The sequence below is a fragment of the Sporolactobacillus shoreae genome (genome assembly GCF_004684935.1).
Classification (GTDB): domain Bacteria; phylum Bacillota; class Bacilli; order Bacillales; family Sporolactobacillaceae; genus Sporolactobacillus; species Sporolactobacillus shoreae.
In genome coordinates this window covers 1-46,084 of sequence record NZ_SRJD01000023.1, presented here as the reverse complement: position 1 = coordinate 46,084, position 46,084 = coordinate 1, and the positions used below count along the sequence as shown (strand labels likewise).

The following is a 46,084-nucleotide window of genomic DNA, read 5'->3' as shown; positions in this document are numbered from 1 at the left end:
TTGCCCACGTGTTACTCACCCATCCGCCGCTCACTTCCGGGAGCAAGCTCCCTTCTGTGCGCTCGACTTGCATGTATTAGGCACGCCGCCAGCGTTCGTCCTGAGCCAGGATCAAACTCTCCAAAAAATAGTGCATCGGAAACCGCAGCTTCCGTTTGTTTCTTCTTCGTTCATTCGATCCTCAGCAAAATTGAATTGACATAAGGGGTTTACCCTTTACATCACGCTTGGCTTTTGTTCAGTTTTCAAGGAACATTCCGTGTCGCCTCTCTGAGCGACCTGTCTATTCTACCAACAAAAAAATGCTTTGTCAACAAGAAATTAACAACAGGCCTCTTAATCCATTGCCTGCTTCCTACAAAACTATAAAAAGACAGGCTCATCGGCAACAGTAAAATATTATCAGCATTCACCCATTTTGTCAACGGAGCGCAATGATATGGGAACGTTCTTCGTCAAACTGTTCATCGTGGCAGATTCGTAAAAGTAAAAAAGGAAGCTCATTCCTTCCCGCCGGAATGAGCTTCCTCAAACGCATAAATTTTTTTATTTGTCTTCCCGGTTGCGCATCTGAGGAAACAGCAGAACATCGCGAATGGAAGCCGAGTCCGTCAGAAGCATAATCAGACGATCAATACCGATGCCGAGGCCGCCAGTAGGGGGCATGCCATATTCCATCGCTTCAAGGAAATCTTCATCAATAATCTGTGCCTCATCATTCCCGGCTTCCCTTTCGCGCATCTGTTCTTCAAAACGTTCACGCTGGTCAATCGGGTCATTAAGTTCACTGAACGCATTCGCATGTTCCCGCCCGACAATGAACAGTTCAAAACGGTCACTGAAGCGATTGTCACTTGGGTCTTTTTTTGCTAGGGGTGAAATGACAACAGGATGTCCATAAATGAAGGTTGGCTGTACGAGTGTCTCTTCCACTTTTTGTTCAAAGAATTCATTGACAACATGTCCGTAAATCATGTCGTCTTTCACAGCCACACCATGATCCGCAGCCAGTTTCCGAGCCTCTTCGTCGGACATTTCAGGCCACAGATCCACGCCAGTGACTTCCTTGATGGCGTCAACCATATGAATCCTGCGCCAGCTTGGTTTCAGATCTACTTTTTTGTCTTCATACGTAATCTCCGTTGTACCAAGAACCTTTTCAGCCACCGATGAAATTAAATTCTCTGTCAGAGACATAATGTCCCGCAGATCATCATATGCTGCATAGAGTTCGAGCATCGTGAACTCCGGATTGTGCTTCGTATCAATTCCTTCATTACGGTAAACACGGCCGATCTCATAGACTTTTTCAAATCCGCCAATAATTAACCGTTTCAGATGAAGCTCAATCGCGATCCTCATATAAAGGTCCATATTCAAGGCATTATGATGTGTAATAAACGGACGCGCCGCGGCGCCACCCGGAATGGAATGCATCGTCGGCGTTTCTACTTCCAGATAGCTCTCGCCGTCAAGGTAATCACGGATTGTCTGCACAATCTTGCTGCGCAAGATAAATGTCTTCCTGACCTCCGGATTAACAATCAGATCCAGATATCTCTGGCGATAGCGCTGTTCCACATCTTTAAGCCCATGGAACTTGTCCGGCAACGGACGCATTGCTTTTGAGAGGATGTTGAATTTGGTCACTTTTATCGAGAGTTCCCCGACATGCGTTTTAAACACAGTGCCCTCTACGCCGACAAAATCACCGATATCGATACGTTTGAAGATCTCGTATTCCTCATCACCAACATTGTCTTTTCTGACATAAAGTTGAATTCTTCCGTTGAAATCCTGAATATCCGCAAATCCTGCTTTGCCCTTGCGCCTTTTTGCCATCAGACGGCCTGCCATGACAACAGGCACAGGTTTTTCCTCAAGTTCTTCCTCGGTCAGCGAGCTGTAAAGTGTACGGATTTTTTCTGTATCATGGGTACGTTCATAACGGGCGCCGAAGGGATTGATCCCTTGTTCCCTTAGTTCCTTCAACTTCTCACGTCTTGCCTGAAGCTGATCGGTCAGATCTACTTCCTGACTCATGTGCTTTCCAACCTCCAGTCATTATTCCGCCGCGCCGCAGCCTCACCAGCCCACGCGGTTTCCTTCAACAATGCGGCTGGCGCGAAGCCGGCCGCAGCAAACTTTTCTTTATTCAAAAAGTCCATTTGTCGTATGCACGATCTGCAATCATAAATAAAACTGCCAGTAATACCACCGGCAGTTTAATATCTATCAAAATTATAGAGAATTTCAGAAATACTGTCAACTTTGTCCCGCCGGTACCAGATCCTGTTCGGAAGCCCGGGCATAATCTTTCAGCAACTCGCGCAGCTGACCGGCATCCTCACATATGTTGATCTTCTTTCGGATTTCATTGCCCCCACGCAGACCTTTCACATACCAGGCGGCATGCTTTCTCATTTCGAAAACTGCGAGGTGCTCGCCCTTGAGTTTAATCAGCTGGTCAAAATGAAAAAGGCAGACATCTACTTTTTCCTTTGCAGTTGGTTCAGGGCACAGAACCCCGTTTTCAAGATACTTAACCGTTCGGTAAAGCATCCACGGGTTGCCCAGCGCCCCGCGTCCGATCATCACACCGTCTGCCCCGGTTGTTTCCAGCATCCGCTTCGCATCCTGAGGGGTACGGACATCACCGTTTCCAATCACCGGTATGCCGACAGATTCCTTTACCTGACGGATAATATCCCAATCGGCATTTCCTTCATACATCTGGACTCTCGTACGGCCGTGAAGAGCGACGGCCTGCCCGCCTGCCCTTTCAACCGCCTGGGCATTACGGATGGCAAAAATATGATCGTCATCCCAGCCCTTCCTCATCTTAACCGTCACCGGTTTGTCTACTGCATCGACAACGGCAGCAACCATTTCGTAAATCTTATCCGGATCCAGCAGCCACTTAGAACCAGCGTCGCATTTGGTCACTTTTGGAACCGGGCACCCCATGTTAATATCGATAATATCGGCGTTCGTATTTTTGTCGACATACTTTGCCGCCTCAACGAGCGTTTCTCTCGACCCGCCAAAAATCTGCAGGCTGAGTGGCTTCTCGCGATCATCAATATAAAGCATGTTCATCGTTCTTTTATTATGATGGATGATTCCACGATCAGCCACCATTTCGGCGCAGACTAGGCCTGCACCGAAACGTTTGGCAATCAGCCGGAATGCGGAGTTACAGACACCGGCCATTGGCGCGAGAATCACCCTGTTTTTCAGTTCGACAGGACCTATTTTCAGCATGAGATCACCTCAATCATTTGATTCATCTATCTTTAGAGACAGGGATCTGCTCATGGAGATAACCCTGTTATAAGTTTTTCATTTCATTGACAGATATGCTTAATGTATCACAAATTTTCTCAACAAGCTCTCTTGAGGGTTCACGGTTCTCTCTCTCAATCTCTCCGAGAAGGGTCAGGGAGATGCCCAGCTTCCCAGCCAGTTCAATTTGAGTGTAGCCCTTCAGTTTTCGAAAAGCCCGAATTTTCCTTCCCCATTGTTCTTTCTCCATATTCTAACTCCCTCTTTATCATTAAGCCCTTGCCAAAGTTCAATCACCGAACGATTGATACCTGGAACAACAACGTGCGGAGCAATATCGGCAAGAGGTTTCAGAACAAATGCGCGGCGCTTGATTTCCGGATGCGGCAATGAGAGTTTTTCCGTATTAATTTTATAGTGGTCAAAAAGCAGTATATCGAGATCAATGGTCCTTGGACCCCAATGAACGTCCCGCTTCCTCATCAGTCCCTGCTCAATGCGGCGTATTTCATCAAGCAATGCCTCTGGCGGAAGCAATGTTTCAATTTGGACGGCCATATTTAAAAAATTGTTTTGTTCGATCGGTCCGTAGGGATCCGTTTCATAGATGGATGAGCAGCGGCTTACTTTTGTGTTCTTTGTGGTATTCAGTGCTTCAAGTGCCTTTTTCAAAAAGCCTTCACGGTCGTCAATGTTTGAACCAAGTCCGAGATAGGACGTAGAGCGTTTCCTTTCAATTTCAACAGCGACCGATTCGTAATGCCCCGCAATCGGCGGATCCGGCTTGATCACCCGGATCCGGCACGATGCGGCCTGAGAATAAGTGTTGAGCAGCTCTTCGGCAATGCGTTCAGCGACTGCTTCAATAAGCTTGAAGACAGGGCCTTCGACAATATCCCTGACTAAGCCATAAACTTCGGCATAATTGATCGTCTGCTCAAGACTGTCTGAGGCGCCGGCTGCATAAAGGTCCGCCTCAAGTTCCGCATCAACCAGAAAGCGCTGACCAATTTTATTTTCCTCTGGCAGAGCTCCGTGATAGCCATAAAAGCTCATTTGGGACAAAATGATTTTATCGGTCACTGCCATCCTCCTGCAGCATCGTGTCCATCATCCTGGCCATCTGAGCGATCGGCTTCACGTCATGGACCCGCATAATCTGGCATCCCTTCGCAATGCCCAGACAAACCGTCGCACCTGTTCCTTCCACGCGGCGGTCAACAGTCACATTTAGAGTTTTACCAATAAATCCCTTTCTTGATGTCCCCAGTAGAATTGGGTAGCCAAGTTCATGAAAATCTTCGAGATGATTCATGACGATCAAATTCTGCCGGTAATCCTTGGCAAATCCAATCCCGGGATCGAGAATGATACTTTCAGGCGCAACGCCAGCTTCCAATGCCAGATTAATGCTGACGCGCAGGTCTGTCTTCATGTCCTCAACGATATCCTGATAGAGATTGTTGTCCCGATTGTGCATCAGAATAATCGGCACGTTATATTCCGCTGCTGTGCGGGCCATCTCCCGATCCGCCTTCGCACCCCACACGTCATTGATGATGTCGGCGCCCGCGTCAAGCGCCCGGCGGGCCGTTTCCGCTTTATAAGTATCAATCGAGATCGGAATATCCGTATGCTTTCTTATCGCCCGAATCATCGGCACAACGCGTTCAATTTCATCTTCCGCCGGCAGCGGCGTGTAACCCGGGCGTGTGGATTCACCACCGACATCGATGATATCCGCGCCGTCACGCTCCAGTTCGAGCGCGTGTTCCACCGCGCGGTCAATCTGGTCAAATTTCCCGCCATCTGAAAAAGAGTCAGGTGTCACATTTAAAATCCCCATGATCGCCGTTTTTTTCTGATAATCGATTACTTTTTTACCCGCCTTCAACAGATGAATGGGCGAAACCTTAAATGTACATACCGGCAATTCGTATCCTCCCCAACCATGCTCATACACTTTTTTACTATAAAAACAGTATATCACAGCATTCCTTTACACTCAGCGGTAAATGAGCTGATGTCCCCATCACCCCTTATGAATACAAAAAAGATCCGGTAACCCGGATCCCCTTCCTAATCAAGCATACGATATCTGAACAGCTGTTTAATCTTCTGCCTGATAGAGCGGTGTGCTCAAATATCGTTCTCCGTTATCCGGCACGATTACAACAACTTTTTTCCCTCTTCCCAGTTCTTTTGCAACCTGCACGCCGGCATAGATAGCGGCCCCTCCGGAAATACCGGATAAAATGCCTTCTTTTTTCCCAGCGAGACGGGCATATTCAAACGCCTGCTCATTCGATACGTCAATGACTTCATCGAATATTTCAGTATCCAGTGTATCCGGTATGAAACCGGTCCCGATTCCCTGAATCTTGTGCGGACCGCCTTTCCCACCATTCAGCACAGGCGAATCTTTGGGTTCAACCGCGACAACCTTAATTTCTTTAAAATGTTCTTTAAGCGCTTTTCCGGCACCGCTTAAAGTGCCGCCGGTGCCTACACCAGCCACAAAAGCATCCAGAGAATCAAAAGCCGCCGCAATTTCTTTTCCTGTGGTCAAGTAATGAACGCGTGGATTAGCCGGATTTTTAAACTGCTGAGGCAGAAAATAGCCTTTTTCTTTCGCCAGTTCCTGAGCTTTGGCAATTGATCCCTTGATCGCCTGAGCGCCCGGAGTCAGAATGACTTCCGCGCCATATGCTTTGAAAAGCTTGCGTCGTTCAATACTCATCGTCTCGGGCATGACAAGAATCGCTTTGTAGCCCTTGACAGCCGCGACAAGCGCCAGGCCGATACCCGTGTTTCCGCTGGTCGGCTCAATGATCGTATCGTTCGGCTTCAGTTTGCCTTCTTTTTCAGCAGCCTCAATCATGGCCAAGGCAATTCTGTCTTTGACACTGCTGCCGGGATTGAAGTATTCGAGTTTTGCATAAAGTTCCGCGTCGTCTTCCCCCGTCAGGTGATTCAAACGAACAATCGGTGTATTTCCAATCAATTCAGTTACTGAGTTTGCAATCGTCATCTGCGCTCTCTCCTTTTATTAAAAATCCGTAGTAATCACGTATGTTTTATTTATTATGTTATCAACATTCAATTCTTGCGTCAATTATAACGGATGGCGACTAAGAAGAAATTACACGGCGATTGATTTTAATGAAGCATAGCTTCCAGATCCGCCTCAGTAAAATGATAATTATTTTTGCAAAAACGGCATGTGGCATCTGCGCCATGATCCTCTTCAATCATTGTCTGGATTTCGGAAGCGCCCAGTCTGGCAATAGACTGTCCGAATTTCTCCTTTGAACAGGTACAACGAAACCGGACCGGCTCTTTCTCAAGAATGTGATAATTGTGATCCGGGAACAGATCGTCCAGAAGATCGTCTGCCGTGCGCCCCTCATCAATCAATCTGGAAATGGGCGGAATTTCGCTCAGACGCTGCTCCACCCTAGTAATGACAGACTCTTCCGCACCAGGAAGAACCTGTATCAAAAATCCGCCCGAAGCCTTGACAGAGTGATCAGGATTAACCAGCACACCCACTCCGACGGCTGAAGGGATTTGCTCTGATTTTACAAAATAATAGGTAAAATCATCCCCGATCTCGCCGGAAACGATCGGTACGCGGCCTGTAAAGTTTTCTCTCAGGCCCAGGTCTTTGACAACGCTCAGAAATCCATCCGAGCCTACAGCCCTCGCAACGTCAAGTTTGCCTTTCTGATTCAATTCAAAGTGGACTTCAGGATTCGTGACATAGCCGCGCACATTGCCTTTCGTGTCAGCATCAGCCACGATGGCTCCAATCGGTCCCCCGCCCTGCAGAGTGACGGTAATCGTTTCATCACCCTTCATCTGAGCTCCCATCATCATCGTTGCTGTCATTGTCCTGCCGATTGCAGCCGTCGCTGTCGGCCAGGTGCCATGCCTTCGCTGAGCCTCACTCACCGTATCTGTCGTTACCGTTGCAATGACTCTCAATGTATCGTTACAGGCAAGGGCCCTTATGAAATAATCGCTCATTCGCCGTCCTCTTTTCTTTTTTTTGGCTAAGTTTAAATTCAATGTTGTTTTTGCCCCTCCGTTGATTGGAGCGGAAGGCGAACGCCTGGAGCGAAAAACAACAGACACGTTTAACAAAGCCTTTTTAGCTGATCACAAATGCTGATTCCGCTTATATATCAGGTACAACCCCTTCAGCGTCAGCAGTTTGTCGACATGGTCAATAATATCTGTTTCATTGGAAATCAATGTGCACAAACCGCCCGTAGCCACAACTTCAGTCTTTGATCCGGACTGCTTCTTCATACGTGATACAATACCTTCGACCTGGCCGACATATCCGAAAAGTACGCCCGACTGCATGGCATGAATCGTATTTCTCCCAACAATATGAGGTGGTTTGGCAATTTCAATCCTCGGGAGTTTTGACGCTTTTTCATACAGTGCCTCAGTAGAGATATTGATACCAGGAGCAATAGCTCCACCGACATAGTTGGATTCCTTATCAATGTATGAATAGGTGGTCGCGGTTCCGAAATCAATCACAATAATCGGTGCCTGATAATCATGAATGGCGGCGACCGCATTCACAATGAGATCGGCACCAATTTCTTTTGGATTATCATATTTCAGATTCAGCCCGGTTTTGATACCTGGCCCGACTACGAGCGGACTCAGGTGAAAGTATTTCTCGCACATCCGCTCCAGGGCAAAAAGGATCGAAGGGACGACCGTGGATATCGCCGCGCCGCTGAAATCGCTGAAAGACAGACCCCTGTACTGAAACAGGTTATTCACAACCATCGCAAATTCATCTTCAGTTTTTTCACGGTCTGTGGAGATTCTCCAGTGATGGACAAGTTTTCCATCGCTAAAAGCTCCAAGGACAATATTCGTATTTCCGACATCGCATACAAAAATCAAATCCGGCACCTCCACCTAAAAAGAGGCACCTCCGAATTGGAAATGCCCCTTTCATCATTTCATAAAAAATGTGTTGAATCAATTAAAGCTTTTTGTCATCCGAAGCGTTATCTTCCGGATGGTTATCTCCGTCTGTTTTCGGTTCCACGCTGCTGTCCTTCGGGAGAATGTTAATCTTGACATCGGTCTTTGCATCAGAGTCAGTATTCGCCGGTGATTCAGAAGAAGCTCTGTTATTCTGCTCTTCTTTCTGATCACCGTCTTGGTGACCATAACGGTTTTTACTTGGCTCAATGTATTCTCCGGTTTCATACAATGACTTGATCTGGCCTTCATCCAGCGTTTCAACCTTCAGAAGTGTCTGCGCAATCAGTTCCAGCTTGTCACGGTGCTCAGTCAGCAATTTCTTGCAGCGGTCATGCTGCTCTCTGACGATCTTCTGAACTTCGGAATCGATTTCGAAAGCAACCGTATCACTGTAGTTTTGATCATTTTGGATATCACGACCCAGGAAGACCTGGCCGCTGTCATTATTACCGTATTGGATCGGTCCAAGCTTCTCGCTCATGCCGAATTCAGTAACCATTCTTCTGGCAATATTCGTCACGCGCTGCAAGTCATTGCTTGCTCCTGTTGATATCTCCCCGAAAATCACTTCTTCGGCAACGCGGCCGCCAAGCAGCCCGCAGATCTTTTCCTCAAGTTCAGGTTTAGTCATCATGCCACGGTCTTCCTTGGGCAGAGAGACGGTATAACCTCCGGCTTGTCCGCGGGGAATGACCGTCACCTTATGAACTTCATCGGCACCGTTCAGAGCCAGACCGACAATCGTATGGCCGGATTCATGATAAGCAACAATATTCTGTTCTTTTTTCGAGATGACACGCGATTTTTTGGCAACACCGGCGATGACACGTTCAACCGCTTCATCAATGTCATCCATAGTGATCACCTTTTTGTTTGCACGGGCAGCGACGAGAGCCGCTTCATTGAGCAAATTCTCTAGATCGGCGCCTGAGAATCCGGGTGTCAGTTTCGCAACCGTTTTAAGATCAATATTTTTTGCCAGCGGCTTATTCCGAGCATGAACACGGAGCACAGCCTCGCGGCCAATAAGATCTGGACGGTTGACCGGGATCTGCCGGTCAAAACGACCCGGACGCAGCAGCGCCGGATCAAGAATATCCGGACGGTTCGTGGCTGCGATAATGATAATGCCTTCGTTGGCACCGAAACCGTCCATCTCGACCAGCAATTGGTTCAAGGTCTGTTCCCGTTCGTCATGGCCGCCTCCAAGTCCGGCACCACGCTGACGGCCGACCGCATCAATTTCATCGATGAAAATGATACACGGCGAATTCTTCTTTGCCTGATCGAAAAGATCGCGGACACGTGAAGCGCCGACTCCGACAAACATTTCAACAAAATCGGAACCGCTGATGGAAAAGAACGGGACACCCGCTTCTCCGGCAACCGCGCGTGCGAGCAAAGTTTTACCGGTACCCGGAGGTCCCTCAAGCAGAACCCCCTTCGGAATTCTGGCACCGAGAGCGACAAACTTCCTCGGGTCTTTCAGGAAATCAACAATTTCCACCAGTTCCTGCTTTTCTTCATCCGCGCCAGCGACATCTTTAAATGTAACCTTCTTCTTATCCTCTGAATAAAGTTTCGCTTTGCTTTTTCCAAAATTCATCACACGGCCGCCGCCGCCCTGCGCCTGATTCAGTAGGAAGAAAATCAGAAAGAAAATAATAGCAAACGGAATCAGCGAAGTAAGGAATGTGATCCATCCGCTTGTACGTTCGGCAGGCTTGACGTCAAGGTTCAGCTTATGGTTTACCATATCTGTGACCTGACCGACTGCCTTTTCACTTGCCGGAATATACGCTTTAAATGTTGTATTGGCATCATAACTCTTCAGTCGTCCGGTAACAGCATAAACACTGCCCTCCGGTTGCAGAGTGGCGCTCTCCACATTCCCGTCACTCAGATTTTTCTCAAAGGCGGCATAGGTCAACGGCTTGACGCTTTTGTTGTTATCAGTCAGCCAGGTGACAATGCCTATAATGACAACAAAAATAAACAAATATATGATGATATTCTTAAATAGTCGATTCATGCCTTACCTCCTCCCACTTTAAACAAGCCATATTTTATAGTACCACATGCGGCTGGACAGCCTCAAGAAAATAGGCTGCCGACTGTCCTATCAGTTAAATCATTTATAGATTTCCGGTTTTAAAATACCAACAAACGGAAGATTCCTGTATCTTTCAGCATAATCAAGCCCGTAGCCGACAAGAAATGCATCAGGAACATTGAAACCAGTCATATCCGGGATCACAGAGCTCTTTTTCCGGCCCGACGGTTTATTCAGAAGCGTGACAATTTTGATTGACTTCGCCTTTCTCGTTTTAAAAAGGTCTACTAAATAACTCAGGGTCAGACCGCTGTCAATAATATCCTCGACAATCAGGATATCCCTGCCTTCCACGGAGGTATCAAGATCCTTCACTATTTTTACTTCACCAGATGAGACAGTGGAATTCCCATAACTTGAGACATCCATGAAGTCGATTTCAATTGGAACACTGATCTGCTTGATCAGGTCTGCCATAAAGGGCAGCGCACCTTTCAACACACCCACAACAAGCGGAAAACGCCCTTCATACTCTTTAGAAAGTCTCTCTCCGAATTCATGAACTTTTTTCTGAATCTCTTCTTCCGTAATTAATATTTCCCTGACGTCACCCTTCATTCCTGAGTCCCTCCAAAATCATCAATCGGCGTGAATACCAGCTTAAGATATGTCCCTTTGCAATCCGTCATTCCCGGCGGAAAAGGCCGGGCTCTTCTGAGTAGGGGCAGCCAGAGTATTGTTCCCTTGCCGTCAACAACTACCGGCCATTGTCCACGCTTTTCACGGTCAATCTTCTCATTGATAAAAATCCGATGCACTTTCTGCGTATGGCTCATGCCGTTCGTTGTCATCCTGTCCCCGGTTTTCCAATTTCTGACCCTGAGCGGGGCCTGGAATTGCTGCGGATCAAGGATCAGGCAATTGCAGCCGGTGGCGGCCGGAAAATTACCTTCAAGGTATTCAGCGGTCATTTCCCCACTCGGCAGCGCCGTCACCCCGGGAACCTGCAGCACTTGCTCGTAGCTCCGGACTGAATCCCGGGATAAAAATCCGATGACGCACATATCATATGATTTTCTGGCTGCGAGTTTTTTAGGAAAAAAAGTACCGCCAGAAGCCCGGTCGGATCGCAAAAGCCGCATTAAATTTTCAATATGTATCGATTGATGCAAGGGCTTTATTTGTTGGTTCGTGTAAAGATAATTTAATATTAGATGAATAATCCTTCTTTGTAAAGGCGATGGAATCGATAATAAAGTGGAAATAGATAATTTTACCTGATCATCCGATTCTTCACGAATAACCGTTTTCAATTCTTTCTTTGCAAGCTGCAGAAGAAACATTTCATCCTCAGCAATCCGTTCACTTTCATACTGAAATTTAAGATGAACGGATGGATTCTCTTTTTTAAAAAAAGGAAGGATGTTTTTTCTGAACCGGTTGCGTGTATGTCTGTCCGAATCATTTGACGCATCATAGCGCGGTCTTATGCCCCTGACCGCACAATAAGCCTCAAGATCGCTCTTAGTCTGAGTCAAAAAAGGACGAATCAACTCGGCGCCTGCAAAAGGGCGGCGGACCGGGATACCGGATCGTGACATGCCGAAGCTCCCTCTCGCCTCACGCATCAACATGGTTTCGATCTGATCGTCGCCGTGATGCGCCAGAACTAATGCGTCTCCAGAAAATCGCCCGACTGCTTCTGCGAACGCCTGATAGCGAAGTTCGCGTGCGCCGACTTCGATGCTCATCTGCTTTTCTCTGCTGTACGCCCGCGCATCGACTGTCTTTCCGTAAAACGGCAGATCATTTTCTCGGCAGTATGTGGCAACGTATTCAAGATCCTGCCGGCTCTCTTCGCCCCTCAGCCCGTGATCCACCGAGCAGACGGCCAGCTTCAACTCCCATATGTCGCGCTTTTCGCGCAGAAAATCAATCAGGGCCATTGAATCGGCTCCCCCACTGACTCCGGCGACAAGTCGCATACCAGATGTAATCAGTTGATGTTCCGTAATAAATTGTGTCACCCGTTCTTCAAAATTCATCGCACTGCTGCTCCCTATGAAACTTCCGCTTTTCTCCCCCGTTCCGGATCTAGAAGATCAGCAAATTTCGGTCGGGGACACCGGTAAAGTGGCAGGCCGCTGGATGAAAATAAATTCGGAACAGCACTGACTGGAGATCCATCTCCGGATGGCAGGAAGCTCTTTTGAAAGGTTATGATTACATAATATAGATCATTACAAAGATAACATAAACTCCCAATAACAGTGAAGCTGTCATCCATGCTTTCGCCCAATCTTTCTTGGCACTGCGCCGATTTTTCTTTTTGGGACGAATGGCTTTCACCGTGTTTTGTCTTTCCATGAGCCGTGAAAGAAGATCGCGACGCATTTGATCGGCTGACGTATATCTGCCTGTCAGAGCCCCCGCCACTATTTCCCGGTAGGGCGCAAGCTGCGGTTTTGTCCTGCAGATGTGAAGCAGCTGTTCCTCGGGATGCGCGGATTTTTCAAACCGGCGTCCTGAAGCAGCATAGAGCATAATCATGCCGCATGCAAATAAATCGTAACCCGGTTCAGCTTTACGGGTGCCGAGGCCCCAATAACCACGATCATAAAATTCCGTATATTCTCTGATTGACCTTCCGAGACGAGTCGCCCCACCGAAATCAAGGCAGCGGACGTGGTGGCCAGGATCCATAAGCATCAGATTTTCAGGCTTGAGATCACCAAAGGCGTAACCTATACGATGAAGATTCTGCAGGTGTCTCAGTAACTGTACAAGAAAAACAGCGATCCAGTCAAAAGATTGTGTTGGCAATGCCTCATTCAAAGCCGTGCCCCGTAAATATTCCATCACACTGAAAGCAATCAATCTTCCTCCTTCCTGCCAGTCGTCTGTATCGTATAGATAGGGTCCGAGTAGATCCGCCCCAAGCTGATTAAACTCTTTAAGCACATTCATTTCCGAAATCAGCGAGGCACGGTCTTTCGCCACTTTGACGGCTACTGTTCGCTGATCCGCATGTGCGAGATAGACAGTGCCTTGCGCGCCGCTTCCTAGTTTCCTGATAATCTGATAATGCTTTCCATGCCATTTTCCTTTCAGAACAGTTCCCGGAAGAATAGAAACATCATCTTGGCCCGTCATCATAAGCTTCATCTTCGAAGATCATACTTCTTTTTGAAAGCATTCCGAAACTTTTTGCCGCTTCTCTGATCGCCGGGCCGGTCGGTGTGACCCCATGTGTGTCGATTTTCGCAAATGTTTTTTCAATATTTTCCAGATTGGGTGTCCATCCTATGACTTTATGAACCGGTTTTCTTTTCCCGGGAAATAAATAAAGGCAGAACTGATTGCTCCCCATCCGTGCCGACAGACTTAGTGAGAGATCTGTCAACGCTTCACGGACTGTCGGTAGTTTCGCTTTCATGCTCGCACTTGTGTCCACAAGAATGCACACATTCAAATCCACCGTTTCACCCAGCTCATCAATGACTTCCATAACTTTGCCTTGCTTTTCAGGAGGCAAATCTTCCACAGTGCCCGTTTCCCCAAGAATGTCCTGAAGCTCCTGATTGATGACCCCTTTGATCGTCTGCGTCATCGCCTGTTTCGTCACCATCTGAACCGTTTGCGCCAGCTGCTTCGTCTGAACGATCTGGCTGATTCCTCCACCGGCACGCGCAATATCCTCCACTTCCATGAGCCCTCTGCTGTCTTCGGAATCGAAATGATCAAGAATACCAATTACATTTACTGTTATTCCCTGTTCCCTGGCCAGAGCGGCCATCGCTGACGGATCTTCACCCTGGTTGGAACATCCGTCAGTGATTAATAGAATTTGTTTCAGATTTCCTTTTTTCATGGCTTCTGCACTCCTTCCTGAATCTAGCATTATCATAGACAGGAAAGATTGTTTCTATACGGCCATGGTTCACGTTTTCTACTACTGTCCGACACGCTCTTCTCTTAAAAGTGGTATGCCCTTTTCGGTGCCCGTAGAAATCGAGGACCATTTGGGCATATGATGGCTGATTCTCGCCGCTATGACCGTCATGTCATCATTAATTTGCCCATCTGCCACCCTTATCACATCCTCAAGAAGTAAATCTGCTATGGCCTGAGGATCATCCGTCTGCATCTCCCTGATTTTTCTTTTCACCCAGACTTCCTTATTCTCAATATGCTTTTGTGCGTCAAAAATACCGTCGCTCATCATAATCAGCAGATCGCCCGACTTAAGCTGCTCCGTCCGGGCGTCCACATCAAATTCTTCAATCATGCCGATCGGCAGATTACCGGCGTCCAGCATAAGAACATGATTGCCCCGTTTAATAAAACTGGGATTGGAACCGATTTTCAGAAATTTGGACTGGGCATTCTGCAAATCAATCAATGCCAGGTCCAGTGTCGCAAAAATTTCTTCTGTCGAGCGGAGTGACAGAATAGAGTTAATCGATTTAATAGCAAGCGTTTCGTGAATGCCGGATTTCAGAACTTTGGCCAAGAGCTGGAGTGTTTCCTGACTTTCCGCACCCGCACGTTCCCCGTTTCCCATACCGTCACTGATCGCCAGAGCGTACTTTCCGGAACCGACATCAAACAGGGCAAAATTATCACCTGAGACGAATCCCCCTCCCCGCGCCGCTGTCGCCGCACCGGTTTCTATTTCAAAGGCTCGGGCCGACGTGAAGACCACCCGGCATGGCCCTCCTGAAAATTCGGAACGGCATCTTTTCTCGACAATAATAGCCTCGCCTAAAATATCGGACAACATCGGTGCGACCACTTTTTCACTGGCCTCATAATCATCCTGCGGCAGTATCATTTCAATGTCGACAGTACCGGACTCAAGGCTGTAAATTTCAACACTCTCCACCAGCACCCCCGCCCCATTCAACTTTGCAAGTATCAGATCCTCCTGCCAGTCGTGAAGTCCGCGCTCCCGCTTCATTTCACCCGCGAAATCCCGCATGACCTGTGAAACGCCATGAAGCTGATCAGCCACCAGTCTCCGGCTCTCCTTGACCTTCCGCATCATCCGCAGCCTCACTTCCTCCAGCCCCTGTTCCCGTGAAATCACATCCAGTGTCTTTTCAGACCGGCCGCAATGTTCCCGCCATTCACGTCGGAGTCTCGCATTCTGCTCCTTCCGCCCGGATCCGGACTCATCCCTGAGCTGAAGCATAAGCCGTCGAGTCAGTGCGGCATTTCGGACCCAGCAATACTCTTTCTTAAAGCAATTTCTGCAGGTTTTCTCCGTTACTTTGCTCAGAAAAAGATCTTCCTCATCGGAATCTTCCTCAATGGGGGGAGAAAAACTTTTTGAAAGCGTCTGAAAAAGGCTTGAAAATTGTTCGACCCGATTCACTGTGACATCTCTTAATTTCCGAATATATTGCTGCTGCTCTTTCTGATATTCCCTTGTTCCCGGAATATAAAAAGAAAGCCGTTCAATCAACCCTTTCGGCGTCGCCAGGAACAAAAGCACAGCGGTCATTGAATCGATGATTTCTCCGCTCAGATTTCTGTAACCGCCTCCATAAAGACCAATCAGAAGAGTAGCAATGACAAGCCCCGCCGAGACCCCCGCTTTGCCCGCTTCTTTCATCAGGCCTCCAAGTACACCTGAAAAGGCCAGAAGACTCATCTGATAGAGACTCGTTACGCTCGCCATGCCGATAACCAGTCCGATCACGACGCCAACCGTTGAACCGATGGCCGCCCCACCCGCCGAAGCAAAAAGTAGCACTGCGTAACGCGCGAGGACATGATCAATCGAAATGCCCAGCGTCGTCCAGCCTATGGTTCCTGCAAGAATTGCTGAGAGCAGAATGACAAAACAAATCATTTCTTCATTTTTAAAAAGCTTGCGGCTGACTCTGGCAGAGAGCAGAGGCATACTCTGCATAAAGATCAGCATCACCAGGAAGGCCAGTGCGGACTCTGCGGCAGCAGCAAGAACATCCGACCAAACCAGATTAAGCGTGAAGGCCGCCTGATAGAGTAGCCGGACGGTGAATCCGACAAGTAGGACGACAACCGGCAGCCATTTTTCTCCTTTACTTTTCATCAATGCCTGCAGCAGTTTCCAGACCGAGAGAAAGACTAGAAGAGCGATGATTGAATAAAAAGCCTGTCCGACAGATACGGTCAGCGCTCCAGCTACAGATGCGGCCGAAGCCCTCCATTTCTTCCTTCGGTTCAGCCAGAAAAGAGTGGCAAAGAAGGGCAGAACAAAGGGTGTAAGTGTGGAAAGAATTACTGCCCGTCCAAGCAAGAAACCTGCGATCAGGAAGAAAAAATCTGTGCGGAATAGAATCCTCAGAGTTATGGTACGGATTTTCCGCGTCAAACGGCGGATCCCCCGGACAGGCTGACTGTCCGAGACCTGTCCGGAAATGCTTTTTCCAAAACTGGCTGATCTTTGAATCATACCCTTCGCCACCCTCAGCTTAATATTGTATGATTCATTAAACCACATCAGTCGATCATAATTTGTCAGAAAAGCAGTGCCTGCGATAAAAAAAACTTCGACGGGATTCATTCGGGTTAGTCATGAAGCATGCGATCACACCGGAGCCGTGCCACCTTTCATTCATCACTGATCCGTTTCTGTGCGGAAAGCAGACGAAATATCTGTTTCCCTGCACAATAAAAGACACCCGGAATAAAAATCCGAATGCCCGATGTCTTAATATATGAAACGATTGGCGAATGGCCCGGGTTAACCTCTGCGTGCCCCGCGGCCGCCTCGTTTGGATTCAGTCTGGCGTTTAATTGTGGAAAGCCGATCTTCACTTTCCTTCAGATAGCGCGTGATCTTATCTTCAAAGCTTGGCGCATGCGCGAACCGCTTTCCGCCGCTTCTGGGAGCCCGCCCCGCGCCTCTGGGTCTGTCTGGTCTGTCAGACCTCTCAAACCTGTCAGGTCTATCGGGTCTGTCTGGTCTGTCAGGTTTATCGACAGCTTTGCGGATCGAAAGACCGATTTTTCCGTCAGGCGCAACCTGCAGCACTTTCACTGTGACTTCATCACCGATTGACAGAACGTCGTGAATGTCTTTAACGTACCGATCCGCAACCTCACTGATATGAACCAGCCCGGTTTTTCCATCGGGCAAATCAATGAAGGCTCCAAAGTTTGTGATTCCCGAAACTTTACCCTTCAGCTTGCTGCCTGCTTCAATTGACATAAAAAAAAGCTTCCTCCTAAAATGGTATCTCTCAATATTGTATTATACATAGCAAAAAAAGAGCCTGTCAATGTTCGCTTTTGCCTGATTTTGAAAAAATAATTTCACCCTTTTTTGACAGCAGATAGTCACGACGGACAATTTCGCCAATGTAATTGTTGTCATGTAAAAGCTGAATATGTTTTTTCAATTGCGCCGCATTTTGTTCAGAAGCACTGAGCTGTTTCTCAAGCACCGCTTTTTGCCCCAGTGCACTGTTCAGCTGATGGCCCTGCGATGCGAGTGATGACAGCATGAATGCGCAGACAGCGCCAACAATAACCGCGAAAGCGATCAGCCGCCTTATAAGCCCTCGCCGATGCTTCATCTTCCTTTTTCCCGCTATCTCCTGGGACTGAACATATTCAGTCCGAAGATGCATCACGCGCTGTTGCTCTGCCTGGCTCATGCCCATCCTCCTATCTGCGCCTCGTAATCACCGTCAGCCATTTCACGAACAGCCGACGCGCTCCGATCATCTTTTTTTCTAAGCCGGCCACCCATTTTCCAGGCAGAAACAACCGAAGCATCCACCAAAAAATTTTAAGCGGCAGGACGAGCAGAAACAATAAGATTTTCAGAATAGCGTTTACTGTCATTCTACACAATCTGTAGACGAGCTTCAATAGAAAATAGAGCGGATAAAGCAATAAAATAGTGACAGACTTTCCGATCAAACGTCCTAATTGGACAATGATCGCCAGAATGCCGTCGAACAAGTACAAAAAAGGCTTTTCCAGAATCCATTTATAGAAAGAAAAACCGAGAGCCACACCCAGGAATAGATAAAAACGCAGAACACCTTCGTTCAGCGGCAGGAGCAGGGCAAACAAGAGCAAAGCCTGAATGATCCAGAAAACAGGATCAGTCGCAAATAAGATCCAGCGTTTTTTTCCGTGCGGATGGATAAAGCGCTGATAAACGGAGAATGAAGCTCCGATCCACACACCCATTAACACCATCAGGCCAAGGGATCCGAATTGCTCGTTCAGCGTCATCGAAACAGTTTGCCGAAAAAGCCTTTGCTCGAGTCTCCGCCCGGCTCATCCAGATAGCTGATTTCAAGAATTTTTCCCTCAATCGCCACCATACCCTGCTCGACATTCAGATTTTGCATTTTCAAAGCAGATCCTTTGACCGCGAGAAAACCCATGACTGTCTCCAGCAGGAATTCTTCATGGTCGAAGCTCTCGACATGCTTGACTCCCGTTATTTCAATTGTTTTCCGGTTCTTTACCACAATATCGTGATTCTGCACCGGCTTGTCCTTATTAAGTGCCTGCGGTGGATAGTATTGGCTCATCGGACTCCCTCCTCTTTTCCATACCCTATGAGGAAGCTGTCCGATTTAGAACCCGGGCACCTGGCAAAAGATCAATCAGTCTTTGCTGTCTGCTCGCTGACCAGTTCGTACAGGGAATCGGCTTCTTCTTTCTTAACCGTTTCCTTCAGCAATGTTACTTTGACCGTCGTCTCTTTTTGCCCGAAATGAAGCGTCAGCACATCACCGGCGTTAATGTTGGAACTTGCCTTGCCTGGCTGTCCGTTAATGTCGACACGTCCCTGATCCGCAAGCTCTTTTGCGACGGTCCTACGTTTGATCAGCCGGGAAATTTTCAAAAATTTATCAAGCCTCATTTTTTCACAGCATCCTTTAATTTATTGCCCGCTCTAAACCCGGGAACTTTTGATGCCGGGATCGTGATGGCTGCGCCGGTCTGCGGATTGCGGCCCGTGCGGCTCGCCCTTTCCCTGACTTCAAAAGTGCCGAAACCGACAAACTGAACCTTTTCATTCCGGCTCAGAGCGGAAATGATTTCATCCAGAGTCCCGTTTACAATTTTCTCTGTTTCCTTTTTAGAAACGCCTGTCTGCTCTGCGACTTTCTGGATCAGTTCATATTTGTTCATCTTGTTGTTCCTCCGTTTATTTACAGACATGCAGCCGAATCATCAAGCATGCTCGCCCATTTTTCTTCATTTTATCATAACTGCGTCCGCGATCACAGTGATCTCTCCGGCCGCCGGACGCGTGTTTCATTAAGAACCTGCCGTTTATTTATCCTTCTGCTTCCTGATAAGAGATTGACGGCCAATAAACGGGAACTGTTGAAGATCCGCCGGACTGAAATAGCGGAAGACGAAAAGCAATGGGACAAACACGCAGCCCCCAATAAGAGCTCCTGACAGCGCGGTTACTGCGGACAGCGTTCTTGAAGGCGGAGCCCACTGTCCCGCCCACAGCCTCCATAAATATACAGCCAGTACCATGCCAAGAACCGCCGCGCAAAGCCTGGTTGCCTGACCGAGACGAATCGCACCAATCAGAGACTGGCGGCGCAAGGAACGAAAATTCAGCCAGGCCGTCAGTGCTGTAGCCAAAAGTGTTGCGGCCGCCGCTCCGTTAATCGAAAAATGAGGGATCAGAAGGTGATTGGCCCCCAGCTTAACCCCCGCTCCAATAGCAAGATAAATAAACGGCTGCCAGGGCCTCCCCGCGGCTTCGAGTATTCCGGATGCAGTCAGAATCAAAGAAAAGGTCAGCATCGTCAGAGCGACAATCGCAAACGCAAGGGAACCGTCCGCGTTACGGAACAGCATTGTGTTGACATCTGTGCTAATGGCTGCCAGGCCGACTGCCGCCGCAAGGCCAAAAGCAAGATTAATTCTCAGGGCTCTGGTTGCCTGACGCTGAATTTCAAGCTTCCTGCGCAGCGCGGTCAGTTTGGCTAGGCCGGGGACGATTGAGGCAGTCAGTGAGACAGCCGCAATCATTCCAAACTGGGTCAGCAGATAGGCGCGGTCATAGATTCCTTTTTCCGCCCGAGGGTCGGCAATATGTGCCTGTCCCAGAAGTGGAATCACTGTCAGCGAGTCAACAAACTGAAAGACGATAAGAGGCATGGCCAGAACCGAGAACAGACAACCGCTGATCAGCAGTTCTTTTATTAAGCGCCAATCCGCAGATTTTCGGGAAATTCGCATCCTCAGCGTATCTGTCTTTCGGGAGAAAAGCAAAAGGATAACAAGTGAAGCAACCGGCGCAATGGCCGAGCCGGCTGTGGCCGCCCCGCCAAACTGATAGGCTTCGCCATGGTGCAGGAAAAGATACCAGGAGGTTCCGAGGATCAGAGCCACCCGGACCACCTGTTCTCCAATCTGTGAGACAGCCGTGGGCAGCATGTTTTCATTTTTTCCTTGAAAGCTTCCCCGCAATGCGGCGATGAGCGGAACAAACAGATAAACAGCAGCGATCGTCCGGATCAGCGGCGCTAAATGGATGTCTCCCATGACATGCGTCAGCGGTGTGGCAAAAAGATAAAGGATAGTGAAAATCAATCCGCAAAGAATGGAAAGCGCAAACAGTGCGTTCCTCCGTATATCTTCCTCCTTACGGCCGTCACGGGTACCGCCCGCTTCGGCGATATATTTTGAAATAACGATCGGGAATCCTGTGCCTCCAAGTGCCACGGCGAGAGCATAAAAAGGATAGACCTGCTGGTAAACATAAAAACCAACATCCCCCGCAAAATTCTGATAGGGCATCCTGTAAACCGCGCTCATAATTTTGACGAGCACTGCAGCACCTGTCAGAATGGCCGCCCCCCGCCAGATCAGGCGGTTTTCTTTTTTTGTTTCCGGCACAGATAGCCCTCCACCTTTACCCTGAATTCTACAGTGGATTATAACATAAGATATTTCTTTTTATAGAATCATGGAAGAGTTTTATCTTGGGGAGAAAATCATTCCAGCAAAAAAGAGGCCGTTCTACGCCTCTTTTTTTGACACCATTATCCACATTTTGAAAATTTTAGGAGGCAGTCCTCAGTGCTCCATCTGCCTTCCAAGAAATCCTGCAGCGGTCTCAGCCAGCTTCATTTCAACATCACTCAGGGGATTTCTGTCTTTGTCAATCAGTATGACTGTGCCGATCGGATCGCCGCCAGCAATGATCGGCGCGATCACGTACGACCCTCCCGAGACGTCCTGCCCTTCAATCAGCGCATCGCCCCCCGAGTTCTGTTCCTTTAAAGTCTGGCGGAACTCCATTGCCTTTTCGGGAGCGGCCAAAATACGCTTCTCCAGAAAATCTTTTTTTGATCCACCGGCAACCGCAATAACAACATCCCGGTCACTGATAATCGCAAGTTTGCCTGAATTGTCTGCCAGGGATTCAGCGTACTCTTTCGCAAAATCACCGAGTTCACTTATCGGTGAATATTTTTTCAAAATAACTTCACCATCATGGTCAACAAAGATTTCCAGGGGATCTCCTTCCCGGATGCGCAGCGTGCGGCGTATTTCTTTAGGAATGACAACACGCCCGAGATCATCAATTCGGCGGACAATGCCAGTTGCTTTCATGTAAGGATATCCTCGCTTTCCATTATGGAGGCCATTCAGATCTTGACGGCCGGTGACAGCCTGTTCAATGAATGTGTACCTGATCTGAACGCCCGCTCATGATCATCTGTTCCTTGATTTATTATCTGCGCCCCTGGCCAATCTATGCATGTTCCACCAAATTTAACCGGCTTTTTCCGGTGTCCTTTGCATCTTGAGAATCCCTTTCAGCAGATCCAGTGCTGTTTCAAGTGCCTGGCCGCCTTTCAGCACGCTCTCCCTGATCGTCAGTTTCATCTTTGAGCGTTCAGAGCCCAGTCCGACACCGGGCCCCATCTGGCTGATGGATTTGAAGAGGGACTCCCGGTCAAGTGATTTCCAGCCTGACTCTGAAAAGAGAATGGTCAGCCCCTCATTATTCTGCTTGATTTCTTCAATCATCAGTTGGTCCGCGATGACACGCAGTGAGGCTACCTTGAGAAGATCGGCCACCTCACGCGGATAATCCCCGTAACGGTCCGTCATCTCGTCTTCAAGATCCTGAATGGACTGGATGCTGTCCACCGCTTTGAATCGTTTATACATATCGATTTTCTGCATGGAGTCCCTGACGTAGCTGTCAGGAATATACGCATCTGCATCAATCTCGATCGTCGCACTGACCCGCACTTCTACCGGCTTCTCAATACCCTTCCGTTCATCAACTGCGTCTTTCAGCATCTGTGAATAAAGATCAAAGCCCACAGAGTCGATAAACCCATGCTGCTGCGCGCCCAGAAGATTGCCCGCGCCTCTGATCGAGAGGTCGCGCATCGCGATTTTGAATCCAGAGCCAAGTTCCGTAAACTCTTTGATCGCCTGAAGACGTTTCTCGGCGACCTCGTTCATGATCTTGTCTCTCTGATAAGTAAAATAAGCATAAGCCACCCGGTTCGACCGGCCTACACGGCCACGCAGCTGATACAGCTGCGCGAGTCCCATGCGGTCTGCGTCATAAACGATTAAAGTATTCACGTTTGGAATATCGACGCCGGCTTCAATAATAGTCGTGCTGACGAGCACATCATCCGTACCGTCGAGAAAATCGATCATCGCCGACTCGAGCTCGGATTCCTTCATCTGGCCGTGGGCGAATGTGACCGCCGCATCCGGAACGAGTGAGGAAATCAGCTCCGTCATCCGCTGAATCGTTTCCACTCGATTGTACAAAAAATAGATCTGTCCGCCGCGCGCCATTTCCCGTTCGATGGCTTCACGGACCAGTGTCTCATTGTATTCCGTCACATAAGTCTGAACAGGAAACCGGTTCTCAGGCGGCGTTTCAATAATTGACAGATCCCTGACGCCCAGCATTGACATATGGAGCGTTCTGGGAATAGGAGTGGCAGTCAGTGTCAGGACATCAATATTCGCTTTCAGACGCTTGATTTTTTCCTTATGTGTCACCCCGAAGCGCTGCTCCTCATCAACAATCAGCAGGCCCAGATCTTTGAACTTCACATCTTTCGAGAGCAGGCGGTGTGTTCCAATCACGAGATCAACGGTACCGGATTTAAGCCCGTTAAGCGTTTCCAATTGTTCTTTCCGCGATCGGAACCGACTGAGGACACCGATCGATACAGGAAATTCTTCGAACCGTTCAAGGGCCGTTTCGAAATGCTGCTGGGCAAGAATCGTCGTCGGAACAAGGAAAGCGACCTGCTTCCCATCAGAAATTGCCTTAAATGCCGCCCGCAGCGCCACCTCGGTTTTTCCGTATCCGACGTCTCCGCAGAGCAGCCGGTCCATCGGTTTTCCCTTCTCCATATCTTTCTTGATCTCGTCAATAGCCTGGAGCTGATCCGACGTCTCCTGATAAGGGAAGGACGCCTCAAATTCGTGCTGTTCCGGACCGTCTTTTGAAAAAGCATGGCCAACGCTTGCTTCCCGCTGTGCGTACAGCTTAATCAGATCATCGGCGATATCCTGAATGGATGATTTGGCCTTGTTCTTGACCTTCTTCCACTCACTGCCTCCCAGGGAATAGACTTTTGGTTCTTTGCCTTCGGAACTGACATATTTCTGAACCTGATCGATATGCTCGATCGGCACAAAAAGCTTGTCATTCCCCTTATAGATAATCTGTAAGTAATCCTTATGCGTGCCATTGACTTCAAGTGTTTCAATGCCGGCGTAGCGGCCGATCCCGTGATCAACATGCACTACATAGTCTCCGGTTTTCAGTTCATTATAATTTTTCAGACGTTCCGCGTTGGATATCTTTCTTCCCCTGCGCTGAATTTTCGGCGTCTTTTTTGTAAATACCTCTTTTTCAGTAATGACCGCCAATTTTTGAAGAGGCAGTTCAAAACCGCTCTCCAGGCCGCCTGTAATAATCTGAATGCGTCCGAAAGCGGGCAGCGCCCCTGCTTCCGCAGGCTCGGATTCTATTCCGTAATCCACAAGGACCTGAGCGAGCCGTGCTGCGCGCTCTGCGTCCGAGGCCAGAAAGACAACGGCGAATTCACTTTTGAGCCATCGGTCGGTCTCGGTTTTCAGCAGATTAATCTGCCCATGAAAATTTTGCATCGAGCGGCAGGTAAAATTGATGACATTCTGCGGCTGAAACTGTCCATGATAGCGCAAAAACAGAGAAAGAAGGAGCAGCGGTCGATGTAATTTCTCAGCAAGTTCCGACCAGCCTATGGTCAGTGGCACACCGCCGACCATTTCCCCCTTCTGCAGCATTTCCACCTGCCATTCAGCCTCTTCACGGTCCAGCTGTTCTGTCATTTCCTGAATTCTGCTGATTTCATCCAGAATAATCAGCGCGTTCTGAGGCAGATAATCGGCGATTGTTGTGTCCTTTTTATAGAAAAGGGCCGTATATTTGGCCATATTCTGAAAAGAGCCATGCTGCTTCAGTGCTTCAATATCCGCTCCAATCCGGTCGCCAAGCAGGCCCCTGACTTCGGGATCACCAACCTTTGAGAGTGTTTTTGCCAGCGCCGCTTCAAGTGCCGGGGCCGCATGGTCGAAGCCTTCATCATAAAGCAGCAGCTCGCGGGCCGGGCCGATCACCGGTGCGGCTTTCAACATGTCCAGCGAACGCTGCGTTTCACTGTCAAAAAATCGGATCGAATCCACTTCGTCATCAAATAATTCAATTCTCAGCGGGTGCTCCTCGGTCAGAGGAAAAATATCAATAATACCGCCCCGAACGCTGAACTGCCCGGGACCGGTGACCATCGATTCTCTGTCATAGCCTATCGCAGAAAGTTTTTTAATAAGCTGATCCAGATCAACCCTCGTCCCTGTCTCGAGGTGTATCAGGCTCGCTTTCCATAGATACGGCGGCGCAAGCAGTCGTTTCAGCCCGGCTATCGGAACGACAACCAGGCTTTTTTTCTCCTCAGCCAGATGGTTCAGCACATCCATACGCTGCGCCAATAATTCAGGACTGGCGACCGCCATTTCAGAGGCGATCAAGTCATTTGTCGGATAGAGGAAAAGCTCATCCTGATCAACCAGACCGGCCAGATCGTTGAAAAGTTTTTGCCCCTGATAAAGATTATGTGTCACAGCGATCAGCGTGCTTTGCCTCTCGTGATACATTGTGGCGATCCAGAGCGACTTGGCGCTCCCTGACAGCCCGGAAACAAGCTGCTGATTCATACCGCTTTCGTACCCGTCCAGCACGGCTTTTATCTCATTGATCTTCCGCTCATAAAAGGCGTTCAGACCAAACATTGGCAATCCTCGCTTTCATTAAACCGAAAAACGCCTTGGCTGACCGCCAAAGCTCCCGCATGATTTCTGTTCTGATTATTTCCATGCTCTAATTCACTTATTCGCATTATACTCGCTCATCACTTTCGGAAAAGGTAGGGTCAGCCACGCAGCCGCTGCTTCTGAGGCACGGTCGATGGCGTCAGCGATCAGCGTTTTCTCCTCTTCTGTAAAACCATTCAATACATAATTAATGACTACCTGACGGGACCTTTCCGGATGCCCGACACCCACTCTGATTCTGGCGAATTCCTGCGTATGAAGATGCTGAATCAGAGATTTGACCCCATTGTGGCCGCCTGAGCTGCCCTTCTGCCTCAGCCTGATCCTGCCAACCGGTAAATCCATATCATCATGGATAGCAAGAACGTCATCCGGAGTCAGTTTATAGAAATGTACCAGCGGTCCTGCAGCCTCTCCGGAAGCGTTCATATAGGTCAGTGGTTTCACCAGCAATACTTCCTGCCCATCTATTAGTCCCTTCCCGAAAAGGGCATTGAATTTGGTGCGGTTCAGGTCGATATGATGTCTGGCCGCCAGTTCATCAATGACTTCAAATCCTATGTTATGCCTTGTATGCGCATACTCAGAACCGGGGTTGCCTAGTCCGATAATGATTTTCAAAGTTTTTTCCTCACTTTCCCCAGAATACGATGATCGAAAAATTCGGGGATCTGTAAAATCGTGTTTGGCGGCTTAATCGTCCGGCCGGTTCACTCATTCGGTTCCAGATTTCTTCCTGATGATATGAAAAAAGACGTAACTCAGATCGTTACGCCCCGTTTCATTTTTTGCCGTAAAAACCTTATTCCGCAGGCTTATCCGTTTTAGCCGCCGCTTCTTCCTCAGAAGCTGCCGGTTCTTCTTCGGCACTCTTTCCGCTATAGGAAACAGAAACAACGACTTCTTCGGGCTCGCCGAGAATCTTATAGTCGGCTTCTGGGGCAATATCGCTGATACGGATACTGTCGCCTACAGTAAGCTTGGACACATCAATTTCAATCGAGTTCGGCAGGTTGGCAGGCAGTGCATTAACCGTCAGTTCGGACAACTGATTATTGACAACCACTTCGCCCACTTCTACGATTTCAGCGCCCTTCAGAACTACAGGCACAACCGCATCGATCGCTTCATTCATATTGATCTGAAGAAAATCGATATGCTGAATCGTTCCTTTGAGGTTGTTGAACTGGAGTTCATGAGCCATCACTGTATACTTTTTCTTGTCGTCAATGTTCAGTGTAATAATTGCATTTCTGCCCTCGTCACGGAACATCTTGTTTATTTCGCCGGCATTAACAGCAATGGATTCATTTGTCGCTGTCTTGCCATAAACAACTGAAGGGATCTGACCTTCACGTCTTAGTTTCTTTGCGATTGATTTTTTTGAATCATCGCGAATGGCCGCATTTAATGTTGCCATCTCTTGCACATCCTTTCGAACACCTTAAATGTATTATTTTATTCAGCTTAACTTAGCTGATGACAAAGCCGTACCCTGACCGGCAACAGTCCCCATTCGCAAAAATAAGATCAGTTAAACAAGCGGCTGACCGAAAGTTTTTCATGAATGCGAATGATCGCTTCACCAATGAGCGGGGCAACAGACAATTGAACAATCTTGTCGATTTTCTTTTCTTCAGGAAGCGGGATCGTATTAGTCACTACCAGTTCGCTGATTGCAGACGCCTGGATCCGTTCGATGGCAGGTCCCGATAAAACAGGGTGCGTACAGCAAGCATACACCTTTTTGGCGCCGCGCTCAACCAGTGCGTTCGCCGCCAGAGTGATTGTTCCCGCCGTATCGATAATATCATCAATGATGATTGCTGTTTTACCCTGAATATCGCCGATGATATTCATCACTTCAGCCACATTCGGGCGCGGGCGCCGTTTGTCAATGATCGCGATTGGAGCCTTCAGACGGTCTGCCATTTTTCTTGCGCGGGTCACGCCGCCATGATCCGGAGAAACGATGACAACGTCGTCAATTTTTTTGCTTAAGAAATACTCAGACAGTGTCGGAACACCCAGCAGCTGGTCAACCGGAATGTCAAAAAACCCCTGAATTTGCGGCGCGTGAAGGTCCATCGAAAGCAGTCTGGTTGCTCCGGCCGTCTCGAGGAGATTGGCAACAAGCTTTGCTGTGATCGGTTCCCTGGCCCTAGCCTTGCGGTCCTGTCTTGCGTAGCCGTAATATGGGATCACGACATTTATCGTTTTTGCCGAGGCTCTCTTCAGTGCGTCGATCATAATCAGGAGTTCCATCAGATGCTGATTGACAGGCTCACAGGTCGATTGAATGACATAAACCTCGCTGCCACGGATACTCTCCTCAATGCTGATCTGAATTTCACCGTCACTGAACGATGAAACAATGCATTTACCAAGTTTGATTCCGATATGCTCGGCGATCTGCCCGGCAAGGTCGGGGTTGGAATTGAGACTGAATACTTTCAAATTAGGATCTAAATAGCTGACCATCCTGATGGTTCCCTCCAGTTAATTGTTTGTCCTGTAATTCAGCTTAAGTGCATATTTCTCTTTGTTGGTCTGCCGTGACCGGGCAATGGCAAGTGCGTCCGCATTTACGGATTCGGTGATTGTTGATCCTGCGGCCACGAAAGCACCGTCCCCGATCGTCACCGGTGCCACCAGATTGGCATTGCATCCGATAAATGCGCCATTTCCTATTTTTGTCGCGAATTTATTTTTTCCATCATAGTTCACTGTAATTGTACCGCACCCCATGTTCACATCTTCCCCAAGGGTTGCATCCCCGAGATAAGTGAGATGGGAGGCTTTGCTACGGCTCCCGATTTCCGACTTCTTCACTTCAACAAAATTACCGATTTTCGCTTCATTGTGAATCTTCGAAAGCGGGCGGATATGTGCGAACGGCCCTATTTGTACGTCATTGCCTATCCAGCTATCTTCTAGGACAGACTGGTCAACCTGTGTTCCGGAACCTATCTCGCAGTCAATAATTTCGGTGTGCGGTCCGACAGTGCAACCACTGCCAATTTGTGTATGGCCCTTAACCACTGTCCCCGGATAAATGACTGTGTCACTGCCAATCGAACAGTCGGCAGACAGGTAGGTTGTGTCTGGATCGATCAGTGTAACACCCTGTTCCATATGCTTTCTGTTGATTCGTGCTCTCATGTATTTTTCAGCGGCTGCAAGCTGTATGCGATTGTTCACGCCCACAGTCTCTTCAAAATGTTCTGTCTTAAGGGCAAGAACCTTCCGTGAAGCTTTCACAAGAAGGGCGATCACATCGGGCAGGTAATATTCTCCCTGAGCGTTATCATTACCCACTTTGCCGAGCAACTCAAACAACAGACGGTTGTTGAAGCTGTAAACTCCTGCATTGATCTCTCTGACCCTTTTTTCTTCAGCCGTGGCATCTTTATCCTCAACTATTTTAGCAAGGCTTCCGGACTCGGACCGAATCACCCGGCCGTAACCCGCGGGATTGTCCAGTGTCGCAGTCAGAACGGCGGCATCTGCGTGCTGCCGCTCCTGAAAATCAACCAATTTCTCTATTGTTTCATGAGTAATCAGCGGTGCATCGCCGCAAAGTACAATCGTTGTCCCGTCCAACCCGCCGAGCTGCCGCGAAGCCTGAAGAACTGCATGTGCAGTTCCAAGCTGCTCCTTCTGCAGAATACACTCGGCATCTTCACCGACACAGGAACGGACGTCTTCAGCCCCGTGGCCGACAACCACAAACGTTTTTGAAAACTGTGCCTGCCCGATCTCATCGATCACGTGGCGGATCATTGGTTTCCCGCAAATCTGATGCAGCACTTTATATAATTCGGATTTCATTCTGGTTCCCTTGCCGGCGGCCAGAACAATCGCATACCGAGTTGACATGATAAACCCCCATTGAACCTTAGCATCCTTTTTAGACTATAGCCTAAATAGCACCCTTTTTCAAGAAGGACTGACAGGTTATCCGAGGCCGAGTAAGGCTGTTTCTCAACGATTTGGGAGCAGGCTGTTTCCGGTCATAAATTTCCTTAAAAAGAACAGGAACCAATTCGATTGGTCCCTGTCTGAAATCGTATTTCTGTTCATGATGCGCCTGCCTGTTCAGCAAAGGATGGATCCACCGCACAAGCCCGCTGATATTCGTCAAGCACGGCGGCCTGTATTTTTTCACGTGTTCCCGGTGTGATCGGATGCGCGATATCTCTGAATTCACCGTCAGGAGTCCTTTTACTTGGCATAGCCACAAAGAGTCCGTTATTTCCGTCAATAACACGGATATCATGCACAACAAATTCTCTGTCAACCGTGATTGAAGCAATCGCCCTCATCCGGCCATCCGTATGGACAAGCCGCAGCCTGACATCCGTAATTTCCATCATTCAGACACCGCCCTTTTCATGAAATGCAAATCCCCATAATAGAGGTTTCAACATGAACGGGTGAATTCCTGCAATCCGCGGCGGGCCATTCAAATATTTTCTATTTTCCTCTTACATGAAAAAAGCAGATTATATCCGGAAACGCGTTTTTCATACGTGTTCCCTCTCGGCCTCCCTGCTCCGCATATAGTCGACGACATTGCCTTCCTCCATGAACAACCGGTCTTCCTGTTCCACAATCGACAGCTTTAATAATGAAACATAGTGGTCGACCAGTTTGTGCTGCTCATCCTTCTTTTCAACGAACACAGCCATTCCCGCGACCGTCGCGCCAAATTCCTTGATCAGATTCATCATGCCCTTCATCGTTCCGCCGGCTTTCATAAAATCGTCGACAATCAGGACACGGGCATTCTCCTTCAGGCTCCTTCTTGGCAGAACCATGGTCTGGATTCTTCGTGACGAACCGGAGATGTAATTGATGCTCACTGTCGACCCCTCGGTCACTTTGCTGCTCCGGCGAACAACAACAACCGGAACACTACACTGGGACGCCACCGCATAAGCCAGCGGAATACCCTTTGTCTCCATGGTCATAATCGCGTCGATTTGATCATCAGCATAAACCGAGGCAATCAGGCGGCCGATCGAGTTAACCAGCTCCGGTCTTCCGAGAATATCCGTCATGTATAAATAGCCGCCCGGAAGCAGGCGACCCGCGTCCGTCATTTGTTCTTTCAGATTCGCGAGCAGGCGGCCGGCTTCCGCGCAGCCCATGCAGGGCAGATAGCTGACTCCTCCGGCGGCACCGGCTAATGTCTGAAGTCTCCCCACTCCCTGGGATTCAAAATTTTCTTTAATAATGGTCAGATCTTCGCTGATTGAGGATTTTGCAGACTCGTACCGATCGGAAAAATAGGAAAGCGGAATGATCTGGTGCGGATGCTGCAGCAGAAATCCTGTCATATCCACCAGCCTGCTGCTTCGCCTGAGTTTCATGATAATCCTCCAAATCCGAATAATTTACAATAATTCTACTCCATTATTCGTATTCAGACAAGAGCGTAAACGGCCTGCACAAGCGTACGGCGTAGACCTGTGAGCAATATCCTTTCATTCCATTCAGAAGTCTCTGCATTCGTGATTCGTACTGTGTCAGCCCGAAAACAGTCGGACCACTCCCACTCATCAGGATACCCTCGGCCCCAATTTGCCGCATATGCTCCTTGATTCTGGCAATTTCCGCGACTTTTTCCATCGTCACCGTCTCAAGAGTATTGCCAAGTAAATAACATATGGTGGAAAAATCATTATCGGATATAGCGTGAATCATGGCATCCACATCAGGATGCGTGGCCACAATATGATCCCAGGCTTTATAGATCTCACCTGTCGAGACTGAGATGTCCGGTTTAACCAGCACTACCCAGCAGGGCGGCAGTTCCGGCAACATGCTGATTTTTTCGCCTCTCCCGGTCGCGAGGGCCGTCCCTCCTTTAATACAGAAAGCGACATCCGAGCCGATCATACTGGCCGTCTCCAGCATCTCTTCATAAGTCATTCCGAGATGCCAAAGACGGTCCAGTGCCCGGATAGCTGCGGCAGCATCGCTACTGCCTCCCGCAAGTCCCGCGGCAACGGGTATACGCTTCTGTATCGTTATCTCAACGCCCTTCTGGATTGCATATTTATCTTTAATCAACTGCGCCGCCTGATATGCAAAATTTCGCTCGTCTTCAGGAACATAAGGTGCGGACGAGTGAAGAATAATCTGATTATCCGGAAGTTCGCTGCATTCCACGCGGTCCGCCAAATCAATCGTCGTCATCACCATACGGACTTCATGATAACCGTCGCTGCGCTTTCCGAGCACGTCGAGAGACAGATTTATTTTTGCCGGCGCTTTTTCAAGTACTTTCAATCGTTTCCCCCGCTTTATTTCACTTTAAGAAAATATAAAAGTTTCAAGGATTAAAGTGTCTGTGGCACATTCGCATTAGGCCAGCCTTGACCAAAGGCTTGTTTTTCTTCACTCTCTACATCATAAAGGAAACTGGGCATAAGAAAAAGGGGTTCGTGCCCTTGTCGGGCAGAAACCCCTTTTTTCATGCTCAATCACTGTGCTGCCCAGCGCCAGCCAGCTGCTGTTCAGCCTTTTCGATGGCCCGCCGCACCATATTCCCCGCGTCGCGGGCGCGGATGCCGCCCCATCCTTCATTCTTCACCGTATCATAAAAACCCAGCTCTTTGGCAAGTTCTATTTTAAACGATTCAGACATGACGCCTCTCCGTCTGGACATGACCGGCACAACCCCTTTCCAATGGTCGAGCAAAAATAGGTTGTGCCAAATGACTTCCCTCTATTCGTTAAAAGTGGTAGAATAATTTCTGATGAAAAGGATTTCAGACAGCATAAACGCGCATCGCTGTTTCATTCCCGAATCTGGGAGCAAAAAAGTGTGCGCGTATCCGCTCAGTCGATTAATTGTCTTCATCCGGAAAGAAGCAGCCGATTTTACTGTCCGCTTGCCATTTCCTCTAAAAAGGTGAGTTCCACCGAGTCTGTCAGCACATCCGTGTAGCTGTAGGAAACGCGGTCATACGCGTTTGAATCCTTATCAAGACGGACGATGAATACCGACGGATAGGTCCCTTCCAAAACACCAATGCGTTGAATCGTTTTGCGCCTGCCCCCGTTTGCCTTAAGAGTCAAACGACTGCCGACGCGTTCATCTAAAGCGCCCTTGATATCATCAATGGTTTTTCCCATCTCGACAATCCACCTCGCTTAATTATAAATATAACACAATGGACGTCAAAAAGCAAATAGATTGAATTATATCAAGAAAACATAATCCGTGTCAATAATTTTGCTAATAAAATTTGCCCATTTTGCGCTTCCAGTTGTTAGTATGCGCCCGAGGTCCAGGTAAGATTCCTTTCGAAGAAGAAAAAATCGATCAGCCGTTATTTGTGGGGTGCTTATTCCGACGGGAAAGGCAATCCGGTCCGCAGCATGCCGCGGCTCTCAACACCGCCAAGCCCGCCGGCACCTGTCAGGGTGTTGCGTAGTACCTCCCAGACATTCACACTGTCCATGAAAGAAGTGAAACTGATTTTGGCCGCGAGATAGACGGGATCCAGTGCGTGGATGTTCACGCGATCTGGGGAACTGGCAAAATTGGCTCCGGCCCGGATCAGTAGTTCAAAATTGGATTGGCAGGCACCGGCAAAAATGACCATCTGATCGAGGCTTGGCCACCGAAACCGGACCTCCTTCACTGTCCGAATAAAATGGCCCGAGTGCCGATACGCCTTAATTTCTTCAGATGTCCCTTTATTTTTCATAAAAGCATCATGGCCGGTCAATACAAGAATATCCGGGCGAATCTGTCCGACCAGCTTCGGTACTTTTTCCGGCATCTCGGACTCCATCATGTATTTTCCGATCACCGGGATTCTCAACTTTTCATAAACGATCAGGCACTTTTTCAGATAAAAAGGATCCCCATCGATATGCAGTACGCGCCCGGGCATTTCGAAATAGGACGCATCCGAACGATACCCGCTGGTCGCCGTATATTCCCGTTTCATTCTCATTTGCTTGTAATCCTGCCTGAACAGCTTATATGATTCCGCCTCTTTGGATTTCGTGATTTTTTCATATTTCTCCCGTTCATCTTCAGTGACCGTCACCAGATCATCAAAAGGCGCGTCCGCGAACAGCCGGAGATCGTGGCCGGTCAATTCCGCCACCTCTTCGTCAGCGTGAATCTTCACGACACGAAAGGGCAGGTCACAATGATAGGATGTTCTCGCCACGATATCGCCCACCTGAATCGCCATTTTTCCGTCCCCCGCTTTCCGAAAGCGCCACCGATATGTCCGAAAATCAGAGCCATCCTTGCCATTCTATGTTTAAAAAACCAAGTTATACCGCCATTGTTTCTCAGAAAAGAACTAAGAAAAACCGGGCGAACCCGGTCCCTAATCATTGACCCTGTGTTATTGCCAGATTTATACCTTTTGAAAAAGCGGCTCGCTGATGCGGCCGCCTTATTCTTGTTCATTGATTAAATTCTGAAAATGGTCACTGAGTTTCGCAAACTCATGAATCGTTAGCGTCTCGCCCCGACGTCCCGGATCGATGCCCACCGCATTAAGAACAGCTAGGATTTCATCTTTTTTATCTTTTGAGAAAAGGTTGTTCATCAGATTATTCACCAGCGTCTTCCGGCGTTGAGCGAAGCTTGCGCGCACCAGACGGAAGAAGAAAGCCTCATCAGCCACTTCCACTTTTTTATCCGGCCGCACATTCAGTCGGATGACCGCCGAGTCGACGTTGGGTTGGGGTACGAAAACCGTTTTCGGCACGGTCATGATAATTTCGGGATCGGCCATATACTGAACAGCGATAGACAGCGACCCGTAGCTTTTCTCACCAGGAACCGCCCCGAGCCTGCCCGCCACTTCTTTTTGCACCATTACGACAATCGTCTGTATCGGAACATCGCCTGTCAACAGCTTCATCAAAATCGGCGTCGTCACGTAATAAGGAAGATTGGCGACTACTGTAATCGGAACGTCCGGCGGGCACTCCTCGGTGATCACCTGCTGAAGATCCATTTTGAGCACGTCGCCAAATCGTACCGAAACATTTTCATACCCCTGGAGCGTTTCGTTCAGTATCGGCTCCAGCCTTTGATCAATTTCAATCGCGATGACTCTCCGAGCGCTTTCAGCAAGAAACTGTGTCAGCGCGCCGGCGCCCGGACCGATTTCAAGCACATGGCTTTCCTCAGTCAGCCCGGCAGCTTCAACAATCTTTCTTAGAATGTTTTCGTCGACAAGAAAATTCTGTCCGAGGCTCTTCTTCAACGTGAATTTATGCTGGCGAATCACATCATTTGTCACTTTTGGTGAAGAAATTCGTTTAGTCACCGGCAGAACCCCCTCCTTTTATTGAAGCCATCGCGCGTTCCAGTTCTTCCGGAGTAATCTGAAACATCCTCAACCGTTTATAAAGCTGTTTTCCATTTGTATAGCCGATTTTCAATGTATCGCCCAGTTTTTGGCGAAGCGCCCTGGATTCCTGACCGCCGAGCAGCCCGTATTCCCTGAGCCGTTCCAGGGAAATCTGCTCCTCCGGTTCATCAATCTGTGTATAAATCTTTGACAGAGCTTCACGGATTGCAGCTGGTGACGCGTGTTCAATTCCAAGGCTTTCATTTGCAGCGCCCTGACCCTGTTTCCTCGTGATGAAGGCGTGTTTGCAACCGGGAACTTCACGGCTGACAATTTTCCGGATCCTTTCGCCCGGATAATCCGGATCAGTCAGTACGATCACGCCCCGACGGCTCTGAGCATTACGGATGGCGTCAATGGTCCGCCTGCTAACACGTGACCCGTTCGTTTCGATAGTATCAGCATCGACTGCGTGGCGGATCGCCTCCGTATCACTTCTTCCTTCCACGACAATTATTTCTTTTACGATCATTGGATTTCCCCTTGTTCTATGTTCACTTTCAGTTTATCGATACACATCACGCGATATGAAAACAACGGTTGGCATTCTTTGTTGTTATTTTCTCAATATCTTCGATGGGCAGCCTCTTAATTTCAGCCAGCTTCTCCGCGACCAGACGGACCCGTGCCGGTTCATTACGCTTGCCCCTGAAGGGATGCGGGCTGAGGTATGGACAATCCGTTTCAATCAGCAGACGGTCAAGCGGCACCTGGGCCGCGGTTTCCCGCTGCAGCTGCGCATTTTTGAAGGTCAGTGTCCCGCCAAAGCTGATGTAAAAATTCAAGTTGATAAATTTTTGCGCCCAAGTCCAATCGTCACTGTAACAGTGCATCACGCCGCCGACCGCTTCCGCATGCTCTTCTCTGAGAATGCGCTCTGTATCTTCAACAGCCTCACGGTTATGGATGATGATCGGCAGACCCGCTTCTTTCGCGGCACGAATCTGGCGCCGGAAAACAGCGTGTTGCACTGGCTTCGGTGATTTGTCCCAGTGATAATCAAGGCCAATCTCACCGAGCGCAACGATTTTAGGATGTTTCAGATTGCTTCTGATCCATTCAAGATCCTCATCCGTCATATCTACCGCATCTTCCGGATTCCAGCCGATCGCCCCGTATGCGGATTCATACCGGTCGATGATCGGAAAAACGCGTTCCATAGACGGGCGGTCAACACCTACAACAATCATCCGGCCGACGTCGGAATCCCTCGCCCGCTGCAAAACGTCCGAAAAATCTTCATCAAATACTTCATCATTGATATGCGTGTGTGTATCAAAAAGCACTGACTTCACCCCACTAAGTAAAAAAGCGGGAAGTCGCGGGTTTTCACACCTGCCCAGGACTTCCCGCCTGCCGCACCCATATTACTTGGTACGGCTGAATATTTATCGTTAACGAATTTTTGTTCCGTTCGGCAGCGATCCCGCGACCGTCGCTACCTTCAGCTTGCCATCTGATTCACCCGCGAGAAGCATGCCCTGAGAAATCTCGCCACGCAGCTTGACCGGCTTCAGGTTGGCAATCACAATTATTTTTTGCCCGACCAGCTCTTCCGGCGTGTAATATTCGGCAATGCCGGAAACAACCTGCCGTTTTTCATAGCCGAGATCCAATTGCAGCTTCAGCAGTTTATCGGCTTTTTTCACTTTTTCAACCTTAAGCACTTCTGCAACGCGAAGATCAATCTTCTGAAAAGCATCCAGGTCGATCTCTTCAGGGGCCTGAGCCTTTGATTTTTTCTCTTTATTGCCGTTTGGTTTGACATCCGCCGCACCGCGCATCTGCGATTTAATGTAAGCCACTTCTTCATCAATATCCAGACGAGGGAAAATCGGCTCGGCCTTGTGGACCGTCCAATCACCCTTGTTAATTGATGGGTCCTTCAGCGTATCCCATGCCTGATCGGCAGGATTTGTTACACCCAACTGGCGGAAAATTTCTGCCGGAGTCGACGTGAAGAAGGGCTGAATCTGGATTGATACCGCGCGAATTGTATTGACCAAATGCGCCAGCACGGAATCCAGCTTCGCTTTTTTAACTTCATCCTTTGCGAGAATCCACGGCTGAGTATCATCAATGTACTTATTGGCCTGGCCAATCAGCTTCCAGATCGCCGTCAACGCGACGGAGAACTGGAGATTTTCCATCTGTTCTTCAACCGTTGAAACGGTCTCTGCCAAGGCTTCTTCCAGATCTTTGTCAAAGACCGTAACCTGCCCCGCATAAGCCGGAACTTTCCCGCCGCGATACTGCTCCACCATTGCCACCGTCCGGTTCAGCAGATTGCCAAGGTCATTTGCCAGATCAAAATTGATCCGCTCGACAAAGGCTTCAGGGGTCCATAAACCGTCCGAACCGAACGGAACCTCGCGAAGCAGATAGTAGCGCAAAGCATCCAGCCCATAACGGTCGATCAGCGGCTCGGGATCCACAACATTGCCTTTTGACTTGGACATCTTGCCGTCTTTCATCAGCAACCAGCCGTGCCCAAATACCTTTTTCGGCAGCGGCAGGCCGAGCGCCATCAGCATGATCGGCCAGTAGATGGTATGGAATCGGACAATCTCCTTACCAACCAAATGTACATCAGCTGGCCAGAATTGCTTGAACCTCTCATCATGATCCGTTCCGTAACCGAGCACTGTTATATAATTCATAAGCGCGTCAAGCCATACATAGACGACATGCTTCGGATTGTTCAGAACTTTAATTCCCCATGTATAAGATGTCCGTGAAACGGCCAGATCTTCCAGCCCGGGTTTGATAAAGTTGTTGATCATTTCGTTTTTCCGGGATTCAGGCTGTATAAAATCGGGGTGTTCTTCATAATATTTGAGCAACCGGTCGGCATATTTGCTCATCTTGAAGAAATAGCATTCCTCCTTGACCTTCTCCACTGCGTGACCGCTATCCGGGCTTTTGCCGCCAATGACTTCGCCCTGATCGTTTTTCTCGATGTCGACAAGCTGCGATTCCGTATAATAGGTTTCATCCGGAATGCTGTACCAGCCTTCGTACTCACCCAGATAAATGTCACCCTGATCCAGAAGCTGCTTGAAAACCTTCTGAACAACCTTAGTATGACGCTCCTGAGTCGTGCGTATAAAATCGTCATATGAAATATCAAGCTTTTTCCAAAGCTGCTTGATTTGCGCTACCATATCATCGACATAGGCGATAGGCGAGACGCCCTTGGCTTCCGCCTTTTCCTCAATCTTCTGGCCATGTTCATCGGTGCCGGTCAGGAACATCACGTCATAACCGCGCAGCCTCTTATAACGGCACATGGCGTCTCCCGCTACCGTTGTGTACGCGTGGCCGATATGTAAACGTCCGCTTGGATAGTAAATAGGCGTTGTTAAATAAAACGATTTTCTCTCTTCTGTCATAAAGCCTGAACAGCCTCCTTAATAATGCGCCCTTCCATTTTTCCAGCTATCTAAAAAAAACTATAAGGTTCGCCGTCATCTATGTCAAGAATAGGAAGAAATCCTATATCTGTGTAAAATCGGGCTCCTGGAATTATTGTCTCCACTCTTCAAATCTTTTAAAAGTACGTCCTGAATTTCACAAGCACTTTTCAGGATTCATCAATTTGATGATAGATTCGGTAAACCTCACGTTTTGGCACAGAGCGGTCGACAGCCGCCTGCTTGATCGCCTCTTTTAATGTCATCCCCCGCGTGTTCACATAATAGTCGACGTGCGCCGATACACCGAGTGACGCCCACCATAAATCTTCCGGCTGTTTCCGCTCTTCCGAAGAACCTTCGACGATCAGACAGAATTCACCCTTGGGTGGTTCCCCCTGATCCAGAAAAGCGATCACTTCCTCAACCGTTCCCCGGACAAAAGTTTCATAGCGTTTGGTCAGTTCACGCGACACTGAAACCCGCCGGTTCCCGAAAAATTTTTTCAGGTCCTCCAGCGTCCCTGAAACGCGATGGGGCGACTCGTAAAAAATCAGCGTGAAAGACAGTTCGCTCAAACTTTGCAGCGCCTGATCACGCTCTTTTTTTTGCCTGGGAAGAAAGCCGTAGAATAAAAAGTGGTCGGTGGGCAGAGCGGACGCGATCAGACTGGTAATCGCAGCATTCGGACCGGGCAGCGGGACAACGTTGATCTGCCGGGCAGCGCATTCAGCAGCGAGATCAGACCCCGGATCGGAAATGCCCGGCGTGCCGGCATCTGTGACAAGTGCCACATTTTTGCCCGCTTCAAGATCGGCAATCAGTTTTTCTCCGCTCGTCTTTTTATTGTGTTCGTGGTAACTGACCATCGGAACGTGAATATCGAAATGCGTGCATAGCTTCATTGTATGGCGCGTGTCTTCAGCCGCCAGAATGTCCGCTTTCTTCAGCACATCAAGCGCACGGAATGTGATGTCATCCAGATTGCCGATGGGTGTCGGCACAAGATAGAGTGTGCCTGAATGATTATCTTCCGTCTGAAAGCTCTTCTGTTCCCACATCGGCAGTACTCCTTTGTATCAGTTCTTCTTTTTTCTGTTTCGACAGATGCTTGATGGCCCATTCCCGCTGCAGTGCCGTTGATTTATCAGGCAACGTCTCTTCATAAACAATGCGGAGCGGTTTGTGGCTGCGCGTATACTTTGCCCCCTTGCCGCTGCAATGCAGTTCGAATCTCCGGTGCACATCCGCGGCATAACCTGTATATAAGCTTCCGTCCGCACACTCCAAAATATAAACACTATAATTTTTCATTTTTTAGGCCACACATCCTCTGTGTACTGCCCGTCCGGCCCATATACGGCGATCGGCGGTAACACAGTTATTCCCGGACGGCCGCCCCTCGTGCCTTCAACAAGCACCATGTTAGCTGGTTTCCCCATTCTCGGATGAACAAATTGCAGCCTTTTAGGCTCCATTCCCTCCTGGCGCATGCCATCGAGAATCTCAACCAGCCGCTCCGGACGGTGCACCAGCGCGAACTTGCCACCCTGTTTCAGTAGTTTGCCAGCAGTCTCCAGAACATCCGAAAGTGTAATCAGAATCTCATGGCGGGCGATGGCCAGATGAGGATTCAGCTTCAGATCGCGCGCAGCCTGTTTATTGAAATAAGGCGGATTGCAAGTCACCACATCGCAGCTGTGGCGGCCTATTTTTTCAGGCAAATCTTTTGCGTCTCCGCAGATAAAACGAACCCTGCTTTCCAAATGATTCGCCAGTGCGCCGCGTTCCGCCAGATGGCAGACTTCCGGCTGGATTTCAATCCCTGTAATCTCACCTTTTGTTCGCTGCGACAGCAAAAATGGAATGACACCATTGCCGGTACACAGGTCGACAAGGCAGCCGTGCTGTATCGGCACATAGACAAACCGGGCAAGGAGCACAGAGTCCAAAGAGAAAGGGAAGAGGTCATCCGATTGGATGATCTTAAGATCTGTATGAAACAGGTAATCGACCCGCTCATTCCGGTTGATGCCTTCCATGCTCATTCCCCTCTCCAGCTCTCGTGAGAGCCTGTGTAAACAAAAACCCGCCCATAAAGGCGGGATGATCATTTCCAATCTTCCTTGCGCCTGTCATTTTTTATTGAGGAACGACAGACAGAACAAACAGTCTCCGTCTTTTCGGACACTGCCATAGTGCAAATTGCAAATATGAAAACCTTCTTTATACAGCCTGGCGAGATTATCGTACCCCTCGCCGATACTGGATGCCGAAGCTGAAGAAGCCGGCTTTTCTTCAGGCCCTTCCTTCGGCTTGCCGCTTGCATGATCTGCATTGATGCGTTCCCTCAGATTGCGGTTCTCAAGCGTCAGATTCTGGTTTTCTTCCAGCAGTTCCGCCAGCTGGGCCTTCATATTTCCAAAGTCAACATAGATCTGGCCAAGCTGCTCTTCTAAATGACTGACCTGTGAGAAAATATCTTTTTTCTCCAAGTCCATTCACCTCTTATTCAGCGGGAGAAATAGCCCCTTCTTCAATAAGCTCATCTAATGTGTATTCAACAACCTTGTTCTGGTCCTTCAATTCAATCTGAATCAGATGTTCTAGGATATTCAGGCCGACCACCCGGCCGGACCCGTAGTGCACATTGATTTCCTCGCCCAGATCCGGGAGTGCTTTCTTCGCCGATTCATATTGGTCGTTTTCATATTTGAGGCAGCACATCAATCGACCGCAGACACCTGATATTTTTGCCGGATTAAGCGACAAATTCTGATCTTTCGCCATTTTAATCGAAACCGGCTCAAAATCACCGAGGAAGGTCGAACAGCAGAGCATGCGACCGCACGGGCCAATACCGCCAAGCATCTTTGCCTCATCGCGAACACCAATCTGGCGCAGTTCAATCCGCGTTTTGAAAACGGCAGCAAGATCCTTGACCAGTTCACGAAAATCAACACGGCCGTCCGCTGTAAAATAAAAAATAATTTTGTTCCGGTCAAATGTATATTCAACATCCACCAGCTTCATTTCCAGTTGATGGCTGTAGATTTTCTGAAGGCAGATATCCATCGCGGCTTCCGCATCCGCTTTGTTTTTGCGGACCTGCAATTCGTCTGATTCCGTGGCAAGACGGATCACCTTTTTCAGTGGCAGCACGACATCCTCCTCATCCACCGTTTTCCGGCCGATGACGACAGTTCCGCACTCGACACCTCTGGTCGTCTCCACGACTACCTGGGCATCCCTTGGGACAGCTAACTGATCGGGATCAAAATAATAAATTTTCCCGGCTTTTTTAAATCGAATGCCGACTATATCATATTTCATCCTTAACGGATACCTCCTAACCTGATCACCAGCCACTCGAGCACACTGAGTCCGTTGACATGGGCATCAAGCTGTTTCCGCGCACTCATGATCAACTCCATGGACTGAAGAATCTGATCCCGGGACAGACGGATCAGCTGATTCCTCAGAACGTCCGTCTGATCGTCATAAATCACCGCTCCCGTACGGTCCAATTGAAGCGACATCAGATCTTTATACCAAAATAGGAGCAGGTCAAGGCCAATGATCATTCTTTGATTGCTATCAAAATCGGGAGAAAATTTTTCATAAATAAAAGGTAAAGCAGGCTCAGCAGAATTGCTTAATTTCAGGACTAATTGTAACACTTGCGCACGTGCTCCCGCAAACCATGGATCCGCACATAATGCGGCAGCTTCGCTCTCGTCATGCGTCAGCTCGGCGGCAAGCCTGGCCAGCTGATGCGGCTGACCCGCCTCTTCCAGCGCCGATTCCACAGCCCGATCGGTCAACGGCAAAAATGTGAGCACCTGGCATCTTGAGATAATCGTATCCAGCAGCTGATGAATATGATCCGTTGTCAGCAGCGCGAGCGTTCCTTCATGCGGCTCCTCAATAAACTTCAGCAAACTGTTCTCAGCCTGCGTCGTCATCTTCTCCGCTTCCTCGATAATAAAAATTTTCTTTGCTGATTCCACACCATGGAAAGTAAATTCCTTCATCAGATAGGCGATTTGTTCTTTTTTAATCGTCGCCGCGCCTTCTTCCGGCGCAATCCGGATCACATCCGGATGATTGCCTGAAGCGATCCGGCGGCAATTGCGGCATTGCTGACAGGGCGCGCCATTTTCCGGCGCCTCACAGAGCAAAGTTTGCGCGAGCAGCAGAGCGGTTTGCCTTTTACCGGTGCCGCGGGAGCCCTCAAACAAATAGGCATGCGCCAATTCCTGCCGCTCCAGCGCATGCCGCAGGACCCTGGACACAATTTTCTGCTGACCCGTTAAAGTTTCCCAATTCATACCGGCCATGTTCTCACTCGCTCATTCTGCATATTCTTAGAAATAGATCTATCCGGTGCCATTCTATATATAAAGGTTGATCAACATGCCCCTGATTTCATCCAGACGATCCAGAAACTCCAGCTCATCTTTATTGTTATCCAGCAGAGCGTTCGTCAGTTCGATCAATTTCTTGTCGATTGCTTTAATCAGCGTTTGACGGACGCCACCGCGCTGCCAAGAACGCGATTGCTCCGTTTTAAGCCCCGCGCGTACTGCTTCTTCCATAAACGCCTGGATATATTTTCTGTACACTTGCACATCATGAACCGTCCGGGATTCGGAAACTATCTGCGCCTGCTCATCCACTTTGTTAAGCAGCTCTTTCAGGGCATCCATCTTCATCGATGCCCTCTGCCCCGCCAGTGTCCGTTCAAAAGAAATCGATGGCCTGGCGGCAGACGATTCATGTTTCAGTACCGGATCCTTCACACCGGATTCCCGGCTGATTTTAATCCCCATCGCCATCCCTCCCCGCGGATCACTGATTTCAAAAGTGTTTAAACTGATCTACATCCAGCACGAACACCGTCGCGCCGCCGACTTCAACTTCTATCGGATGCATGACATAGCCGTCCGTATTCCCGTCCAGAGACGCTATCGGCGTCATGACCTGCGTCCTGCTCTGGCAGTGGCTTCTGATCAGATCAAGGAGATCATTGACGTTCTCATCTTCCGTCCCAATCATAAAAGTTGTATTGCCAGCACGGAGAAAACCGCCTGTGCTTGCCATTTTCGTGGCATGAAAGTCAGCCTCAATCAACGCGTCCTGCAATCTGCCACTGTCCTTATCCTGAATAACCGCCAGAACTAATTTCAAAGGAATCACCCCTTCAGTCTGTTTATTCACTCCAGAACTTCAGAACACTGTCGAAATCAGCCAAAACTGTATTAAAAACCGTTTCCGGCTGATTTTCACCGTTTACCAACAGAATACGCTGTCTGTTTTCTCTGTAAAGGGATAAAAATCCTTCCCTGACTCTCACATGATAAGCCAGAGCACGCTGCTCGATCCGGTCAAGGTCTCCGGCATTCCGAGTAACGCCGGCTTCGGGTCCGCTTCGCCCTTTCATCCGGCTGCGTCCCGTTTCGGGTGACACATCAAACAGGTATGTCCGGTCCGGCGACAGTCCGCCGGTCGCAAATCGGTTGATGTTTCTGATCATCTCAATCGGCTGCTTCAGCCCGTAACCCTGATAGGCGATCGACGCGTCGACAAAGCGGTCGCACAGCACGATTTTTCCCTCTTCCAAAGCCGCCTGGATTTTTTCTTCCACATGCTGGCTCCGGGAAGCAGCGTACAAGAGTATTTCAGTTTTGTCCGCCATCCGCAGATTATCCGGATTGAGGATAATCGCCCGGATTTTGTCACTGATTTCCGTCCCGCCCGGTTCCCGTGTCAGCACATAAGGCAGCCCCCGCTTCTCCAGCTCTTCAGCCAGCTTCCGGATCTGCGTCGTCTTTCCCGACCCGTCCGGTCCTTCAAATGTAACAAATAAACCTTTATGATTCATGCTCAAACGCTCCCGCGCGATAAGTAATGATTTTTCCTTGATTCACACTCTCATTCTGGAATGCCGCCCCGGCACGCAACCAGTCTTTCACCGCATGGATCTGCTCTTTGGTGATCCGTTCCCCATGGACGATGACAGGAACTCCCGGAGGATAAGGGATCACATGCTCCGCTGCAATCTGCCCCTCCGCCTGATCCAGATCCGTTTCCCCGCGTTCCATACAGTCCAGCTCCTCGTAGGGACGCACCAACGTGCTGAACGCCGGAAAGTACATCGTGCCCCGCAACCCTTGGGAAGGTGCCTCATGGAATTTAATAAGGCACTTGCGAATCTCTTCCAGCGCCGGTCCGAAGTCGATCTGATCCGTTAGTCCGAGAGTGAACAGGACGCGGTGAGGATCGGCCATCTCCGGGTAAATTCCCGATGCGATTAGCTGTCTCTGAAAGTCAAAGCCTGTTTCCTCAGTCTTAAGTTCAATGGTTATTTTAAAGGGATCGAGTAGATATTTTCCGGGGATGGCTTCCATCAGCCTTATCTTTTTCAGACTGCGCAGTCCTTTCGCAAACCGGTCCCTGCTTTTGATCCACTTTTCCAGCTTTCCGCTGCCCGTGACGGCCAAGTAGTGGCGCGCGAGGTCGAGTGATGCCATGATCGGGTATGAGGGGCTCGACGTCTGCAGGGCCTCTCTCATCGCTGCCACCTTCTCTATAGTTACCCGATCCGTGTTCACATGCAGATAGGCACCCATCGTCATTGCCGGCAGCATTTTGTGAGCAGAATGCACCACAAGATCCGCCCCCATATCAAGCGTGCTTGGAGGGACGGGAACGCCCAGCCTGAAATGCGGACCGTGCGCTTCATCGACAAGGACCAACGCGCCGCACGCATGCGCTTTTTCTATCAGCTTTCGCGTGGAAACAGCAGCCATCCCGTAATAATTCGGATACGTCAGAATCAGCGCCCTGGGCCTTGGGAAGCGGCGGACAGCCGCGTCCCAAGCGCCTACGTCAATACCCGCCGCAAGTCCCGAGGCCGGATCTACCTCGGGAGGCAGGAAGACCGGACGAACGCCTGCCAGCTTCAAAGCGTTGAACACCGACTTGTGACTGTCACGCGCGACAAGTACCGTATCGCCGCGACGACACGTGGCCAGGACCATGGTCAGGTTCCCCGCGGTGGATCCATTGACTAGAAAATAGCTGGCTCGCGTCCCGTAGTAATCACTGAGAAGCGTTTCCCCCTCCCGGAGCATTCCCGCCGGATGATAGAGTTCATCCAGATCCGCTACTTCAGTCGCGTCAATCGACAGCAGCTGCCGAAAGAGCGGATCCGCCTCCTCCGGAAAAATAAGGCCATCTTTGTGGCCGGGTACGTGAAATGAAAAGCGCTGATCCGTTCTGTATTTGAGTAATCCGTCAAAAACTGGTGTTCTATGCTGATCCATGGATCCTATCCCTTAAAGAGTCTGCGACTCTGCAAATCTTATCTTATCTTTTTATTCTAGCATAACTCTAAAAAAATCAGTTAATGAAATTATAAGGCAGTCAGGATTGAGTCAAGTCTTTGTAGGCAAATTTTTATCTGCCAGCGTGTACCCAATAGTGTAAACGAATTCATGATTGCAGAGCGTTTCCTTGGTGAACCCTGACCCTTGTTTAAAAACTCTGTAATGCCT

Annotated in this window: 46 protein-coding genes, 1 rRNA gene and 2 pseudogenes; all 49 read right to left on the bottom strand. The window is 49.0% G+C overall.

What is annotated here, in order from left to right:
- Window positions 1–127, bottom strand: a 16S ribosomal RNA gene (locus E4665_RS15280); the annotation flags it as partial.
- A gap of 419 nt (window positions 128–546) precedes the next feature.
- The gene (gene lysS / locus E4665_RS15275; RefSeq protein WP_135349665.1) at window positions 547–2,043 is read right to left on the bottom strand and encodes a lysine--tRNA ligase; all 1,497 of its coding nucleotides are present in this window, start codon (window positions 2,041–2,043) and stop codon (window positions 547–549) included.
- Between the two features lie 222 nt (window positions 2,044–2,265).
- Complete coding sequence (dusB, locus tag E4665_RS15270) at window positions 2,266–3,264, bottom strand: tRNA dihydrouridine synthase DusB (RefSeq protein WP_135349664.1); 999 nt, start codon at window positions 3,262–3,264, stop codon at window positions 2,266–2,268.
- Between the two features lie 67 nt (window positions 3,265–3,331).
- The gene (locus E4665_RS15265; RefSeq protein WP_135349663.1) at window positions 3,332–3,535 is read right to left on the bottom strand and encodes a helix-turn-helix domain-containing protein; all 204 of its coding nucleotides are present in this window, start codon (window positions 3,533–3,535) and stop codon (window positions 3,332–3,334) included.
- Window positions 3,487–3,987: pseudogene (gene folK, locus E4665_RS18890) on the bottom strand (2-amino-4-hydroxy-6-hydroxymethyldihydropteridine diphosphokinase); the annotation flags it as partial. The gene E4665_RS15265 and the pseudogene folK, both read right to left, overlap by 49 nt.
- Window positions 3,988–4,008: 21 nt before the next feature.
- Window positions 4,009–4,374 (bottom strand): annotated as a pseudogene (folB, locus tag E4665_RS18885) (dihydroneopterin aldolase); the annotation flags it as partial.
- Window positions 4,358–5,131: a dihydropteroate synthase gene (gene folP, locus E4665_RS15255; protein WP_135349669.1), complete on the bottom strand. Its 774-nt coding sequence runs from the start codon at window positions 5,129–5,131 to the stop codon at window positions 4,358–4,360. The pseudogene folB and the gene folP, both read right to left, overlap by 17 nt.
- A gap of 264 nt (window positions 5,132–5,395) precedes the next feature.
- Window positions 5,396–6,316 carry a cysteine synthase A gene (cysK, locus tag E4665_RS15250; RefSeq protein ID WP_135349661.1) on the bottom strand — a complete coding sequence of 307 codons (921 nt, stop codon included), beginning with the start codon at window positions 6,314–6,316 and terminating at the stop codon, window positions 5,396–5,398.
- A 128-nt stretch (window positions 6,317–6,444) separates the two neighbouring features.
- The gene (hslO, locus tag E4665_RS15245; RefSeq protein ID WP_135349660.1) at window positions 6,445–7,314 is read right to left on the bottom strand and encodes an Hsp33 family molecular chaperone HslO; all 870 of its coding nucleotides are present in this window, start codon (window positions 7,312–7,314) and stop codon (window positions 6,445–6,447) included.
- A 132-nt stretch (window positions 7,315–7,446) separates the two neighbouring features.
- Complete coding sequence (locus E4665_RS15240) at window positions 7,447–8,217, bottom strand: type III pantothenate kinase (protein ID WP_135349659.1); 771 nt, start codon at window positions 8,215–8,217, stop codon at window positions 7,447–7,449.
- An 82-nt stretch (window positions 8,218–8,299) separates the two neighbouring features.
- Complete coding sequence (gene ftsH, locus E4665_RS15235) at window positions 8,300–10,336, bottom strand: ATP-dependent zinc metalloprotease FtsH (RefSeq protein ID WP_135349658.1); 2,037 nt, start codon at window positions 10,334–10,336, stop codon at window positions 8,300–8,302.
- A gap of 99 nt (window positions 10,337–10,435) precedes the next feature.
- Complete coding sequence (gene hpt / locus E4665_RS15230; protein WP_135349657.1) at window positions 10,436–10,975, bottom strand: hypoxanthine phosphoribosyltransferase; 540 nt, start codon at window positions 10,973–10,975, stop codon at window positions 10,436–10,438.
- Window positions 10,972–12,402, bottom strand: coding sequence for a tRNA lysidine(34) synthetase TilS (tilS, locus tag E4665_RS15225; protein WP_135349656.1), 1,431 nt, complete (start codon window positions 12,400–12,402; stop codon window positions 10,972–10,974). Before tilS ends, hpt begins: the two co-directional genes overlap by 4 nt.
- A 178-nt stretch (window positions 12,403–12,580) precedes the next feature.
- A complete protein-coding gene (locus E4665_RS15220) occupies window positions 12,581–13,513 on the bottom strand; it encodes a serine/threonine protein kinase (RefSeq protein WP_135349655.1) in 933 nt (310 codons plus the stop codon).
- Window positions 13,494–14,228, bottom strand: coding sequence for a VWA domain-containing protein (locus tag E4665_RS15215; protein ID WP_135349654.1), 735 nt, complete (start codon window positions 14,226–14,228; stop codon window positions 13,494–13,496). The genes E4665_RS15220 and E4665_RS15215 overlap by 20 nt, the downstream gene beginning before the upstream one ends.
- 81 nt (window positions 14,229–14,309) lie before the next feature.
- Window positions 14,310–16,799 (bottom strand): stage II sporulation protein E, encoded by a 2,490-nt coding sequence (spoIIE, locus tag E4665_RS15210; RefSeq protein WP_241654898.1) that lies wholly within the window; start codon window positions 16,797–16,799, stop codon window positions 14,310–14,312.
- A gap of 291 nt (window positions 16,800–17,090) precedes the next feature.
- A complete protein-coding gene (locus E4665_RS15205) occupies window positions 17,091–17,558 on the bottom strand; it encodes a S1 domain-containing RNA-binding protein (protein ID WP_135349653.1) in 468 nt (155 codons plus the stop codon).
- Window positions 17,559–17,625: 67 nt separating this feature from the next.
- Entirely contained in the window at window positions 17,626–18,006 is a 381-nt protein-coding gene (locus E4665_RS15200) for an FtsB family cell division protein (protein WP_135349652.1), read from the bottom strand.
- Between the two features lie 10 nt (window positions 18,007–18,016).
- Entirely contained in the window at window positions 18,017–18,595 is a 579-nt protein-coding gene (yabQ, locus tag E4665_RS15195; protein ID WP_135349651.1) for a spore cortex biosynthesis protein YabQ, read from the bottom strand.
- Window positions 18,592–18,900 (bottom strand): sporulation protein YabP, encoded by a 309-nt coding sequence (gene yabP / locus E4665_RS15190; protein WP_135349650.1) that lies wholly within the window; start codon window positions 18,898–18,900, stop codon window positions 18,592–18,594. The genes yabQ and yabP overlap by 4 nt, the downstream gene beginning before the upstream one ends.
- Before the next feature lie 71 nt (window positions 18,901–18,971).
- Window positions 18,972–19,235: an RNA-binding S4 domain-containing protein gene (locus tag E4665_RS15185; RefSeq protein WP_135349649.1), complete on the bottom strand. Its 264-nt coding sequence runs from the start codon at window positions 19,233–19,235 to the stop codon at window positions 18,972–18,974.
- A complete protein-coding gene (locus E4665_RS15180; RefSeq protein WP_135349648.1) occupies window positions 19,232–19,507 on the bottom strand; it encodes an HU family DNA-binding protein in 276 nt (91 codons plus the stop codon). The genes E4665_RS15185 and E4665_RS15180 overlap by 4 nt, the downstream gene beginning before the upstream one ends.
- Before the next feature lie 144 nt (window positions 19,508–19,651).
- A complete protein-coding gene (locus tag E4665_RS15175; RefSeq protein WP_135349647.1) occupies window positions 19,652–21,241 on the bottom strand; it encodes a putative polysaccharide biosynthesis protein in 1,590 nt (529 codons plus the stop codon).
- Window positions 21,242–21,421: 180 nt separating this feature from the next.
- Window positions 21,422–21,961, bottom strand: a complete 540-nt coding sequence (spoVT, locus tag E4665_RS15170) for a stage V sporulation protein T (RefSeq protein ID WP_135349646.1) — start codon at window positions 21,959–21,961, stop codon at window positions 21,422–21,424.
- 162 nt (window positions 21,962–22,123) lie between these two features.
- Entirely contained in the window at window positions 22,124–25,669 is a 3,546-nt protein-coding gene (gene mfd / locus E4665_RS15165) for a transcription-repair coupling factor (protein WP_135349645.1), read from the bottom strand.
- 93 nt (window positions 25,670–25,762) lie between these two features.
- Complete coding sequence (gene pth / locus E4665_RS15160) at window positions 25,763–26,332, bottom strand: aminoacyl-tRNA hydrolase (protein WP_135349644.1); 570 nt, start codon at window positions 26,330–26,332, stop codon at window positions 25,763–25,765.
- A gap of 181 nt (window positions 26,333–26,513) precedes the next feature.
- Window positions 26,514–27,131 carry a 50S ribosomal protein L25/general stress protein Ctc gene (locus E4665_RS15155; protein WP_135349643.1) on the bottom strand — a complete coding sequence of 206 codons (618 nt, stop codon included), beginning with the start codon at window positions 27,129–27,131 and terminating at the stop codon, window positions 26,514–26,516.
- Window positions 27,132–27,241: 110 nt separating this feature from the next.
- A complete protein-coding gene (locus tag E4665_RS15150) occupies window positions 27,242–28,192 on the bottom strand; it encodes a ribose-phosphate diphosphokinase (RefSeq protein WP_135349642.1) in 951 nt (316 codons plus the stop codon).
- A gap of 18 nt (window positions 28,193–28,210) precedes the next feature.
- Window positions 28,211–29,590, bottom strand: coding sequence for a bifunctional UDP-N-acetylglucosamine diphosphorylase/glucosamine-1-phosphate N-acetyltransferase GlmU (gene glmU, locus E4665_RS15145; RefSeq protein ID WP_135349641.1), 1,380 nt, complete (start codon window positions 29,588–29,590; stop codon window positions 28,211–28,213).
- Window positions 29,591–29,790: 200 nt separating this feature from the next.
- Window positions 29,791–30,084: a septation regulator SpoVG gene (spoVG, locus tag E4665_RS15140; protein WP_135349667.1), complete on the bottom strand. Its 294-nt coding sequence runs from the start codon at window positions 30,082–30,084 to the stop codon at window positions 29,791–29,793.
- 153 nt (window positions 30,085–30,237) lie between these two features.
- A complete protein-coding gene (purR, locus tag E4665_RS15135) occupies window positions 30,238–31,086 on the bottom strand; it encodes a pur operon repressor (RefSeq protein WP_135349640.1) in 849 nt (282 codons plus the stop codon).
- A 43-nt stretch (window positions 31,087–31,129) separates the two neighbouring features.
- Window positions 31,130–32,008, bottom strand: coding sequence for a 4-(cytidine 5'-diphospho)-2-C-methyl-D-erythritol kinase (gene ispE / locus E4665_RS15130; RefSeq protein WP_135349639.1), 879 nt, complete (start codon window positions 32,006–32,008; stop codon window positions 31,130–31,132).
- A 190-nt stretch (window positions 32,009–32,198) separates the two neighbouring features.
- Window positions 32,199–32,387 carry a small, acid-soluble spore protein, alpha/beta type gene (locus E4665_RS15125; protein WP_135349638.1) on the bottom strand — a complete coding sequence of 63 codons (189 nt, stop codon included), beginning with the start codon at window positions 32,385–32,387 and terminating at the stop codon, window positions 32,199–32,201.
- Between the two features lie 215 nt (window positions 32,388–32,602).
- The gene (locus tag E4665_RS15120) at window positions 32,603–32,857 is read right to left on the bottom strand and encodes a Veg family protein (protein ID WP_135349637.1); all 255 of its coding nucleotides are present in this window, start codon (window positions 32,855–32,857) and stop codon (window positions 32,603–32,605) included.
- Between the two features lie 212 nt (window positions 32,858–33,069).
- Complete coding sequence (gene yabG, locus E4665_RS15115; protein WP_135349636.1) at window positions 33,070–33,933, bottom strand: sporulation peptidase YabG; 864 nt, start codon at window positions 33,931–33,933, stop codon at window positions 33,070–33,072.
- A gap of 210 nt (window positions 33,934–34,143) precedes the next feature.
- On the bottom strand, window positions 34,144–35,028 hold the full coding sequence (gene rsmA, locus E4665_RS15110; RefSeq protein ID WP_135349635.1) for a 16S rRNA (adenine(1518)-N(6)/adenine(1519)-N(6))-dimethyltransferase RsmA: 885 nt from the start codon (window positions 35,026–35,028) through the stop codon (window positions 34,144–34,146).
- Window positions 35,021–35,584: a ribonuclease M5 gene (gene rnmV / locus E4665_RS15105; RefSeq protein WP_135349634.1), complete on the bottom strand. Its 564-nt coding sequence runs from the start codon at window positions 35,582–35,584 to the stop codon at window positions 35,021–35,023. The genes rsmA and rnmV overlap by 8 nt, the downstream gene beginning before the upstream one ends.
- Before the next feature lie 46 nt (window positions 35,585–35,630).
- Window positions 35,631–36,398, bottom strand: a complete 768-nt coding sequence (locus tag E4665_RS15100) for a TatD family hydrolase (protein WP_135349633.1) — start codon at window positions 36,396–36,398, stop codon at window positions 35,631–35,633.
- A gap of 108 nt (window positions 36,399–36,506) precedes the next feature.
- Window positions 36,507–38,504 (bottom strand): methionine--tRNA ligase, encoded by a 1,998-nt coding sequence (gene metG / locus E4665_RS15095; protein WP_135349632.1) that lies wholly within the window; start codon window positions 38,502–38,504, stop codon window positions 36,507–36,509.
- Window positions 38,505–38,695: 191 nt separating this feature from the next.
- On the bottom strand, window positions 38,696–39,586 hold the full coding sequence (rsmI, locus tag E4665_RS15090) for a 16S rRNA (cytidine(1402)-2'-O)-methyltransferase (RefSeq protein ID WP_135349631.1): 891 nt from the start codon (window positions 39,584–39,586) through the stop codon (window positions 38,696–38,698).
- Complete coding sequence (locus E4665_RS15085) at window positions 39,552–39,839, bottom strand: GIY-YIG nuclease family protein (RefSeq protein ID WP_135349630.1); 288 nt, start codon at window positions 39,837–39,839, stop codon at window positions 39,552–39,554. The genes rsmI and E4665_RS15085 overlap by 35 nt, the downstream gene beginning before the upstream one ends.
- Window positions 39,836–40,567, bottom strand: coding sequence for a tRNA1(Val) (adenine(37)-N6)-methyltransferase (locus tag E4665_RS15080; RefSeq protein WP_135349629.1), 732 nt, complete (start codon window positions 40,565–40,567; stop codon window positions 39,836–39,838). The genes E4665_RS15085 and E4665_RS15080 overlap by 4 nt, the downstream gene beginning before the upstream one ends.
- A gap of 93 nt (window positions 40,568–40,660) precedes the next feature.
- Window positions 40,661–41,020: a DNA replication initiation control protein YabA gene (yabA, locus tag E4665_RS15075; protein WP_135349628.1), complete on the bottom strand. Its 360-nt coding sequence runs from the start codon at window positions 41,018–41,020 to the stop codon at window positions 40,661–40,663.
- A gap of 13 nt (window positions 41,021–41,033) precedes the next feature.
- Window positions 41,034–41,858 (bottom strand): PSP1 domain-containing protein, encoded by an 825-nt coding sequence (locus E4665_RS15070; protein ID WP_135349627.1) that lies wholly within the window; start codon window positions 41,856–41,858, stop codon window positions 41,034–41,036.
- A gap of 2 nt (window positions 41,859–41,860) precedes the next feature.
- Window positions 41,861–42,865, bottom strand: a complete 1,005-nt coding sequence (gene holB / locus E4665_RS15065) for a DNA polymerase III subunit delta' (RefSeq protein ID WP_241654897.1) — start codon at window positions 42,863–42,865, stop codon at window positions 41,861–41,863.
- A 54-nt stretch (window positions 42,866–42,919) separates the two neighbouring features.
- Complete coding sequence (locus E4665_RS15060) at window positions 42,920–43,357, bottom strand: YaaR family protein (protein WP_135349626.1); 438 nt, start codon at window positions 43,355–43,357, stop codon at window positions 42,920–42,922.
- A 28-nt stretch (window positions 43,358–43,385) separates the two neighbouring features.
- Complete coding sequence (locus E4665_RS15055) at window positions 43,386–43,715, bottom strand: cyclic-di-AMP receptor (protein WP_135349625.1); 330 nt, start codon at window positions 43,713–43,715, stop codon at window positions 43,386–43,388.
- 22 nt (window positions 43,716–43,737) lie between these two features.
- Window positions 43,738–44,409 (bottom strand): dTMP kinase, encoded by a 672-nt coding sequence (tmk, locus tag E4665_RS15050; protein WP_135349624.1) that lies wholly within the window; start codon window positions 44,407–44,409, stop codon window positions 43,738–43,740.
- Window positions 44,399–45,853 (bottom strand): aminotransferase class I/II-fold pyridoxal phosphate-dependent enzyme, encoded by a 1,455-nt coding sequence (locus E4665_RS15045; protein WP_135349623.1) that lies wholly within the window; start codon window positions 45,851–45,853, stop codon window positions 44,399–44,401. Before E4665_RS15045 ends, tmk begins: the two co-directional genes overlap by 11 nt.
- Window positions 45,854–46,084: the final 231 nt, after the last annotated feature.

Bases quoted from the DNA above. Each gene is read 5' to 3' on its own strand.
- lysS (WP_135349665.1), bottom strand. From the start codon at position 2,043: ATGAGTCAGGAAGTAGATCTGACCGATCAGCTTCAGGCAAGACGTGAG.
- dusB (WP_135349664.1), bottom strand. From the start codon at position 3,264: ATGCTGAAAATAGGTCCTGTCGAACTGAAAAACAGGGTGATTCTCGCG.
- E4665_RS15265 (WP_135349663.1), bottom strand. From the start codon at position 3,535: ATGGAGAAAGAACAATGGGGAAGGAAAATTCGGGCTTTTCGAAAACTG.
- folP (WP_135349669.1), bottom strand. From the start codon at position 5,131: ATGGGGATTTTAAATGTGACACCTGACTCTTTTTCAGATGGCGGGAAA.
- cysK (WP_135349661.1), bottom strand. From the start codon at position 6,316: ATGACGATTGCAAACTCAGTAACTGAATTGATTGGAAATACACCGATT.
- hslO (WP_135349660.1), bottom strand. From the start codon at position 7,314: ATGAGCGATTATTTCATAAGGGCCCTTGCCTGTAACGATACATTGAGA.
- ftsH (WP_135349658.1), bottom strand. From the start codon at position 10,336: ATGAATCGACTATTTAAGAATATCATCATATATTTGTTTATTTTTGTT.
- hpt (WP_135349657.1), bottom strand. From the start codon at position 10,975: ATGAAGGGTGACGTCAGGGAAATATTAATTACGGAAGAAGAGATTCAG.
- tilS (WP_135349656.1), bottom strand. From the start codon at position 12,402: ATGAATTTTGAAGAACGGGTGACACAATTTATTACGGAACATCAACTG.
- E4665_RS15220 (WP_135349655.1), bottom strand. From the start codon at position 13,513: ATGATGACGGGCCAAGATGATGTTTCTATTCTTCCGGGAACTGTTCTG.
- E4665_RS15215 (WP_135349654.1), bottom strand. From the start codon at position 14,228: ATGAAAAAAGGAAATCTGAAACAAATTCTATTAATCACTGACGGATGT.
- spoIIE (WP_241654898.1), bottom strand. From the start codon at position 16,799: ATGATTCAAAGATCAGCCAGTTTTGGAAAAAGCATTTCCGGACAGGTC.
- E4665_RS15205 (WP_135349653.1), bottom strand. From the start codon at position 17,558: ATGTCAATTGAAGCAGGCAGCAAGCTGAAGGGTAAAGTTTCGGGAATC.
- E4665_RS15200 (WP_135349652.1), bottom strand. From the start codon at position 18,006: ATGAGCCAGGCAGAGCAACAGCGCGTGATGCATCTTCGGACTGAATAT.
- yabQ (WP_135349651.1), bottom strand. From the start codon at position 18,595: ATGACGCTGAACGAGCAATTCGGATCCCTTGGCCTGATGGTGTTAATG.
- yabP (WP_135349650.1), bottom strand. From the start codon at position 18,900: ATGAGCCAATACTATCCACCGCAGGCACTTAATAAGGACAAGCCGGTG.
- E4665_RS15185 (WP_135349649.1), bottom strand. From the start codon at position 19,235: ATGAGGCTTGATAAATTTTTGAAAATTTCCCGGCTGATCAAACGTAGG.
- E4665_RS15180 (WP_135349648.1), bottom strand. From the start codon at position 19,507: ATGAACAAATATGAACTGATCCAGAAAGTCGCAGAGCAGACAGGCGTT.
- spoVT (WP_135349646.1), bottom strand. From the start codon at position 21,961: ATGAAAGCAACTGGCATTGTCCGCCGAATTGATGATCTCGGGCGTGTT.
- mfd (WP_135349645.1), bottom strand. From the start codon at position 25,669: ATGTTTGGTCTGAACGCCTTTTATGAGCGGAAGATCAATGAGATAAAA.
- E4665_RS15155 (WP_135349643.1), bottom strand. From the start codon at position 27,131: ATGGCAACATTAAATGCGGCCATTCGCGATGATTCAAAAAAATCAATC.
- E4665_RS15150 (WP_135349642.1), bottom strand. From the start codon at position 28,192: ATGGTCAGCTATTTAGATCCTAATTTGAAAGTATTCAGTCTCAATTCC.
- glmU (WP_135349641.1), bottom strand. From the start codon at position 29,590: ATGTCAACTCGGTATGCGATTGTTCTGGCCGCCGGCAAGGGAACCAGA.
- spoVG (WP_135349667.1), bottom strand. From the start codon at position 30,084: ATGGAAATTACGGATGTCAGGCTGCGGCTTGTCCATACGGATGGCCGG.
- purR (WP_135349640.1), bottom strand. From the start codon at position 31,086: ATGAAACTCAGGCGAAGCAGCAGGCTGGTGGATATGACAGGATTTCTG.
- E4665_RS15125 (WP_135349638.1), bottom strand. From the start codon at position 32,387: ATGTCCAGACGGAGAGGCGTCATGTCTGAATCGTTTAAAATAGAACTT.
- E4665_RS15120 (WP_135349637.1), bottom strand. From the start codon at position 32,857: ATGGGAAAAACCATTGATGATATCAAGGGCGCTTTAGATGAACGCGTC.
- yabG (WP_135349636.1), bottom strand. From the start codon at position 33,933: ATGGCGATTCAGGTGGGCGATATCGTGGCGAGAACATCCTATCATTGT.
- rnmV (WP_135349634.1), bottom strand. From the start codon at position 35,584: ATGATCGTAAAAGAAATAATTGTCGTGGAAGGAAGAAGTGATACGGAG.
- metG (WP_135349632.1), bottom strand. From the start codon at position 38,504: ATGACAGAAGAGAGAAAATCGTTTTATTTAACAACGCCTATTTACTAT.
- rsmI (WP_135349631.1), bottom strand. From the start codon at position 39,586: ATGTGGGAACAGAAGAGCTTTCAGACGGAAGATAATCATTCAGGCACA.
- E4665_RS15085 (WP_135349630.1), bottom strand. From the start codon at position 39,839: ATGAAAAATTATAGTGTTTATATTTTGGAGTGTGCGGACGGAAGCTTA.
- E4665_RS15080 (WP_135349629.1), bottom strand. From the start codon at position 40,567: ATGGAAGGCATCAACCGGAATGAGCGGGTCGATTACCTGTTTCATACA.
- E4665_RS15070 (WP_135349627.1), bottom strand. From the start codon at position 41,858: ATGAAATATGATATAGTCGGCATTCGATTTAAAAAAGCCGGGAAAATT.
- holB (WP_241654897.1), bottom strand. From the start codon at position 42,865: ATGGCCGGTATGAATTGGGAAACTTTAACGGGTCAGCAGAAAATTGTG.
- E4665_RS15060 (WP_135349626.1), bottom strand. From the start codon at position 43,357: ATGGGGATTAAAATCAGCCGGGAATCCGGTGTGAAGGATCCGGTACTG.
- tmk (WP_135349624.1), bottom strand. From the start codon at position 44,409: ATGAATCATAAAGGTTTATTTGTTACATTTGAAGGACCGGACGGGTCG.
- E4665_RS15045 (WP_135349623.1), bottom strand. From the start codon at position 45,853: ATGGATCAGCATAGAACACCAGTTTTTGACGGATTACTCAAATACAGA.